The sequence below is a fragment of the Mesorhizobium sp. WSM4844 genome, assembly GCF_055811775.1.
Genome location: NZ_JBVVQB010000039.1, coordinates 1 through 54920 on the forward strand (window position 1 = coordinate 1; position 54920 = coordinate 54920).

Below are 54920 nucleotides of genomic sequence, written 5' to 3' on the forward strand. Positions count from 1 at the left end.
CTCGCCATCAACCGCGACGATGAACTGGTCAAGGCGACGATGCTGACCGATGGTGGCCAGGTCGTGCATCCGGCCTTGGCCGGCCAGCCCGCGGGGGTGTTAGCCGCCGCGGGGCCCGCCCCGCCCCCTTCCGGCGACACGAATATGGCGCGTGCGGCGCCGCTTGTGATCAGTTTCTCCACCGCCTTGTCGATTTCGACCTCGCCAAGGCTGCGGCGCGCCGGCCCGACGTCGTCACCAGTTGCCGGGCCAGTTGCTGGCGCCGCGGCAGCCGCTTGCGGCTCTGCCTGGACTTCCTCCGTCCGATCCCCAAGGTCTTCGATATCGGCCGGTTCCTGATTGGGTGGCTCGTGATCGGGCGGTTCGTGATCGGACGGTTCGTGATTGGGCGGTTGGTGGGCAACCGGCATCGCGACCTGTTCGATCCGCTCGAAGCGGGCGCCGGCGGCCGGCCGCATGGCGCGACCCGAAAACAGCTCTTGCAGAAGCGTCACGATCGCCATGACCAGCAGCGAGCCGACGAAGGCCGCACCGATGATCGGCAGGATTTTTGGATAGTAGGGTTGGGACGGCGCCACCGCGCGGGAAAAGACACGGGCGTCGACCGGCGGATAGTTGCTGTCCTTGCGCGAAGACGCCTCACGATAACGGGTCAGATAGGTTTCGAGCAGCTGGCGCTGGGCGGTCGCTTCGCGCTGCAGCGCGTCCAGTTCGACCTGCTGGTCGCCGGCGCGCGCCGATGCGGCCTTCAGCGTGTTGACGTCGGCGACAAGCTGGTTTTCGCGGGCCTGGGCGGTCTGCGCCTGCGTCATCAGCCCTGTCATGATCTTTTCCGCCTCGTTGCGGATCTGGCGGTCGAGATCGGCAAGCTGCGACCTCAGCGCCCGGATACGCGGATGATTGTCGAGCAAGGAGGTGGAAAGGTCGGCGATATTGGTCTTGAGCTCGACCTGCCGCTCGCGCAGCCGCTGGATCAGTCCGGACGACAGCACCTCCGGTACCGCATCCAGCGAGCCGCCATTCTGCAGCGCCCTGCGCACGCCGTCGGCAGTCGCTGCCGCCGAGGCGCGATTGGCCCGCACCCGCGACAATTCGCTGGACAGTTCGGAAAGCTGTTGCGTGGCGAGCACCGAATTGTTGCCGCCCATCAAAAGATCGGACTGGGCGCGGTAGCTTGCCACCTTGGCCTCGGCATCCTTCACCCGCTTCGACAGGTCGGCGATCTCCGGCGCAAGCCAGTCGGTTGCGGCGGAATTCGATTCGATATTGGCATTGCCCTGGACGGAGATGTAGGCGTCGGCGATGGCGTTCGGGATTGCGGCGGCGAGCCGGGGATCTTCCGAGGAGAATTCGATGACGATAACGCGAGATTTTTCAACGCGATAGACGTTGAGCTTCTCACGCATCTTCGTCAGCACGCGTTCTTCCGGCGGAATCTCGTTGGGGTCGCTCTTCAGGCCGGCGACGACAAGCAGACGGCTCAACGCCGGCATATCCGCCGTCTCATCGAACTCGGGCAGGCGCGACAAATCAAGCTTCTGCGCCACCTGCTTGAGGATGTCGGTCGAGGAAATGACCTCGACCTGGCTGGTCACGCCTTCCTCGTCGAGTATAGGCTTGTCGTTGTCATTGGTGCCGTCGGGGCGCGTGTAGACCGATTCGCGCGTTTCGATCAAAAGCCGGGTTTCGGCCCGGTAATGCGGCGTGGCGAGCCAGGTGAGCGCGAACGCCAGGCCGGTTACGACAAGCGCGACGACAAGAATGCGCAGCCAATTTCTCGCAAGGCTGGCGAAGAGCTGCCTGAGATCGACGTCGACATCTGCGGCCGCGGATTGAACGGACATGCATCCTGCTCCGGTGCTTGAAGCGCGTCGCATTGAACGGATTCATGCGACGCACTTCAAGCTCTTGTTTCCATGCATGTCGTTTGTCCCAAAACCGCTGCGCACTTTTGGGCGACATGCATTAGTCAGTATACACCGTAAACAAATATGGTAACTCAGCCGTTAATATTGCGGTAAGCACCTGTCAGGTTTTACGCGCACGCGCAGCTAAAAGCACCGGAACCGGCCGCCTCCCGTCGGTTGCCGTCGCTTCGGCCGCCCGCCTTTACCGGCCATTAACCCTAACCGGATGATAACGGGCCTCGATCTCCAGAGTTTGCCGCGGTGCAGCGGCGGCCAGTCGAAGGTACATGTCCGGTCATGAAAAGCACTGCTTCCCTGTTCCGTGCGCTGCTCGCCGTGTCATTGCTTGCCGGTTGCTCCAGCTACCGGCCGGCGCCGGCGGCCTTTCATAAAATGCTCGATCAGCCTTATCGCCTCGGCGCCGGCGACCGGGTCCGCGTCACCGTGTTCGAGCAGGAAGGTTTGACCAACGTCTACAGTGTCGACCAATCCGGCTATCTGTCCATCCCGCTGGTCGGCGCCGTGCCGGCGCGCGGCCACACCGCACAGCAACTCGAAGGCGAGATCGCCGATAAATTACGCCAGGGTTATCTCCGTGATCCGGACGTTTCGGTCGAGATCGACCGCTACCGGCCGATCTTCATCATGGGCGAAGTCGGTGCTGCGGGCCAGTACTCCTATGTTCCCGGCCTGACCGTGCAAAAGGCGATTGCCATCGCCGGCGGTTTCAGCCCGCGCGCCAACCAGGGAAGCGTCGACATCACCCGCGACATCAACGGCAAGGTCATGACCGGTCGCGTTGCCACCTCCGACCCGCTTCTGCCCGGCGACACGGTCTATGTTCGCGAACGCCTGTTCTAGACCACGTGGCGGACACACTCAGGATCGTCCACTGCTTTCGCTCACCTGTCGGGGGGATTTTTCGTCACGTGCGCGACCTGACCGAGGCGCAGGTCGCCGCCGGGCATGCCGTCGGCATCGTCTGCGATTCGACGACGGGCGGCGACTTCGAGGAACATCTGTTCGAACAGATGAAGGGCATAATGGCGCTCGGCATCCATCGCACGCCGATGCAGCGGCATGTCGGACCCGGCGACCTCGCCTCGGCCTGGCGCACATTTGGGATCATCAAGGAATTGCGGCCGGACGTGCTCCACGGGCACGGCGCCAAGGGTGGCGCCTATGCCCGCCTGTTCGGCTCATTGTTGCGGGTATCAAGGTTTCGCGTAGCCCGCCTTTATTCGCCGCACGGCGGCTCTCTTCACTATGACGAGACCACCGCCACGGGGAAGCTGTTCTTCGCGCTCGAGCGGTTCATGGCGCGCTTCACCGACTATCTTCTGTTTGTCTCCGACTATGAAAGGCGGACCTATCGCAGGAAGGTCGGCGAACCGCCGATCCCGAACAACCTTGTCTACAATGGACTGAGCGCCGCCGAGTTCGAGCCGGTGCGAACCGAACCGAATGCGGCCGATGCCCTCTATATCGGCATGATGCGCGACCTCAAGGGGCCGGACATCTTCATCGATGCGCTGGTTCTTGCCGGAACGCGGCTCGGCCGCCCGGTGAATGCGGTGATGGTCGGCGACGGCGACGACCTGCCGCGCTACCATGCGCAAGTGAAGCGGCTCGGGCTCGAAGGCCATATGCGCTTCCTGCCGCCGATGCCGGCGCGCAAGGCCTTCGAGTTGGCCGAACTGGTTGTCGTGCCCTCGCGCGCGGAAGCCATGCCCTACATCGTGCTGGAGACGCTCGCCGCCGGCAAATCGATGATCGCCACCGGCGTCGGCGGCATCCCGGAAATTCTTGGCGCCGGCTCCCCTGCCCTGATCCGGCCCGATCCGCGCGAGCTCGCCGACAAGATGAGCGCGGCGCTGGCCGACCCCGATGCCTATGGCAGGCTGATGCCCGATACCGCCGACCTCAAGGCGCGATTCGGCGCCGACGTGATGGCCGCCGCGATCGAGACGGCCTATTTCGCGGCGCTCAAGCGCTAACCCGAAATGGGCGCTAACCCCAAAACGGCGCTGACCTCAAAGCTTCCCCAAAACCTATTTGTTGTTTCAAGGGTTTCTTAGCTCTATTTCGCTATTCACTTGCGTGAAGCTTTGCGGATGCATCATGAGCGACTTCGATCCCAAACGCCGCTTTTCGAAAGACGCGGTGCGCAATTTCAACGGCCCGGCCGGCGACGATAGCCCCGGCGGCATGAACGACGTCGCCCGTCAGGTGGCGTCGCAATACCGGCGCGACACCATGTCGCCGATCATGGTCAGCGGCGTCTTGCGGATGGTCGAATTCGCACTGCTGTTCCTGTCGGGCCTGTGCATCTATTTTTACTATGTCGGCTTCTTCAACCACCTCGCCTGGCAATATCCACTGGCGATCGCCGCCGCTTCGTCGCTCGCCGTGGTGCTGCTCGATGTCACCGACTGCTACCAGATCGTCTCGTTCATGCGGCCGCTCGCCAATTTCGGCCGTCTGCTGATGGTCTGGGCCGGCACCTTCGCCCTGATGGCGCTGACGGCATTCGCCATGAAGATGTCGCAAGACTATTCGCGCCTGGTTTTCGGCACCTGGTTCGTCGTCGGCTTCATGCTGATCTTCGGCCTGAGGCTGCTGATGTCGAAGCTGATCCGGCGCTGGGCGCGCGACGGGCGCATGGAGCGCCGCGCCGTCATCGTCGGCGGCGGCCCGGCGGCGGAAGTCCTGATCCGCTCCGTCGAAAAGCAGCCCTACAACGACATCCGCATCTGCGGCATCTTCGACGACCGCGGCGACAAGCGCTCGCCGCCCATCGTCGCCGGCTACCCAAAGCTCGGCACCGTTTCCGAGCTCATCGAGTTCGCCCGCATCGCCCGTATCGACATGCTGATCGTGTCGCTGCCGCTGACCGCCGAAACGCGCGTCCTGCAGCTTTTGAAGAAGCTTTGGGTGCTGCCTGTCGACATCCGGCTCTCGGCGCATTCGAACGCGCTGCGATTCCGGCCGCGCGCCTATTCCTACATCGGCTCGGTGCCGATGCTCGATATTTTCGACAGGCCGATCAACGACTGGGATTCGGTCGCCAAGCGCGCCTTCGACATCGTCTTCTCGATCATCGGGATCATCGTGTTCTCGCCGGTCATGCTGGCGACCGCGATCGCCATCAAGCTCGACAGCCAGGGACCGGTGCTGTTCCACCAGAAGCGGCATGGCTTCAACAACGAGATCATCGGGGTCTACAAGTTCCGTTCGATGTACACCGACAAGGCCGACCCGACGGCCAAACAGACGGTGACCAGGAACGACCCGCGCGTCACCCGCGTCGGCCGCTTCATCCGCAAGACCTCGATCGACGAGTTGCCGCAGTTCTTCAATTCGCTTTTCGGTTCGCTGTCGCTGGTTGGCCCGCGCCCGCACGCCATTGCCGCCCAGTCGCACAACCTTCTCTACAATGAGGTGGTCGACGGCTATTTCGCACGCCACAAGGTCAAGCCCGGCGTCACCGGCTGGGCGCAGATCAATGGCTGGCGCGGCGAGATGGATACCAACGAGAAGATCCGCATGCGGACGGAGTACGACCTCTATTATATCGAGAACTGGTCGCTGCTGTTCGATCTGAGGATCCTGTTCCTGACACCGATCCGGCTGCTCAATACGGAAAATGCCTATTGAGCGCAGTCGCGCATGAACTGTCGCCGGCCGCGGTCAACGCCAAGCTGATCGCGCTGATTGCGTCGGGCGCGGTTTTCCTCGGCGTCTTCCTGTCCGGCTTCGTCATCGCCGAGCCGGCGCCATACGACCTCTATATGGTCGGGCTGATGGCGGTGTGGGCCCTGTTCGGCCTGCGCATATCGCGCGCGGCGGCGCCACTGCTGGTGCTGCTGGTGGTCATGAACATCGGCGGCATGATCGCGATGACCCAGATGTCGGATATTGCCGGCACCCCGCTCTATCTCGCCGTGTCGCTGTTCCTGGCGTTTACCGCGGTGTTCTTCGCCTCGGTGACATCGGTCCAGCCAAATCTCTACCGGGTGATCTTCCGGACCTATGTGATGTCGGCGGTGCTGACCTCGCTGCTCGGGATCGCCGGCTATTTCCATGCCTTCCCGGGGGCGGAGATCTTCACCAGATACGACCGCGCCACCGGCGCCTTCCAGGATCCGAACGTGTTCGGGCCGTTCCTGGTGCTGCCCGGCATCTACCTGCTCCATCTCCTGCTGACCGGCCCCGTCTCCCGCATGCCGTTGCTGGCGATGCCGCTGCTGATCATCACCGCCGGGATTTTCTTCTCGTTTTCGCGCGGCGCCTGGGGCATGTTCGGCGTTTCGGCGATCCTGCTCACCGGCGCCCTGTTCCTGCAGAGCGCGAGCGGAAAATTCCGGCTGCGTGTCGTCGTCATGACCATCGCCGCCATTTCGCTGCTGGTCATCGCGATGCTCGTCATCCTGCAGCTGCCGGGCGTCTCGGAAATGTTCTCCAGCCGCGCCCAGCTGGAACAGAGCTACGATACCGCCCGCCTCGGCCGTTTCGCCCGCTATATCTTCGGTTTCCAGATGGCGCTGGAGCATCCGCTCGGCATCGGCCCGCTCGTCTTCGGCACGATTTTCGGCGAGGACACGCACAACATCTGGCTGAAAATGCTGCTGGACTATGGCTGGCTCGGCTTCGTCTCGTTCCTGACGCTGACCTGCTGGACGATGGCAGCCGGCTTCCGCGTTCTCCTGCGCGACAGGCCGTGGCAGCCCTACCTTCTGTGCGCCTATGTCGCCTTCATCGGCAATATCGCGCTGGGCACCTTCATCGACATCGATCACTGGCGCCACGTCTATCTGCTGCTCGGGCTGATCTGGGGCGCGATCGCTCTCGAATATCGCCATCAGCGGCAGTTGCGGCCGGCGGCGCTGTGTTCGCCGGCGGCTGGGGCATGATGGATTTCTGGGGCAAGTCTAAGTCCCTTGAAAATGGTCGGAGGTCCAGCACGTGGGCGTAGCGAGTGGTGGTCTTAGCCACTGCCGTCGAATATGGCGGGAACTCGCTGCAGGGCTGGTGATGGGCATAGGCATAGCCGTCGGCATGGCGCTGGCCGGATGAACTTAGGCGAGCGTTGCGCAATCTAACGTATAGGCGGCAACGCCATCACTACGACCGCGGCAACGGCCGTATCCGGGGGCGAAACGTTGATCGTCATCTAAGCAACCCACCAACGATGGCTGCACACAGCAAAAACACGAGCGTGGCACACGCGATGAACATACCTCTTCGCGTTCGCCACCTTGGCGGCTCAGCCGGCACAAGCCTGAACCGCTGGGCATGCTCCGTTGCGATTTTCAGTAGGGCTGCAGCCGTTTCGCGCGGCGTCCACCCCTTCGCTTCCGAGGCAGTCACCAAGGCTGCAAATGCGGCTTCCAAGGCGACTTCACAGTTGACGTCCCGATCTGGGCTACCCTTTGGCAATATGGGTGGTTGCACGGCTTGGGACATGCAAACAAAGCGGCTCGCGGATGAAAGGTTCCCGCGTTTCGAGCCCTTCACTTTCGAACGTCCGCTTCCAGGTGCAGTGCCGCTCTCGCTGCTGGCTTTTGTCGTCGGGAATGAACGTGAAGAACACCCTGGGCGGCGGTCGCGGCCTTCGGCCTTGCATTTTGAGCAGCCAAACAGCCCGACCAGATCCTGATGCATCGATCCGCGATCTGATCCGAGCCTGTCGATCAGCGCTTGGCCGCCGATCGTCGGCCCGTCACGGCGCGATTCGGGCGACATGGCCCCAGACTGGCACGGCCCAGAAAAGGAAAGGGCCCAGAAAGGCCCCGATTTCTCGTTTTCGAGGCTCAGCCAGTTTCCCCGGATTTCAAATAAGCCTTAGGGTTCTAAGGGCTTATTTGGTCGGAGTGGCCGGATTCGAACCGACGACCCCTTGACCCCCAGTCAAGTGCGCTACCGGGCTGCGCTACACTCCGGACCGGTCGCGATGTATCGTGATAACCCGGTTCGGGTCAACCGAATTCGGCGGCCATCACGCTGATGCCCGGCATGGTGGATTTGAAGTTCCTGCTCTGGTGGATGTCGTCAGCATTCAGGAACTTCAAATCCAGAACACAGCTCGCTTGTTGGCTTGATCCTCTGGCGTCGCTGCTACGAGACGGGTCTTGTATTTTCCACGGATTGTGTCAGCGCGGCCGTATCGATCAGCGCGCTTTCCGGAAGCCGGAGCGCAGAGGCTATTCGCCTGAGCTTCGACAAATCGGCATTCCTGCCGTTCTCGATGTCCGCGATCTCATCGACCGACAGTCCGCACGTCAGGGACAGCTCTTCCATGCTGTATCCCCTGGTTTCTCGGATGGCCTTAAGGGCGCTGTGGTCGGGCGCAGCTTCGGTCGCCGACAGTTCGGAAAAAGCTTCGCTTGTTGCTATTTGGGGCATTTGGCAACTCCGTGGATTTAAAGAGTTTGATCAAATCAAGAAGTTGCCTGAGACGGCGCAGAGAATGCCCTCTCGATGGTGATTTGCCAAGCGCCAAAAACGCCGTCACGGCATCGTGATTCCGATCGGCGCAGCCCGGCACAGGCCTCGGCGGCACCGGCACGGGACCGTCATCCCGATCGGGGTCTTTGACTGGCCGATCGCCGAATTGTTCGACGGTTCTGAGCCGCTCCCTTGTCAAGCGGCTGTCGCTGGCCCGTCAGCCGTTTTGAGCGGATCGAACCTCAGCGGCAGGAGCACGCTGAACGCGTCAGGGGGCTGCGAATTTTCTTGAACCGACGCGTGAACCTTTTCTCTCCGGGCCGCACCAACACGGCATGGACGCCACAAAGGCGGTCCCAACCGGAAGGACGCCCTGACGGCGATCCTCGATCAAGAGAAGGAAATGCTCAAATGACCAACATCTCGAACTTCAAGCGCCTGTCGCTCGCCGCTGCCATCGTCGTCTCGGCCTTCGGCTCGATTTCACTGCCGGGCTCGGCCTTCGCCAACGGCACGCATCCGAGCGGCGGCGGCGCGGTTTGCAAGGGCGCGGGTCACTGCCTGGTGCTGCAGCTCGACTGCAAGGGTACTTATACGGACGCCACCGACTCCAACGGCACCGTCTACGGCAAATGCAGCCAGACCGCGCAGGTCAGCCCGAAGAACAAGCTCAAGCTCGCGCGCTGATCGACCTTTTGGTCAACGAAAATGGCGGCCGTCCGCGCCGCCATTTTCTTGGCTCAACGTGCCGATCTCGATCTCGTCCGCGACGTTTTCTGCTGGCGGCTGAGGAACAGGCTGGCGACGAGCCCGACCACAACCAGACCGACTGCGGCGGCTGTCGCAGGATGATCGCGGGCTGTCTTCTCTATCACCCTGCCATGCCTCCTGATCGCAGGCAGAGCGTCACTGAAACGCTCGGCGAGGTCCGAGTAATAGTCCGACGCGGTGTCACGCCCGTCCTCGTAATAGGCGCTGCCGCGCCTGGAAACGGCTTTCCTCAACGCCGCCAGTTCCCTGGAGAGAGCCGCGACCTGTTTTTCAAGATCGATGTCAGAGAGGGTCGAAAATGATACCATGACAGGCTTCCTTCTTTTGCGAAGGAACGCACGATCGCAAAACCGGTTCCGGTTTTTGCCGCGACCGATCGGGGCCCAGAGCGCGTCGCGTCAGAAGCGATTCATGCGACCCGCGTGAAGTTCTATGCAGTCGCTATCCCGGGGCCATGCGCTAGCGCACCTGATCGAGCAGGCGCTTGCATTCCAGAAGGTCGAACAGCGCCTCCTGCAGCAAAGCGCGATTGTCGCGCGAGAGTTTCGACGTGCCCGGCTGCACCGGGCCTTCGTCGTCGGTCTTGCCCAGGCCGAAGAAGCGCCGGCTGGGTTTTACCTTGGGCTCGCCGACCAGCATCTCGTCATCGGCGCCGCGTGGCTGGGCCGCCGGCGTCAACGGCACCGCATCGGCCTGCCGGCGCTGCGAGATCGCCTCGACGGCCGCCATGTCGCCATTGCCGATGGCGACCAGGAAATGATTGCCGTTCTCGCGCAACAGCTTCTGCACGCCCTTGATCGTGTATCCCTGATCGTAGAGCATGTGGCGGATGCCCTTGATCAGTTCGACATCCTGCGGCCGGTAGTAGCGGCGGCCGCCGCCGCGCTTCATCGGCTTGATCTGGTTGAAACGCGTTTCCCAAAAACGCAGCACATGCTGCGGCAGGTCGAGATCTTCTGCGACCTCACTGATGGTGCGGAAAGCGTCGGGGCTCTTGTCCATGGGCGAAATCCTCACGCTGGAGCATGGTCCCGAAAAGTGGGAAAACGGTTTTCGGCCAGGATCATGCTCAACAAAGAGTCATTCCGATCCGGCTTGTTGTGCCGAATCGAGCCTTATTTCAGCGGTTTATGAAACAATATTCAAGCCCGGCGTCAAAGCAGGCGACCGTTTTCAACCGGGCTTTGAAGCGCAGGCGCTATTTGCTGCCCTTGGCCTTGCTGATCTGGTGCGCGCGCAGAATGCGGTTCTTCAGCACATTCGACGATTTGAAGGTCATCACGCGGCGCGGCAGGATCGGCACTTCCTCGCCGGTTTTGGGGTTGCGCCCGATGCGCTCGTTCTTGGAGCGGACATGGAAGGTTGCGAACGACGACAATTTCACCGTCTCGCCGCGAACGATCGCCTCGCAGATCTCGTCCAGAACCGCTTCGACGAGCTCGGCCGATTCAGTACGCGACAGGCCAACCTTGCGATAAACGGCTTCAGCAAGATCGGCGCGCGTAAGTGTCTTTCCCCCCATGCGAACCGTCCCCATCAGCTCAAAAAAACATAACTCTATATAAGCAAAGATAGAGCCTAAGTAATTGATCCGGCAAGGTCAAGGACCGAACCGGTCCGTTCGGCACTTACCAGCGAAGCAGGACCGCGCCCCAGGTGAAGCCGCCGCCCATCGCCTCGATCAGCACCAGATCACCCTTCTTGATGCGGCCGTCGGCGACCGCCACCGACAGCGCCAGCGGCACCGAAGCAGCCGAGGTGTTACCGTGCAAATCGACGGTAACCACCACCTTTTGTTCCGCTATCCCGAGCTTCCTGGCGGAAGCGTCGATAATCCGCTTGTTGGCCTGATGCGGCACGAACCAGTCGAGATCTTCAGCGGTGATCCCGGCAGCTGAGAACGTCGCTTCGATGACGTCGGTGATCATGCCGACCGCGTGCTTGAACACTTCGCGGCCTTCCATCCTGAGATGGCCCACCGTTCCGGTGGTCGACGCTCCACCGTCGACGAACAGCTTGTCCTTGTGAGCCCCGTCGGAGCGCAGGCTGGCCGCCAGCACGCCGTGGTCGGCAATGCCGCCCGCCCCCTCGCCTGCTTCCAGCACCATCGCGCCGGCGCCGTCGCCAAACAGCACGCAGGTCGAGCGATCACTCCAGTCGAGGATGCGCGAAAAGGTTTCGGAGCCGATCACCAGCACGCGTTTGGCGAGGCCGCCGCGGATATAGAGGTCGGCCGTCGTCACCGCGTAGACGAAGCCCGAGCACACCGCCTGCATGTCGAAGGCGAAGCCGTGATGCATGCCGAGCCGGTTCTGGATGTCGACGGCGGTCGCCGGAAAGGTGTTGTTGGGAGTCGAGGTCGCCAGCACGATCAGGTCGATATCGGCCGGCGTCAGGCCGGCATTGTCGAGGGCTGCGCGCGCCGCCGCCTCGCCGAGCGAAGCCGTCGTCTCGTCGTCGGCCGCGATATGGCGCTGGCGGATGCCGGTGCGCTGGGCAATCCATGCGTCTGACGTCTCGACCATGCCTTCGAAATCGGCATTCTTCATGATGCGGCGGGGCAGCGCGGAGCCTGTGCCGCGCACGACTGATCTGATCAAGGCTCTTTCCTATTCCTCTGCGTCGGCAACGACGTCGGATTTCCTGGATGTCTGGGCATGCGGATTGCGCGCATGGAACAGATCAAGATCGGCTTCGATGCGATCGAGCAGATTGTTGCGCACCATGTCGTAGCCAAGCTCGATCGCCGCCGCGAAGCCGTCCGAATCGGCGCCGCCATGGCTTTTCACCACGACGCCGTTCAGACCCAGGAAAACCCCGCCGTTGGAGCGGCCGACATCCATCTTTTCGCGCAGGCGATCGAAGGCGCCCTTGGCGAATACATAGCCGATCCTGGCCATCAGCGTGCGGTCCATCGCGGCGCGCAGGTAACCGGCGATCTGCCGTACCGTGCCTTCCGCCGTTTTCAGCGCGATGTTGCCGGCAAATCCTTCGGTGACGACCACGTCGACCGTGCCCTTGCCGATGTCGTCGCCCTCGACGAAACCATGGTAGTTCATCGAGGCCATGTTGGCCTCGCGCAACATGCGGCCCGCCTCCTTGACCTCTTCCTGGCCCTTGATCTCCTCGACGCCGACATTGAGCAGACCGACGCTCGGCCGTTCGATGCCGAAAACCGAGCGCGCCATGCCAGTGCCCAGAATGGCAAAATCAACCAGTTGATGCGCATCCGCGCCGATGGTGGCGCCGACGTCCAGCACCACGCTTTCGCCGCGCAATGTCGGCCACAGCGCCGCGATCGCCGGACGGTCGATGGTCGCCATGGTGCGGAGGCAGAATCTCGACATCGCCATCAGCGCGCCGGTGTTGCCGGCCGAGATGCAGGCGTCGGCAGTGCCTGCCTTGACCGCCTCGACCGCTTTCCACATCGACGACTTCCAGCGGCCATGGCGCAGCGCCTGGCTCGGCTTGTCGTCCATCCGGACTGCTATCTCGCAGTGGATGAACTCGCTCACTTCCGCCAGCTTGGGCAGCTTTGCGAGTTCGGGGCGCACTGCCTCCTCGCGACCATAGATGACGAAGCGGATGTCGGGACGCCGGGTCGCGACCGTCATGAGCGCCGGGATGACCACGCTTGGTCCGTGATCGCCGCCCATGGCATCGATGGAAATCCTGATCACGCGGTGTTCATCTCACAGTTTGCTTGAGCGAGCGCCTGGCGCTGGCAACGGGTTTGGGGCTCGCGAAGGTTCGGCGAAAATAGCGTTTTTGGGCTGCCGCACAACCGGCTTTCTCCGATTGGGTCGGGTTTTCAGGATTTCCCCAGCAGGGAACGCAGCTTTTGCTGAAATTCGCTTTCCGCAGTCCCAGCATCGTCGGCAGCCTCCATCGAAACGCCTTGCTTGCGCGGATAGGGATCGATCGCCAGTCCAAAGAACTGTTCGGCGAGCGCCCCGACATCGATTGAATTGCCAGAAAATGTTTCCGGGCTGTCCGGCCCTTCGGCATCGAGCATTATCTCGCCACCGCCCTCGAAACCCTGCCGCCCGAGCTTCGACTGCTCCGGCAGGAACAGTGCGTCGACCGCCTCGTCGATATGCGCCTCGATCGGGTCCAGGGTGACGATGCAGGCCTGGGTGATATCGGCCTCGACGCGGCCGCTGACCTTGACGCCGTTGCGCTTCCATGGCGCCACCAGCAGTTCGGCGCGATAGTTCTCGACCGACAGCAACTCGTGCTCGCCTGCCAGCGCGGCGCGCTGCGCGGCGTCGGCCTCGATCAGCACCGGCAGTCCCTTTTGCGGCAGCCGGGCGACGTTGGCCACGAAGGACACGGGGCTCTGTCGATCGGGGCTCTGGGAATCGGCGTGTTTCATATTTTCCTTTAAATAGGCTTGTTTTCTTAAATAGGTTTGGCCGCGGGGAATGCCACAGTGCCGGAAACAATCGATTCGGTCGGCTGTTCCGCGAGTCGCCTGGAGACATCGGCGACGTAGCCGGCCAGATGCGTCGCCTGCGGCCAGGTGCCGGCATCGGGCCTGACATTGCGGGCAAGCGCCGCGACGAGTGCGTCATGGTCGTTTCGTTCCAGCGCATCGTCATAGGCGGCGGTGCGGCCATAAAACATCTTCGCCAGTTTCTTCATGCGCTTCGGCACGCCAACGTCGCCGATGCCGAGTTCGCGCAGCGAATGCTCGACATCCATGAAGAACTCGTCGATCAGCACCTGCGCGACCTCCCCGGCAACACCACCCTCGCCGCGCAGCCGGTGCTGGAACAGGAACATGTGCAGGGACAGCATCTCGAAGCGGCCAAGCGGCGTGTCCGGGATATCCCAGTCGGAATAAAACACGGTTTGCCGCGCCGCTGCCACGATTTGTGCGTAAAGCGCCTCGGTGATAGCGCGGTTGGCGTGACGTTCGCGACCAAAAAGGCGCTGGAACATTGAGGGTGGTCTCCCGAGGACCGTTTGTTGAATTGGCCTTGTTGCATCGGCGAGCAAGCTGGTTTACCGGTTTTGCGGCCCAGCGCAAGTTGCGGCCAGCTAATGGAGTTGTAGTTGCGCGCGCTGAAAATCAAGTCGACTTTTCTGCCCAGGTCCGCTTTTCCGAGATCCGCCGGCGCGATCTCGCTGCTGGTGGCAGCTTCGGCGCTTTGCGGCTGCAACTCGTCGAAGATGATCGGTGATCTCAATCCGAGCGAGACGCTGACGCAGGGCTACGTCATCGACCAGCAGGCGATCGACCTGGTGCCGGTCGGCTCGAGCCGCGAACAGGTGCTTCTGGCGCTCGGCACCCCGTCGACCAAGGCGACTTTCGACAACGAGGCCTTCTACTACATCTCACAGACGCGCAAGCGTTACGTCGCCTTCGACAAGCCGAGGCTGGTCGACCAGAAGGTGCTGGCCGTCTATTTCGGCGAGGACGGGCGCGTTACCCAGATCGCCAATTACGGCCTGAAGGACGGCAAGGTGTTCGACTTCATCTCGCGGACCACGCCGACCGGCGGCAAGGACCAGAGCTTCCTCAGCCAGATCATGGGTGGCGCCAGCAAGCTGGCGCCCGGCCTCCCCGGCGGCGGCGCCTCGCCCGACACCTGATCAATCCTGGCAGAATCGGCTTCTCATCCTTTTTTGCTTCCCTTCTTTTAACTTCGAGGGGAAGCAGCAACATCTCAGGCGACCGAAAACCCGCGGGAGCGATCCTGCGGGTTTTTGTTTTGAGACAGAAAGCCATTGTCGCAGGCTGCGGGCCGCAGACGACTTGAACGCGAGCTTTTGGAGCTGTCACGGGCGTCAATTCCCTGATGCTGGACGTCCAAAATAGACGAACCCGCGGGATCGCTCCCGCGGGTTCGGTTGTGGATCTCGGCCTCGGAAGGCCAAGCCGCCTCAGCCGTGCGCGAGCACGGCCAGCAGCAGCAGGGCGACGATGTTGGTGATCTTGATCGCCGGGTTGACTGCCGGACCGGCGGTGTCCTTGTAGGGATCGCCGACCGTGTCGCCGGTCACCGAGGCCTTGTGCGCCTCGGAGCCCTTGAGATGCTTGACGCCGTCCTTGTCGGTAAAGCCGTCCTCGAACGATTTTTTTGCATTGTCCCAGGCGCCGCCGCCAGAGGTCATCGAGATGGCGACGAACAGGCCGTTGACGATGACGCCGAGCAGCGAGGCGCCAAGTGCTGCAAAGGCGGACGCCTTCGAGCCCGAGATCAGCAGCACGCCGAAATAGACGACCAGCGGCGCCAGCACCGGCAGCAGCGACGGAATGATCATTTCCCGGATCGCCGCCTTGGTCAGAAGATCGACCGCACGCGCATAGTTCGGCTTCGAGGTGCCGGCCATGATGCCCGGATCCTCGCGGAACTGCTTGCGCACCTCCTCGACGATGGCGCCCGCCGCACGGCCGACAGCCGTCATGGCGATGCCGCCGAACAGATACGGAATCAGGCCGCCGAAGATCAGACCGGCAACGACGTAAGGGTTGGAGAGGTCGAAAGAGACGTCGCCCATGCCCTGGAAGTAAGGGTATTTGTCGCCATTGGCGGCAAAGAACTTCAGGTCGTTGGAGTAGGCCGCAAACAGCACCAGCGCGCCGAGACCGGCCGAACCGATGGCGTAGCCCTTGGTCACCGCCTTGGTGGTGTTGCCGACGGCATCGAGCGCATCGGTCGACTGGCGCACTTCCTTGGGCAGGCCGGCCATTTCGGCGATGCCGCCGGCATTGTCGGTGACCGGGCCGAAGGCGTCGAGCGCGACGATCATGCCGGCGAGGCCGAGCATCGTGGTGACTGCGATCGCCGTGCCGTAGAGGCCGGCGAACTGGTAGGTCGATATGATGCCGCCGACGATGACGATCGCCGGAAGTGCCGTCGATTCCAGCGAGACCGCAAGCCCCTGGATGACGTTGGTGCCGTGACCGGTGACCGAAGCCTGGGCGATGGAGTTCACCGGGCGCTTGTCGGTGCCGGTATAATATTCGGTGATCACCACGATGAGACCGGTCACCAGAAGGCCGATCAGGCCGCAGATGAACAGGTTCGCGCCGGTGATGGCCATGCCGTCGACCGTGCCGATCTCGCCCCAGCCCAGCGTTGCCGAGGTGGCGATGCCGAGGCCGACGATCGACAGCAGGCCGGTGACGATCAGGCCCTTGTAGAGCGCGCCCATGATCGAGCCGTTGGAGCCGAGCTTGACGAAGAAGGTGCCGACGATGGAGGTCAGGATGCAGGCGCCGCAGATGGCCAGCGGATAGAGCATCGTGGCGCTGAGAACGGCGGTGCCGCCGAAGAAGATGGCGGCGAGGACCATGGTGGCGACCACGGTCACCGCATAGGTCTCGAACAGGTCGGCGGCCATACCGGCGCAGTCGCCGACATTGTCGCCGACATTGTCGGCGATGGTGGCCGGGTTGCGCGGATCGTCTTCGGGAATGCCGGCTTCGACCTTGCCGACGAGATCGCCGCCAACGTCGGCGCCCTTGGTGAAGATGCCGCCGCCGAGACGGGCGAAGATCGAGATCAGCGAGGCGCCGAAGCCGAGCGAAACCAGCGAGTCGATGACGACGCGGTCGTTGGGCTGGAGGCCGATGAATTGGGTGAGGATCAGGTAATAGATCGAGACGCCGAGCAGGGCCAGGCCAGCGACCAGCATGCCGGTGATGGCGCCCGACTTGAAGGCGATCTCGAGGCCGGCTGCGAGGCTGTTGGAAGCCGCCTGCGCGGTGCGCACATTGGCGCGCACCGAGACGTGCATGCCGATGAAGCCGGCGGCGCCCGACAGAACGGCGCCGATCAGGAAGCCGATGGCGGCGGTGATCGAAAGCAGCCACCAGGCGAGCAGCAGGACCACGACGCCGACGATGGCGATGGTGGTGTACTGGCGCGCCAGATAGGCCTGCGCGCCTTCGCGGATGGCCGCGGAAATTTCCTGCATGCGTGCATTGCCCTGATCGGCCGCGAGGACCGATTTTGTCGCCCAGATGGCGTAAAGGACTGAAAGCAGACCGCAGGCGATGACAGCTAAAATTATGGTCATTGCCGGATTTTCCTCGATTGATGACCCAAAAGAACCCCTCCCTGGGCCGTTGAGACGGGGAGCGGATTCCGCGCGCCGAATCCGCTCCCCTCGCATCGGCTTATGCGAAACAGGGCTGCGAACGTCAAGATATTGTTCGGTTTTTGCCCGGCTTTCGCCCAAAAGCCCCTGGCTTTCGCCCAAAAGCCCCGACCTTCGCCCAAAAGCAATGGGGCGGCAACACGCTCGCAAGTGCCGCCACCCGATCAGATCGATTGAAATCGGCTGGCGGTTGTCAGCCTTTGCGCAGGTCGCAGTCCAGCCTGACGGCGAAGATCAGCACCGCCAGCATGGTCATGGAGAACATGAAAGCCTTCTGCTGGCCGTTGCAGACGTTGGACTGCCACACCCGGCGCGAGCCTGATCAGGCAGCGGAACTTGCAGATAGACAGCGCTCATGCAGCTTTGCACATATCGGCGGGGCAGCCTATCTCCAGGGTGGAGTTGGAGATGACCGATGAAGTTCAAGGCGATCATTCACGAAGCCGAAGAAGGTGGCTACTGGGCCGAAGTGCCGGCAATTCCCGGCTGCGCGACCCAGGGTGAAACCTTGGACGAACTTGTCGAGAACTTGCGTGAAGCAATCGAAGGCTGCCTCTCGGTAGAGCCGCTATCTTTCACTTCCGGCCGGGTCATGGAAATCGCTGTTTGAAGTCCATTTCCGCCGAGATGAGCGAACGCGATAAGCTCTGATCTGTCGCCTACGCCGTCTCCTGCCCCATGCGGCGTGCGGTGTAGCGCTCGATCGCCGACAGCCCGTCATAGATCAGCACGGCAAGCGCGGCGACGATCAGCCCGCCCTGCAGGACGAAGGCGAGATTGTTGGACAACAGACCGGCGATGATCACCTCGCCGAGCGTCCTGGCCGCCACGGTCGAGCCGATCGTCGCAGTGGCGAGGCTGATGACCACCGAAAGCCGGATACCGCCGAGAATGATCGGCGCGCTGAGCGGCAGCTCGACCTTGACCAGCCTTTGCCAGCCGGTCATGCCGGCGCCGCGCGCCGCCTCGACCACATTGGCCGGCAGCGTCGTCAGCCCGGTCAGCGCGTTCTCGAAGATCGGCAGCAGGCCGTAGAGAAACAGCGCGATCAGTGTCGGCTTCTCGCCAAAGCCAACGGCCGGCACGGCCAGCGCCAGCACCGCCACCGGCGGAAAGGTCTGGCCGATATTGACCAGGCTGCGCGACAGCGGCAGGAATTCGACGCCGGCCGGCCGGGTGACCAGGATGGCGAGCGCCACGGCAACGATGGTTGCCGCCACCGTCGCGATCAGCACGGTCCTCAGGTGCAGCAGCATCAGCGTCAACAGGCTGCCCTGGTTGTAGATTGCCGGCGCGTTGCTCTCGGTCAGCGGCTTCAGCAGCGGCTCGAACCAACCCGGATTGGTCACGAACGCAATGAGCAGCACCACCAGGGCAAGCCTGAGCAGTGACGGAAGCCAGGCTTTTACACCGGCCTCTTTCATGCCGGCCTCGCCGCGCGTTTCACCAGCCCATCCACAGTCACGCGGCCGAGCGGCTTGCCATCCGTGCCTGTCACCGGCAACGCCGGGCGTCCCGACCACAACAGTTCGGCCAGCGCATCGCGCTGGCTGGCGTCGGCGGGGATCGCCTCGCCTTCGGCGGTGCCCGTCTCCACGGCGTCGCGCACCCGGCCGAGCGACAGCAGCCTGAACGGTTTTTCGCTGGCGCCGACCAGGGTCTCGACGAAGGCGCTGGCCGGCTTCGCCAGGATCTCGGCGGGCCTGGCATATTGCACCAGCTTGCCGGCATCCATCACCGCGATCTTGTCGCCCATACGCACCGCCTCCTCCATGTCATGGGTGACGAGGATGATGGTGGTGCCGAAGCGCTTCTGGATCGCCAGAAGGTCCTCCTGCGCCTTGTTGCGGATGATCGGGTCGAGCGCGCCGAACGGCTCGTCCATCAACAGCACATTCGGCGCCGCGGCAAGCGCCCTGGCGACGCCGACGCGCTGCTGCTGGCCACCGGAGAGTTCGTGCGGATAGCGTGGCCCGAACGCCTGGGGATCGAGCTGGTAGAGCGTCATCAACTCGTCGACACGGTGCTTGATGCGGGCCGCGTCCCAGCCGAGCAGCACCGGCACGGTGGCGATGTTCTGTGCCACGGTGCGATGCGGAAACAGCCCATGGCCCTGGATGGCGTAACCGATGCTGCGGCGCAGCTCGTAGCCGGGCAGCGAGCGGTTGTCGGCGCCGTCGAGCCTGATCACGCCGGCGGTCGGCTCGACCAGCCGGTTGATCATGCGCAGCAGCGTCGTCTTGCCGGAGCCGGAGGTGCCGACGATGACGGCGATGGTGCGCGGCTCGATCACCATCGACACGTCGTCGACGACGGTCGTCGCGTCATAGCGCTTGGTAATGCCTTCGATCTCGATCATGCCGGTTGTGCCTCGCGTCGCCGGGTGGAGGTCATTTCGATCAATGCGTCGAGGATGATGGCGGCAGCAAAGGCCATAGCCACCGTCGGAACGGCGCCGAGCAGCACCAGGTCCATCGCCGTCTGGCCAACGCCCTGGAACACGAACACGCCGAAACCGCCGCCGCCGATCAGCGCGGCAATGGTAGCAAGGCCGATGTTCTGGACCAGCACGATGCGGATGCCGGTGAGGATCACCGGGAAGGCCAGTGGAAATTCGACGCCGAACAGGCGCTGGCGCTCGGTCATGCCCATGCCGCGTGCGGCATCGTTGGCGGCGCGCGGCACGCCGGCAAGACCGACCACGGTGTTGGCCACCACCGGCAGCAGCGAATAGAGGAACAGGGCGACGAAGGCGGGCGCGGTGCCGATGCCGCGAATGCCGAGGGAGGCCGCGCCGGGCACATGCGTGGCGACCCAGCCGAGCGGCGCGATCAACAGTCCGAACAGCGCGATCGAGGGAATGGTCTGGATGATGTTCAGCACGTTGAGCACGCCGGCCCGCAATTTTTCGACGCGGTGGCAGAGGATGCCAAGCGGCAGGCCTGCTATCACCGCCGCCGCCAGCGAGCCCAGCGCCAGCGTCACATGCTTGGAGCCTTCGGCCCAAAAACTGTCGGCACGGTTGGCGTATTCCTTGAGAATCGACAGACTGTTCCAGCTGCCCGAGACCAGCAGCAGGCCGATCGCCGCTGCCGCGACGACGAGCACGCCGATCCGCGCCGATGGCGACAGGTTCAGCCTCGTCAGCCCATCGGCGAGCAACAGCGTAAAGGCGAAGATGAGCAGCCAGAAACCGGAAGCCGGCGAGATGCGGGCAAAGCTGTTGCCCTCAGGCGTCAGGAAGCTGCCGGCGACGCCGATCAGCAGCGCCAGTGCGGCAAGCGCGACCACGCTGGCGGCCAGCCGCAGGACCAGCGGCGTTTTCAGCAAGGCGACGACCGCCGCAACGACGACGACTGCAAGCAGCAGTGGGCCCAGCGTCGGCGGCAGCGCTTCAAGAATCGAGCGCGCCTCGCCCGGCACGATGCGATTGGCGCGCAAGGTGGCAAAGGGCGCCGCGAAGGCAGCATAGGCAACGATCGCGGCGATGACCACGCCGAGCTTGTCGAAGCGGGTGGTCATGGCGCGCCTCGCACCGGCATCACGACAGGGAACGGCCTACTTCAAAAACCCGTTCTTCTTCAAAAAGTCTTCGGCGACGCCCTTGACCGGCTCGCCGCCGACCTGCACGCGGCCGTTCAGTTCCTGCAGGGTGACGAGGTCGAGCTTGGCGAAGACCGGCTTCAGCAGCGTCTCGATTTCGGGATGCTCCTTCAGCACCGCCTCGCGGATGATCGGCGCCGGCTGGTAGACCGGCTGCACGCCCTTGTCGTCTTCGAGCACGACCAGGCCGGACGGCGCGATGCCGCCGTCGGTGCCGTAGACCATGGCGGCGTTGGCGCCGTTGGTCTGGTTCGCCGCGGCGGCGATGGTCGCCGCCGTGTCGCCGCCGGAGAGCGTGATCAGCTGGTCCGGCTTAAGCGTGAAACCATAGGTGGTCTGGAAAGCCGGCAGCGCGGCAGCCGAATTGACGAATTCGGCCGAGGCGGCCAGCACCACCTGGCCGCCGCCGGAGACATATTTGCCGAAGTCGGACAGCGTCGCCAGCTTGTTGGTCTCGGCGACATCCTTGCGCAGCGCAATCGCCCAGGTGTTGTTGGCCGGCGACGGCGACAGCCAGACGATCTTGTTGGCGTCGTAGTCGAGCTTCTTGGCCGTTTCATAGCCCTTGGCGGCATCCTTCCACACGGGATCGTCGGCCTTTTCGAAGAAGAAGGCGGCATTGCCGGTGTATTCCGGATAGATGTCGATCTCGCCGGCGGTGATCGCCTTGCGCACCACAGGGGTGCCGCCGAGTTGGATGCGGTCGGTGGTCTGGATGTTGTTGGCGTTCAGCACCAGCTGGATGATGTTGCCGAGCACGCCGCCTTCGGTGTCGATCTTCGACGACACGACCACCTGAGCGCTCGCCGAGGCTGCGGTGATGCCGAGCGCCAGCGCCGTGCCGGCCAGAACCTTGACTGAAAACATTTCACAAATCCCTTGCTGAGAACCGGACTGCGGCTGCCGCATATGAGCATGGCTTCAATGCCCCGTCGGGGCACACGGTTTCATAAGAAGGGGGATGGGGGCAATAATTTTGTTCGGATGCGGGTGAATCCGCTGCTGTCCGATCCCGACAGCGTCATGTCACTACAGCGCGTCGCGTCCGTTTGGACGCGCAAAGGACGCTGTAGCACTATTGATTTGCGCATGGTCCTTTCCGAACCTTCGGATCGGGGTCATGCGCTGGTCGGCCGCGCGGTCATCTTCAGCACGCCCAGCGCCACGAAGCACAACACCGTCACCGGGAAGATGATCCAGTTCAGCATCTCCCAGCCCCAGGCGTTGTAGACCGCGCCCGACATCAGCGAGGCGAAGGCGACGGAGCCGAACAGGACGAAGTCGTGAAAACCCTGGACCTTGGCCTTTTCCGATGGGCGGTAGCTGTCGGCGACCATGGCGGTGGCGCCGATGAAGCCGAAATTCCAGCCAAGGCCGAGCAGGATCAGCGCCGTCCAGAACTGCCACAGCGCCAGGCCCGACAGCGCCACCACGGCGCAGCCGATCAGCAGCACAAGGCCGGTTGCGACAATCCGTTCGGCGCCGAAGCGATAGATCAGCGAGCCGGTGAAGAAGCTCGGCGCGAACATCGCCATGACATGCCAGGAAATGCCGAGCGTGGCGTCGTCCGTCGACAGGCCGCAGCCGACCATGGCGAGCGGCGCGCCGGTCATGACGAAGCTCATCAGCGCGTAGCTGCCGACGGCGCAAAACAGCGCCGCAACGAAACGCGGCCTGGTGACGATCTCGGCGAGCGGCCGCGCGTCGCTGTCGGCGATTTCCGCTTTGCCCGTCGCCTTGGCCGGGATGCGCAGCAACGACAGGATGGCGGCGCCGACCGCCGCCAGCACCAGGATGGAGGCAAACGAGCCGGCAAACATCACCGGCGCAAACAATTCGCGGGTGAAGATGACGATCTGCGGCCCGAGAATGGCGGTGACGATGCCGCCGGCCAGCACGAAGGAGATGGCGCGCGCCTTGAATTCAGCCGGTGCGTTGTCGGCGGCGGCGAAGCGGAATTGCTGGACGAAGGCGCCGCCGATGCCGATCACCAGCAGGCCGAAGGCGAACAGCCAGAAGCTGGCGTAAAATAGCGCCAGCGTGGCGACCAGACCGCCGAGCGCAGTGACGATCGTCCCGGTCATGAAGCCGTCGCGCTGGCCGAGCCGGCGGATGATGGCTGCGGCCGGCAGGGCGCCGAGCGCCACGCCGACGTTGAAGCCGGTGATCGGCGCCGTCGCCAGCGACTTGTCGGAGCCGAGCAGATAATATCCGGCCAACCCACCCACGGAAATGGCAATGGGTGCGGCCGAGCCGATGATCGCCTGCGAAGCGGCAAGGATGAGCGCCGTGCGGCGCGCTTCCCTGCCGGCCTCGGCGATAGCGACGGCCGTCATGAAGCGTCCTTGCCACGCCCTTCGCCGCGCACCCGGCGCGACACGCGATCGAGCACTGCGTTGACCAGCTTCGGCTCGTCTTCTTCGTAAAACGCCTTGGCGATATCGACATATTCCGAGACGATGACAGCCACCGGCACGTCCTCGCGCTTCATCAGCTCGTAGACGCCGGCGCGCAATATGGCGCGCAGCGTCGAATCGAGCCTGGACAACGGCCAGTCCTCGGTCAGCGCCTGGCGGATGATCGGATCGATGGTCTTCTGGTTCTCGACGACGCCGGCGAGGATGGCGCGAAACCATTGCGCGTCGGCCTCGCGATAGAGCGCGCCGTCGACTTCCTTGCCGAGCCTGAACGCCTCATATTCGGCGGTGATCTCGAAGACGCCGCTGCCGGCCACATCCATCTGGTAGAGCGCCTGCACGGCGGCCAGACGGGCAGCACCGCGCTTGTTGGCGTGGCGCACCGCGGGCTGGCCGGGCGATGCGGGCTCGCTCACGATCGCTCTCCCAACTGTTGCTTGAGGGCAATCATGGTCAGCGCCGCACGCGCGGCAAAGCCACCCTTGTCGCCTTCCGAACGCCTTGCCCGCGTCCAGGCCTGCTCGTCATTTTCGGTGGTCAGGATGCCGTTGCCGATGCAGACCGCTTCCTGGACGGACAGGTCCATCAGGGCACGGCTCGATTCATTGGCAACGATGTCGAAATGATAGGTGTCGCCGCGCACGATGGTGCCGAGGGCGACAAAGCCGTCATAGCTCGACCCGCCTTCGGCGGCGCCGTCGAGGGCGAAGGAAATCACTGCGGGAATTTCGAGCGAGCCCGGAACGGTGACGACGTCGTATGTCGCGCCCGCTTCCTCGAGCGCGCTTGTCGCGCCTTCGAGCAGCGCGTCGGCAAGGTCGTCATGGAAGCGTGCCTCGATGACAAGAAGGTGGGCCTTCTTCTTCGGGCGAATGAACGCTTTGCCGTGTTGGGATGTGCCAGCCATAGATGTCTCCGGGATCGCCGGTGACTTAGGCCGAAGCCGGTTTGATCGCAAGCAGAAGATTGGTGGAGATGCGCGAGGTCTGCCGAAACTATTTTGTTTTCCGGCGCGGCGTCTGACGCGGATCACTGGGAACAAGGCTCAAAGCCCAAGCCTGCACGACGTGGTGATCAATCACATCACCGGCGTCAACATCGGCCAAAGCTTCGCGCGTCAGTTGCTCTTCGCGTTTGGAAGTCCTTCTGCCCTTATTCATCAAAGCCCCTCTTTCGCGGCCTCCGCCAAGCGCGCCGCGTAGCGGGCCATGGTGTCGATCTCCAGATTGACGCGGTCGCCGACCTGGCGTTCGCCCCAGGTGGTCACGGTCAGCGAGTGATGGATCAAGAGCACGTCGAAGCGGGTGCCGTCGACCTTGTTGACGGTGAGCGAGGTGCCGTCGAGCGCGACGGAACCCTTGGGTGCGATGAATCTGGCCAGATCGCGCGGCGCTTCCAGCGTAAAGCGCACGGCATCGCCCTCCTCCTTGCGCGCAACGATCTCGGCCATGCCGTCGACATGGCCTGAAACGATGTGGCCACCGAGTTCGTCGCCGATCTTCAGCGGCCGCTCCAGATTGATCCTGGTGCCGGATTTCCAGCCCATCGCCGTCGTCAGCCTGAGTGCCTCTTCCCAGGCCTCGACCTCGAACCAGCGCGCGTTGGCGCCGCTTTCCGGCAGCGCCGTCACCGTCAGGCAGACGCCGCCGCAGGAAATCGAAGCCCCAATGGCGATCGTCTGCGGGTCATAGGCGGTGTCGATGCGCAAGCCGACGCCCTCTCTCAGCGGCTTGACGGCAGCGACGGTGCCGACATCGGTGACAATCCCGGTAAACATCAGACTCTGGCTTCTTGGTTGGCCATGATCTTTTCCGAAAACCGGTTCCCACTTTTCGGGATCATGTCTTGGTTGGCCATGATCTTTTCCGAAAACCGGTTCCCACTTTTCGGGATCATGTCTTTCAGTTTGACCATGTTCTTGTCCAAAAACCGGCTCCACTTTTCAGGATCATGGTCTTATCCACTCGGCGTAGCTGTCTTCGCCGAAACGCATGTCGCGCAATTTGCGAAATCCTGCCGGGATATGGTCGGCGTCGATGGGCGATACAATGCCGCTCCTGCCGATCGGCTCCTGCCCCTGGAACAGCACGATGCGGTCGACCAGCCCTTCGGCGAGGAAGGCCTTGGCCACCTTGGCGCCGCCCTCGACCAGCACGCTCGCCATGCCGAGTGCGGCAAGATCCTCAAGCAGTTCCGGCAGCGCAATATCGCCTTCATACGTTTCGGTGCCGATGAAGCGCACGCCGGCTCGTTCGAGCGCGGCGCGCCGGTGCGGATCGGCTTCGGCACAGGCGGCGACATAGAGCGGAACCCGGTCGAGGCCAGCGACCAGTTTCGACGTCTCCGGCAGCCTGATCTGGCGGTCGAGCACGATGCGCGCCGGCGAGCGGTTCTCCAGCCCCGGCAACCGCACCGTCAGCGCGGGATCGTCCTCCAGCGCCGTGCCGATGCCGATCAACACGCCGTCGGCTTCGGCGCGCATCAAATAGACTTCGCGCCGGGCGATGTCGCCGGTTATCGAGACCTGCCCCGCGCCTTCCATGCCGATCTTGCCATCGCTGGAAATCGCAAGTTTCAGAATCACTTCCGGACGTTTTTTCAGAGATCGAATGAGATACCCGGCCATCTGCTCGGCGGCTTCTGCCACGAGCACCTTTTCGACCACTTCGACACCGGCGGCACGCAGGATCGCATAGCCGTTGCCGGACACGCGTGGATCGGGGTCGCTCGCAGCCCCAACCACCCGCGCGACGCCGGCATTGACCAGTGCACTGGCGCAAGGCGGGGTGCGGCCATGGTGGGCGCAGGGCTCCAATGTGACATAGGCGGTGGCGCCGCGTGCGAGCTCGCCGGCCTCCGCCAGCGCCTCGGTCTCGGCATGTGGCCGGCCTCCGACAGCGGTGACGCCGGTGCCGACGATCATCGGCCCGGTGCCGTCGTCGCGCACGATCAGCGTGCCGACGGAAGGGTTGGTCGAGGTCCGTCCGGCGTTTTTCCGCGACAGCCTCAGTGCCGCCGCCATGAAGCGGCGATCAAGAACCTCTTGCTCGGCTTGGCTGCGCCTTGCCATGCTCAGCCGGCGTCCTCTTCCTTGAGCTCGTCACCTTTCAGTTCACCCAGCACGTCGTGAAAATCCTTGGCCTCGCGGAAATTGCGATAGACCGAGGCGAAGCGCACATAGGCGACGTCGTCGAGCGATTTCAGTGCCTCCATCACCAGGCGGCCGACCTCGCCCGAGGCGACCTCGGTCTCGCCGGAGCTTTCGAGCTGGCGCACGATGCCGGTCACCGCGCGGTCGATGCGCTCGGGATCGACATTGCGCTTGCGCACGGCGATCTCGACCGAGCGCAGCAGCTTGTCGCGGTCGAACGGCACCTTGCGTCCGGACTTCTTCACCACCACGAGGTCGCGCAACTGCACACGTTCGAAGGTGGTGAAGCGGCCGCCGCAATCGGGGCAGACGCGCCGCCGGCGGATCGCCGCGCCGTCTTCGGCGGGGCGCGAATCCTTCACCTGCGTATCTTCGGACTGGCAGTAGGGACAGCGCATGGGCAGCCTTGTGTTCGCGATTCTCGTGGAGCGAAGGCTTAGAGGTTTTTGCCGCGATGGCAAAGTATCGGTTCGCGCCTCAGAGATAGCGAGGCGCGGGGAAAATTGCCAGCATCAACGGCAATACCGGCCGATTACGGCGCGACGTCAGCAGTCGGGAACCCACATGACACGCCGAGGCTGCGATAGGCCTTGGTGAAGCCGTCCATCGATACGGTCGCGACCGGCGTGTCGGCGAATATGACGTCGAGCGCGCTGGCGCGGCGCATGGCACGCAGCAGTGCCAGGCTGATCTCGGGCTTATTGTTCAACATCCATTTTCCGCCGCCACCGGCCATGGCATCGACGGTCGCCTTGACCTTGCCGTCGCCATCGCCGAACACCGCCGGAATGTTCACGCCAGTCGGCAAGTCCTTGTTCTTCATGGCGATGACGAGGGTCGGATAGCCATTGGGCGGCAGTGCATCACCGTTCGAGATGGCAAGCGTGAGCGTGCCGCTGGTACCGCTCGCGTCGAGGAAGGCGGTCGAGGCGACGCAGGTCTTGCGCAGATCCCCACCGGTATCGATCTCGTCCACAGTGGTGGACCAGTTGCCGAAGGTTTCGGTCTTCGGTGCGGCTGGGGTGGGCGCAGACTGTGCCTGGGCGGCGGACGGCAAGCTGGTCAATGTGACCAACAACACGCCAAGCGCGCCAAAGCCAGCGACACCGAAAATCTGCATCATCGTCAAGGCTCCTGTCCGGACTCCATCCCCGCTGAAAAAGTGCTTCTCGTCCGCCGATAAAGGACGACACCTTGCGTGAGCTCAACCGAGATAGGGATAGAGCGGAAAACGATCCGTCAACGCGGCCACCTTCGCCTTCACCGCTGCTTCGACGGCTGCATTGCCCTCATCGGAATTCGCGGCCTTGAGCCCGTCCAGCACCTCGGCGATCAGCTTGCCGATCTCGCGGAACTCGGCCTGGCCGAAACCGCGCGTGGTGCCAGCCGGCGTGCCGAGGCGCACGCCCGAGGTGACGAACGGCTTTTCGGGATCGAAAGGGATGCCGTTCTTGTTGCAGGTGATGTTGGCACGGCCAAGCGCTGCCTCGGCACGCTTGCCGGTGGCGTTCTTCGGCCTGAGGTCAACCAGCATCAGATGGTTGTCGGTGCCGCCGGAGACGATGTCGAGGCCGGTTTCCTGCAGGCTGGAGGCCAGCGCCTTGGCGTTAGCGGCAACGCTCTCGGCATAGATCTTGAAGCTTGGCTTCAGCGCTTCGCCGAAGGCCACCGCCTTGGCGGCGATGACATGCATCAGCGGACCACCCTGCAGGCCTGGAAACACCGCCGAGTTCATCTTCTTGGCGATGTCCTCGTCATTGCACAGGATCATGCCGCCGCGCGGGCCACGCAGCGACTTGTGCGTGGTGGTGGTGACCACATGGGCGTATGGCAGCGGCGACGGATGCACGCCGCCGGCGACCAGGCCGGCGATGTGGGCCATGTCGACCATCAGATAGGCGCCGATCGAGTCGGCGACCTCGCGAAAACGCTTCCAGTCCCAGACGCGCGAATAGGCGGTGCCGCCGGCCAGGATCAGCTTCGGCCTGGTCTCGTGGGCGGTCTTCTCGATCGCATCCATGTCGAGCAGGTGATCGTCCCTGCGGACGCCGTAGGAAACGACCTTGAACCATTTGCCGCTCATGTTGACCGGCGAACCGTGCGTCAGGTGGCCACCAGAATTCAGGTCGAGCCCCATGAAGGTGTCGCCGGGCTGCAGCAGCGCCAAAAAGACCGCCTGGTTCATCTGGCTGCCGGAATTCGGTTGGACATTGGCGAAGTTGCAGCCGAACAGCTTTTTGGCTCGCTCGATGGCCAGGTCCTCGGCCACGTCGACGAACTGGCACCCGCCGTAGTAGCGCTTGCCCGGATAGCCCTCGGCGTATTTGTTGGTCATGACCGACCCCTGCGCTTCCAGAACGGCGCGGGAGACGATGTTTTCCGAAGCGATCAGCTCGATCTCGTGGCGCTGGCGGCCGAGTTCGTTGCGGATCGCGCCGAAAATCTCCGGATCGGCATCGGCAAGGGTGGTTTCGAAGAAGGATTCGAATTTGTTCGACACTGCCGCTGCTGTTGCCATGCTTGAGATCCTTGTCGTCCGGGGGGTCTGCCGCGCCATTAACACAGTTGCTTTCGCCCCGCCACGTTTGCGGCGCGAAATTTGCTGGTCGGATTGCGGCAGCGAGGCGAAGAGCCACCTATTTCCTCGCCTGCCGGCCGTTCAGCAAGGCTTCGCGACGCCACCAGGGCCAGCAGAGGACTTTCACCTCCAAGTCATTGACCGGCTACCATCCCGGCCAAACGGTGCTTGCGCACCACGCGCCATGCCTGGCGCACATCAAAAAGGCCGCCTCGATGGCGGCCTTTCATCAATTCAATAAGATCAGTGGCTTAGAGCGCAGAGGTGATCTGCAGCTCGTTGGCTCCGTCGAGCCCGTAGATGTCGTCGCGGAACTGCACGACGCCAGGCCCCGTCGACCAGGCCGAGATGTAGAGGAAAAAGACCGGCACCGGATTGGTGACCTGCACCGGGATGTTCTCGCCGCTCTTGATCGACGCCTCGAAATGCTGACGGCTCCAGCCCGGCGTGTCGCGCAGGATCCAGGTGACGAGGTCGCGCACGTTCTGGACGCGCACGCAGCCCGAGGAATCGAAGCGCATCATCTTGCCGAACAGGCTCTGCTGCGGCGTGTCGTGCATGTAGACGCCGTCCGGGCTCGGGAAATTGATCTTGACCGAGGCCATCGCATTGCCGGCGCCCGGATCCTGGCGAAAGCGGTATTTCTCCGCGTCGTCGGTCGACCAGTCGACGGTTAGTGGATCGACCTCGCTGCCATCCGGTGCGAACAGCCGGATCTTGCTGTCCTTGAGATAGTTGGGGTCCTTCCGCATCAGCGGAATGATGTCCTTGCGCACGATCGAGACCGGCGCGTTCCAGTAAGGATTGACGATGATCTCGTTGATCTTGGAATCGACGATCGGCGTCTGGCGATCGATCTTGCCGACGACGGCGGTGTGGCGCAGCACGACGCGGTCGTTCTCGACCGCTTCGATCTGGGCGCCGGGGATATCGACCAATACATAGCGGTTGCCCAGCGTACCGGCGCGTTCGTTCAGCCGCTGCAGATTGGTCTGCAGCTGGCCAAGCCGGACCTGCGCCGAGACATTCATCGCCGCATAGCTATATTGGCCCAGGGTGCCGTCGGAAGGCAGGCCATGACGCGCCTGGAAGCGCTTGACCGCCGCATCGACATAGGAATCGAAGGCCTCTGAAAGGCCGGCGCTCTGCGCCAGGTCGCCCGAAACCATCAAGCGCCTGCGCAATGGCACCACGTCGGGATCGATGACGCCGAGTTGCAATTTCTTGGTGTCCGGGACCTGCTCCCAGCCGCCCTGCGCGACAATGTTCTGATACTGCGCGATAGCCTGCTCGGTGTACGCAACGGTCTGCAGGCTGACGATCGGCAGCGTCGAGGCCACCTTGCCGCCCTCGCTGGCGCGGGCGTCGAACTGGTCGTTCCAGTTGCCGCGGCCCGAGGATTTCAGGATGTCCGCGATCACGTCCTGCGCGCTGGCGCCACCGGCAACCATCGTCGCGGCCAACGCGGAGGCTCCGGAAAGGAAGAAACGGCGACTGGTTCTCATGTACGCTCCAGATAGTCCTGTAACAGTTTTTTCACCGGGCGATCCGCCCGCATGCTAGGCCGGCCCACTCTAAGGGTGGCGCCCTTAACAATTAGCCAACCATGCCCCACTCGCTTCTGTGCGAGAACGCGCCGGGCGCGACGCGCCTTCACTGAGGCGGTTGGCGGGCAGACGGATTGGCTCGCGCCGCTACATCACCCGCATTCTCGCTTCCACCGGGAATATGGCGGCAACGTGACCCTGACCGCGATTTGGATCGGCTGGCCTCACGAAACGCAAAGACCGATGCTTTTCGGCACCGGTCTTTTGGATCGCTCCCCCGACCGCCCCGTGGCGCGGTTGCATGCGATGGACATGCTTTACATTCGATAGGCGATGGTGTCGTTCCAGAAGCGGTCGAGGCGCTGCAAGGCGCGGTTCATCTGCTTGAATTCTTCCGTGTTGATGCCGCCGACCTGCTCGATCGAGCCGACATGGCGCTCGTAGAGGCCGGCGACGACTTCCGCCACCTCACTGCCCTTCGGCGTCAGCGAGACCCGCACCGAACGGCGGTCGATGCGCGAGCGCTGGTGGTTGATGAAGCCGAGATCGACCAGCTTCTTCAGATTATAGGAGACGTTCGAGCCGAGATAATAGCCGCGCGAGCGCAACTCGCCGGCGGTCAGTTCCGAATTGCCGATATTGAAGAGCAGCAGCGCCTGGATGGCGTTGATATCGGAACGGCCGTTGCGGTCGAATTCGTCCTTGATCACGTCAAGCAGGCGGCGGTGCAGCCGTTCCACCAGCTGCAGCGATTCCATGTACAGCGAACGGATCGCCTCGCGGCGGTCATCGGATACGTTGGCGGTCTTCGCCGCCGGACGGGAATTGATCATTGTCTTTGCCTCTCGTTTGTCGCCTGGTGATTTTTTGTTTTTCACCTTGATCGCGACACTATCGAATACTCATAAAATTCGACTTAAACGCTAGGGCTAACAAGAGCTTACCGGTAATAGGTTTCGAAAGAGGCTTAACGAAGGGTCACCCCAACAAGGACGATTAACCTAAAGATTTAGCCAATGAATCCGGGCGGTAATTTGCCCGTCCAACCGGACGCGTGGGTTATTCTTGTTGAGCATCGATCCGATGCTCTATTGCCGGCTCCGGCGCTTCTGCATCCAGATCACCACGCGAAAGACGATGTAGAGCAGCGCCACCGCCGCATGCGAGGCGAGGATCAGCGGCCGGTGACCGAAGAGTTCGGGAAAGCCGGCATGCATGACGGTCTCGGTCGCCGCGCAGATGAACCAGATCACCGGCCCCCAGGACGCCAGCATCCACAGACCGGCGGCGGCGAAGGGAAAGAAGACGGCAAGCGTCACCACCGCCACCTGCCAATGCACCGGCATCAGGTCGAAGCGCCACAACGAGCCGGGATAGAAGCCGATCAGCCGGATCCAGTACAAAATCCCGAACAACAGACAGTAGGCTGAGATGACGCGCTGAAACCAGGCGAAGATGACCTCGACCGTCGAGGGCTGGAGCACGACGCGTCTCGACGTGACCTCGCTCACAGCTTGAGTTCCCGTTCGCCGAGCGGAGCGAAATAGGCATCGACGTCGGCAGCACTGACGTCGTCGATGCCTGGCGGCCGCCATTGCGGCGACGAGCCCTTGTCGATGATGGCGGCGCGGATGCCTTCGTAGAAATCGTGGCCGGCAAGCATGCGGTTGAGGATGCGGAACTCCATCCGCATGCACTCGTCCATCGACAGCGTCAGCCCGGCGCTGATCTCGCGCCAGGCAACATGCAGGCTGGTCGGCGAGCGGGTGCGGATCGTCGCCAGCGTCTTTGCCGCGAACGCGTCTGCGGGTGCGGCGCGCTCCAGGCTGCCGATGATGTCGCTCAGCGACGGCTGCGCGAAATGGCGAGCGATGGCTTCCAGTGTCGGACTGTCCGTTTCGCGCCGGGCCGGGACGGAAAAGCCGCGCAGCGCCGCTTCCGGGTCGCCGCTCGCAACCAGCCGGTCGAGAAAGCCGGCCTGGTCCTGCGCCTTGATCGTGTGCGTCGCCAGGCCCGACCACAGAGCGCCGCCATAGCGGATGCGGTTTCCGGTCAGGGCCAGATACATGCCGAAGCTGCCGCCAAGGCCCGGCAGCAGATGACTGGCGCCGACATCCGGGAAAAAGCCGATGCCGACTTCCGGCATGGCGAACTGGGCGTTCTCGGTCAGCAGCCGATGCGTGCCGTGGAACGAGATGCCGACGCCGCCGCCCATGACGATGCCGTCGATCAGCGCGACATAGGGTTTTTCGAACCGCGCGATGCGGGCGTTCAGCCGGTATTCGTCGGCGAAGAAATCGACCGGCGGCTTTCCCGCCCGGCCGGCCTCGTAGATGTGGAGGATGTCGCCGCCGGCCGAAAACGCCCTGCCCTCGGCCTTGACGACGACAACATCGACGCCGTCGTCGCACTCCCAGGCGCGCAGCGCCTTGTCGAGCGCCTTGACCATGCGATGGGTGACGGCATTGAGCGCCTGCGGCCGCGTCAGCGTGACGACGCCGGCCCTGCCCAATCGTTCGAAGCGGATCTCGTTGCCGCCGCCAAAATCCATCGCCTAAAGAATCCCTCGCCCAATGCCGCCGGGACTGAAGTGCTAAAGCGTGGCGCATGGGTGCGTCAATGCCGGGGCGCAATCCTCTCGGACAACAACGGTCGGGAACTCGTATACCGGTATCCAGCTTGTGCCTGGCACTATCGTGCCGCATTGGTCAGCGGCGGAGGCTCGTGTTAAAAGCCGCCAATCCGGAGTTTTGGCGATGAACAAATTCACCCCAGCAAAGCCTGCCGGCGCGCGCAGCGTCGACGAGATCACCGGCAGCCGCCGTTTGCGCCGCATGCGCAAGGCCGACTGGTCGCGCCGTCTAGTGCAGGAGAACCGGCTCTGCGTCGACGACCTGATCTGGCCGATCTTCATCGTCGATGGGAACAATATCCGCGAACCGATCGCCGCAATGCCTGGTGTCTTCCGCCTGTCGCTCGACCTTGCCGTCAAGGAGGCCGAGCGCGCGGCAAAGCTCGGCATTCCGGCGATCGCCACCTTCCCCAATGTCGAGCTCGGCCTGCGCGACCAGACCGGCTCGCACATCCTCGATCCGGAAAACGTCATCAACCGCGCCACGCGCGCCATCAAGCGCGCAGTGCCCGAGATCGGCATCATCACCGATGCGGCGCTCGACCCCTTCACCTCGCACGGCCACGACGGCATCTTGCGTGACGGCATCATCGTCAACGACCAGACCGTGGAGCAGGTGACGGCGGCTGCCGTCATCCAGGCTTCTGCCGGCGCCGATATCATTGCCCCTTCCGACATGATGGACGGCCGCATCGGCGCCATCCGCGATGCGCTCGACGCCAATGGTTTTCAGGATGTGGCGATCATGTCCTACGCGACGAAATTCGCCTCCGCCTTCTACGGACCCTATCGCGAGGCGGTCGGCACCGCCGGCCTGCTCAAGGGCGATAAGAAGACCTACTATCTCGACCATGCCAATTCCGACGAGGCCGTGCGCGAGGCCGAGCAGGACCTCGCCGAGGGCGCCGACATGCTGATGGTCAAGCCCGGCCTGCCCTATCTCGACATCATCCGCAGGCTGAAGGACGAATTCCGGATGCCGACCTTCGCCTATCAGGTGTCGGGCGAATATTCGATGATCAAGGCGGCCGCCGCCAATGGCTGGATCGACGGTGACAAGGCGATGCTGGAATCGCTGCTCGCCTTCAAGCGCGCCGGCTGCGACGGCATTCTCACCTATTTCGCGCCTGAAGTGGCGGCGATGCTGAAGGGGTAAGCATCGTTTTGGGATTCTGCTGCAATCCGCTAGAATGGACCCATGAGCAGGAACGAGGTCATCGAACGGTTGCAGAGAAACGCGGATGCCATCAAAGGCATGGGCGCGACTTCGCTGTATCTGTTCGGGTCGGCAGCGCGGGACGATGCCCAGCCGGACAGCGATCTTGATCTGTTCATCGACTATGACCCGGCGCGGCGCTTTTCTCTGATCGACCTGGTCGGGATCAAGCAATTTCTGGAAGAGAAGATGTCAACGGAAATCGACATCACCACGCGTGACAGCCTTCATCCCATGTTGAAGGCCGAGATCGAACGATCGGCCGTGCGCGTATTCTAGGCCGTCCGCCGGATCGAGCCTATCCTGGCCGAGATCATGGCGGCGCTCCGCTCCGCCTAGCTGTCGAGCGCACACTCGAGGCGTCGCGGCGCAAGTAGCTGCTGCAACTACCCCTTCTTTGCGAGCCAAACGAGCCGCTTTCTGCTCGGCGGCGAAATACCGCTTGCAAAATGCAATCAGTCTAGCTAAAAGCAACTGCTTGCATTTCACAACTGGATTAGAGGGAGGTCCTCATGTCAAAGCTTCGCGTCAACGCTTTCACCCTATCTATCGACGGCTTCGGCGCCGGTCCCGACCAGGACCTGAAAGAGCCGCTGGGCGTCGGCGGGGAAGCCCTGCACACATGGATGTTCGGCACCCGAACCTTCCGCAACATGTCCGGCGAAGATGGCGGGACCACGGATACCGACGACGCGTTCGTAACGCGCAGCTTCGAAAACACCGGCGCGTGGATCATGGGCCGCAACATGTTCGGACCGATCCGCGGCGCTTGGCCCGATGACACCTGGAAGGGCTGGTGGGGAGACAATCCGCCCTACCATGTGCCGGTCTTCGTGCTCACCCACCATCCGCGGGATCCTATCGTCATGGAGGGCGGCACGACCTTCCATTTCGTGACCGACGGCATTCACTCGGCGCTGGAAAAGGCGAAAGCCGCGGCTGAAGGCAAGGATGTCCGGCTCGGCGGCGGCGTCGCCACGATCCGGCAATATCTGAGGGAAAGGCTCATCGACGACATGCATCTGGCGATATCGCCGATGCTGCTCGGCTCAGGCGAGAACCTTTTTGCCGGCATCGACATGGTCAAACTCGGCTACCGCTGCAGCGAGCAGGTGGGCACGCCGAATGCCATGCATGTCACCATCGAGCGGGCGTGAGCCTAGTTAAGTTCCCCCTTCTCCCCTTGTGGGAGAAGGTGGCCGAGCGAAGTTCGGTCGGATGAGGGTGTTCCAGCTTGGCGCACACCTACGTTCAAATCGGGCGCACAGCGCCAGGATCACCAGCGCCTCATTTCTTCCAACACCCCTCTTCCGTCTCGGCGCTGCGCGCCGATCCACCTTCTCCCACAAGGGGAGAAGGAAGAAGAGGCGTGCTCCTCAATACTTCTCCGGAACATACAGCTCGCGCGGCAGCACCTGGCGCTCGTATTCTGGATTGAAGACACGATCGGGCAGCGTGATCTCTTCGTGCGGCACTTCCTCATAAGGCATCTGCTTGAGGAGATGATCGATGCAGTTCAGCCGCGCCCGCTTCTTGTCGTTGCCCTCGACGATGAACCAGGGGGCTTCGGGAATGTTGGTGCGGGCGAAGGTCTCTTCCTTGGCCTTGGTATACTGTTCCCAGCGCACGCGCGACTGCAGGTCCATCGGCGACAGCTTCCACTGCTTCATCGGATCATGGATGCGCATCTGAAAGCGCATCTGCTGCTCCTCGTCGGTGATGGAGAACCAGTATTTGACCAGGGTGATGCCGGAGCGGACCAGCATGCGCTCGAACTCCGGCACGTCGCGAAAAAACTCCTCGACCTGGTCCGGCTCGGCGAAGCCCATCACACATTCGACGCCGGAGCGGTTATACCAGGAGCGGTCGAACAGCACGATCTCGCCGCCTGCCGGCAGATGCGGCACGTAGCGCTGAAAATACCATTGCGATTTCTCGCGCTCGGTCGGCGCCGGAAGTGCGACGACGCGGCAGATGCGCGGATTGAGCCGCTGGGTGATGCGCTTGATGACGCCCCCCTTGCCGGCCGAATCGCGGCCCTCGAAAACCACCACCAGCTTCTTCCTGGTGTAAGCCACCCAGGACTGCAGCTTGATCAATTCGGATTGCAGCGTGATCAGGTCGCGAAAATATTGCAGGCGATCCATCGAGGGCGGATGCGCGTTCTTGTAAATCTTGGCGATTTCCAGCGACAGCGCCGGTTCCGACAACTCCAGCTCGTAGTCCTCGTCGAGCGTGTCGGCGAGTTCCGCTTCCAGCCAGTCCCTGGCGGGAGAATTCTGTTTTGCTTCGGTCATTTATGCTGCTCCGCGTGCACGCCCGCGTCGGCCTCGGCCTGCCGGCCGAGATCGGACACCTTGAGCCGACTTGCATATAGGCCGGCAATGACGGTTTTATTGCAGCCGGCCCGCACGCCGGTCGCCCAACTCCGCGAGATGTGATCGATCAGCCTGCCTGGCACGCACGACAAGCGGCTCGAATTGTCCTACAAATGCCAGGTTTCCCCGAGCAACCTTCAAAGCACCCTTTTCAACGCAATCGCGAGGATCTGACATGGAATACCGCACACTTGGCCGTTCCGGGCTGAAGGTTTCGACGCTGACCATGGGCACCATGACTTTTGGCGGCGCTGGCGCATTTTCGGCGGTCGGCAAGACCGATCTCGACGAGGCACGCCGGATGATCGACCTCTGCATCGATGCCGGCATCAATCTCATCGATACCGCCAATGTCTATTCGAACGGGCTTTCGGAAGAGATCATCGGCGAAGCGCTCGGCGGCAAACGCAAGGGCGATGTGCTGATCGCCTCCAAGGCGCGCATGCGGATCGGCGACGGTCCCAACGATGAGGGCCTGTCGCGCTATCATCTGATTCGCGAGTGCGAGAAGAGCCTGAAGCGCCTCAGGACCGACGTCATCGACATCTATTTCCTGCACGAATGGGACGGCACGACGCCGCTCGAAGAGACCATCGCCGCGCTCGACACGCTCGTCAGCCAGGGCAAGATCCGCTATGTCGGCTGCTCCAACTATTCCGGCTGGCAAGTGATGAAGGCGCTGGGGATCAGCGACCGCCAGCACCAGCCGCGCTTCGTCACCCAGCAGATCCACTACACGCTGGAAGCGCGCGAAGCCGAATACGAACTGCTGCCGATCTCGGTCGACCAGGGGCTTGGCGTGCTGGTATGGAGCCCGCTCGCCGGTGGACTGCTGTCCGGCAAATACCACCGCGACCAGGCCACCGCCCGCCAGATCAGCGGCTGGACCGAACCGCCGATCCGCGACGAGGACCGGCTGTGGCGGATCGTCGACGTGCTTGCCCATATCGGCGAGAACCATGGCGTTTCGGCGGCGCAGGTGGCGCTTGCCTGGCTGCTCGGCCGGCCCGCGGTCAGTTCGCTGGTGATCGGCGGACGGACCGAAGCGCAGTTCAAGGACAATATCGCCGCAGCCAGCCTGGTGCTGACCAGCGATGAGCGCGCACGCCTCGACGCTGTGAGCCGCCCGCCCGTTCTCTATCCCTATTGGCACCAGCAATTCACGGCAAAAGACCGGTTTGGTCCGGCCGATCTGGTTCTTGACCGGGAGGACATCTGACAACGATCCGGATCAGGTCGAAGTCGCCGCGGGCTTAGCCTGAAATAAAACGCCAGACCTCGGGATCAGGCTCGATCTGGCCGCTGAGCACGAAATATTTGTAGAGCACGAGCAAGCAGATCGCCTGCTCGGCCCGCTCGTCGGCGAACTTGCGGCAATAGGCGTTGGCGGCGGCAACGATGCGTTCGGCCTCAGTCGGATGGCGTTCGAGATATTGCACCCGCTCGGCAAGATCCGTGAAATCGGGTTCGAGCGGCACATAGTGAACACCAGCCACGAGTTCGCTTTCGGCGAACCATGTCTCATATGTCGGCGGTGGCATCAGGCACAGCGAATTCGAACTCATGACCCATTTCAAGTTGGTCGCTACATCGTTGCCTTCGAGCGAAATGATGTAGCGACAGCGCCGCTGCTGGTCGATGCTCAGATAAGACTTGCGATATTCGGGCGCTGCCGTCGGTTTGGGCGTTCCGACATCGCAAAAGGGCAGATCGCGCGCAACCTCCAGAAGCAAGGTCCTTATCGGGTTGTTGAGCTCGCCGCGCCACACCGCAACCGGAAGCTTGTCCGCGAAGGCTACATCGTCGGCGGGCATGTGGAAGTGGCGGAACTTGTTGAGCTTGAACAGCACCCCGTTGCTGTTGTCGCCGGCGATCGGCCGATCCTTGACGATCGACGGCATCGCAGGCACGTCGACGACGTCGCCGAATTCGAGATCGATGCGCAAATCGGGATCGAAGTAGCGGGTAAATTCCTTCAGATCGTAGTAATACATGCTCCGGCCTCTCGGTAGCCGGCTGACCGGCACGGCACCGCCGCTTGGCGCGAAAGCGTCCTGCAATCTGTTGTAGCAGTTGAGACGCGCGCGGACCGATCCGTCCGAAAGCCTGGCCTGATCGAGCAACCCGGCGAGCCTGCGGCGGAACAGCGCCTGCGGTGCGATATCGCGCACGGCATTGCGCGCATAGTAGAATAGCTTCTGTGCGTTTCTTTGAAGGGTGGCCATCGGTCACTTGGTGAAAAATCGGCTTGTGATTTGCCCCCCGGTCCCTCCTACACCATTGTGCCGGCTATCTTGCAAGCCACGGAACCGTGTTCAGCCGGCCCGCCTGGCTGTCGATGGAGCCGATCGCTCTTTGCGGTGTTGTGTTTGTAGCCCAATGCTCCTAGGCAGGGCTAAGAACCTTTGGGATTGTGAAAGGAAGAGATATGGCGCGAGCACCGAATTACGGCCAGGAACGCAAGGAACGCGACCGGCAGAAGGCTGCCAAGAAGGCGGAAAAGCAAGCGGCCAAGGTTGCAGCCAAGGAACGTTCGAAGCCGGAAGACGAGACCACGTCCGAGACCGAAACGGAAACCGCAGAGTAAACTGCAGGGCAATCGCTTCATAGTGACGGCGAGAAGGGAACTGGCCGCAACTTTGGCGCGCTTTCTGCAACGCCGGAGATTGGCGAAACCCTTGGTGCAGGCCGCTTTCTCCCGTCCGGTGAGAAATGCCCGGTCCACCCTCCGCAGCTGCTGCGGAGGACGGGCAGGGCAATGGGGGGCAGCGCAAGCTGAAGCGATTGCCCCTTAGTAAAAGCGCACCCGGCCCGCGCGGCGGATCAGATCAGATTTCGCTGCGTCTTCAGACCGGCGCCTTGTCGCTGACGAAAACGTTCACTTCGCGGGCGGCGGCGATGAAGGCACGCCTTGCGATCATTGCCGGTTTGTCGCCGGCCAGCGCATCATGGCAGGCCTGCAGCGCTTCGCGATGCTTTGGACTGCGCTTGCCGGGCCAGTTGTTGAGGAGGTAGTCGGAAGCCTCGCGGGCCGTGCGCAAGAGCTGAGTGGTTCCCGCCGCGCCCTTGACGGTCACGGGTGTTTCAAATCGGTTGTTTTCCATCGCCGCTCTTACGCCATCGCCGCTCGCGAAGCGAGTGCGAAAGTGGTTGCCACCGCAATCACCCCGCGAAGCTGCTAGTCCCCTGGCAGGCAGGCCGCGCCAGTTCTTGTGCAATGATGCCGTCGAGAGACTGCAGGACAGGACAGACATGCCGCAAGACCCTGCCACCCAAGGCGCCCACAATATCCATTGGCGCCGCAACCTCGCCGTGTGCTTTGCCGGCTCGTTCAGCACGCTTGTCGCCATGACTCTGCTGTTGCCCTTCCTGCCGCTTTACGTCGAGCAGCTGGGCGCCGAGGGCCACGCGGCTGTTGTGCAGTGGTCCGGCATCGCCTATGGCGCGACCTTCTTCGCCGCCGCGCTGGTCGCGCCGCTGTGGGGACGGCTTGGCGACCGCTACGGCCGCAAGCTGATGCTGGTGCGCGCCAGTTTCGGCATGGCCGTCTGCATGTCGCTGACCGGCATGGTGGAGACCGTCTGGCAATTGGTGCTGCTACGCCTCCTGATCGGTTTCGCCGGTGGCTATTCCTCGGGCTCGACCATTCTCGTCGCCATGCAGACGCCGAAGGAACGGTCGGGTTGGGCGCTCGGCGTGCTGTCGGCCGGCATCACCGGCGGCGCTCTCGTCGGTCCCTTGCTCGGCGGCGCGCTGCCGCCCTTGATCGGCATCCGCGCCACCTTCCTGCTCGCCGGCGGCGTCATTTTCCTGGCGTTCCTGGCAACTACTTTTCTCATCAAGGAGGACCCTCGCCCGGAAACCGACAAATCGGCATCGACCGAGAAGCCGAAAGGCGGCTGGTCGCAAATCCCGGACAAGCGCCCGGTCGTCGCGATGCTGGTGACCGGCATGCTGCTGAGCTTCGCCACCATGTCGATCGAGCCGATCATCGCGGTCTATGTGCAGCAGATCATCGAGGACCAAAGCCGGGTCACGCTGATGTCCGGCGTGGTCATGTCGGCGGCGGCACTTGGCGCCATCCTGTCGGCCTCGCGTCTCGGCAGGCTCGCCGACCGCGTCGGTCACTGGAACGTCATCATTGCGGCGCTTGCCGTCTCGGCGCTGCTGCTGATCCCGCAGGCTTTCGTCACCCAGGGCTGGCAGCTCGTCGGCCTGCGTTTCCTGATGGGACTGGCGCTTGGCGGCCTCTTGCCCTGCATCACCAGCGTCATCCGCCATAATGTCCCGGACGGCGTCGGCGGCAATGTGCTCGGTCTGTCGATTTCGGCGCAGTATGTCGGACAGGTCGCCGGGCCGTTGCTCGGCGGCTTCGTCGGCGGTCATTTCGGCATGCGCGCGGTGTTTCTCGGCACGTCGGTGCTGATGGCGGGCGGAGCGGCGTATAATTGGCTGGTCCAGTCGCGCCGCGCACGCGACATGCTGGTGCAGGCGGGCAAATCCTGACACGGTTTGCGGGCCACTTCACGGAGTCCAAGACATGAGCACAGCCGACCACCCAGCAAGCGGCATCGGCCGCATCCTCGTTTTCGTCGGCGGTCTGTGCGGCGCGGCCGGTGTGGCGCTTTTTGCCGCGGCGGCACATCTGGGCGGCGCTTTCGTCGGCACGGTCGCGTCGTTCCTGCTCATGCATGCACCGGTCTTCCTGGCCGTCGGCCTCGTCGGCGCAAACCGGATCATGCGTACCGCAAGCCTTATTCTTCTCGTCGGGCTTGTCTTGTTCTGCGGCGACCTGCTCGCCCGCGACTTCCTCGGCTCGCGGCTTTTTTCGATGTCGGCGCCGATCGGCGGCACCTTGCTCATTGCCGGTTGGCTGGCGGTTGCGGCCTCGGCGCTGAAGCGCCCGCGCTCCTGAGGCGGCCGGATTCGGCTTCCGCCAAACGACGGTCAGTCAGACGATGGCCACTCTTGCCGGCGCTCTGGCCGGACCGGCAGGTCGCGATTGCGTGCCGCCGGCTTGGCCAGTCGCCGCCGCTCCGGCCTGTCGATGGCCGGCGAGATGCCCCAATAATTGCGATAGATCTCTTCGAACAGATGGTTGATCGGGTGCATGGCGTGGCTTCCTCTTCGATTTGAGATTTGAATCGATCCAATCGACAGGTATGAAAAAAGCGCTGCCGATCAGCTCCGCCTGCGCTCCACAAGAAAACGCAGATCGCGAATCCACGGGCCGGCGCTGCCGCGGCGTGTCCGGGTCACTGGCTTCGAAATTATGCTCCAGTCGTTGCGATAGATGTCTTCGAAAAGATAGTTGACGGGGTGCATGGCTCGCTCCTTCCTGAATCGATCCAACGACGACGCTCAATTGGATCGATTCAAAACTAGGCTTGGACCACGCTGATGTCAAGCAGAATTTGAATCGATCCAACAAAGATGCTAGATAGGCGGGCTGGAGGCAGAAAAATGGCATCATCCAGCGAAAGCAATACAAGACCCATCCGGCTGGCCGACATCGCCAAGGCCGCCGGGGTTTCGCACGGCACCGCCTCCAACGTCTTCAGCCGTCCCGAAATAGTGCGCGAGGAAGTCCGCGAACGGGTCAAGGCGGCGGCCGAGGCGATGGGCTATGCCGGTCCCGACCCCAAGGGCCGGCTGCTGCGCGCCGGCAAGGTCAACGCGATCGGCGTCGCCACGACCGAGCCGCTGTCCTATTTCTTCGATGATCCCTTTGCCCGCGCGATGATGGCCGGCATTTCCGAGGCCTGTGACGCTACCGGCGCGGGAATAGCGCTGGTATCGGCCGGCAACCAGGAAAAACTTGCCTGGAACATCCAGAGCGCGCTGGTCGACGGCTTCATCCTGTTCTGCATCGAGGGCGGTTCACGGCTTGTCGAACTGACGCGCGAACGCAAACTCCCCTTTGTCGCGCTTGAGCTCGGCTTCGACGACGACACCGTTTCGGCAATCGGCGTCGACAATGTCGCCGGTGCCCGCCTGGCGGCGCAGCATCTCGCCGAGCTTGGCCATCGGCGCTTTGCCGTGCTGGCGCTGCCCTTCGCCGACGGCAGCACCGGCCTTGTCTCGCCGGAGAAGGTCCGGACGGCCCTTTACACCGGCACGCGCGATCGCCTCGTCGGCTATTTCGAGGCGTTTTCCCGATATGGCGTCGATACCGCCGGGATACCGGTATACGAGACCGAAAACGACGAAGCCAGCACAAGGGCCGGCCTCGAAACGATCTTCGCCTCGGCAGCGCAGCCGACCGCCATCCTGGCGATGTCGGACCGGATCGCCATGATCGCGATCGAATGGTTGGCCGCGCGTGGCATTGCGGTTCCCGGCGACGTCTCCGTCGTCGGCTTCGACGGCGTGCCTGACGCCGCACTTTGCGATCCTCCGCTGACCACGGTCGCGCAGCCAATCGCCGAGATCGGCCGCCGGGCGGCGCGAACAATCCTCGACTTCGACGGCACGTTGCGGCGCGAGACGCTTGGCGTCGAGCTTGTCGTCAGGGCATCTTCGGGACCGCCGCCCAAGACAGCCTGAGCCCGGCGTCTACCTATTAACGCCTGCCGCCATGCCGCCCACGCCGAAGGACGCATGGATCGGCGGCGCCTGGCTGCGGACCGGCTTGCTGTTGCCGCCAATAGAAGACAGCCATTCGAGATAATAGGCGAGCGCGAACTGCATGGCGATGCCGGCGGCGATCAGCAGGCTGTCATAGGCAAATCCGCCCGGGTTGATCAGCTTCATCACCTGCGCCGCCATGGCGATCAGCGTGCCGGCGATGAAAACCGGCAGCGATCGCTTGCCCAATATGGCGAGCGGATGATCGCGGCTGGTGCGGAAGAGGTTGGAGACAGAAGGAAACGCCACGATCAGATAGCTCAACGCCAGGATGTGCAGCAGCCTCGGCAGCGACAAGAAGGTCTTGTCGAAGCCGGTCAGCACCACGGGCAGGTTCAGCCACGACACGTGCCCCCATAGCGGGCTGTGCACCCAGACCAACGCCATCGCGACATAGACCGCCGACGCGCCGACCAGCCAGCGATTGACCGGAATGGCGCCGCCGCGCCTGATCTGCAGCATGCTCGCCAGGCCGATGTTGAAGAGGAACTGCCACGACAGCGGATTGAGGAACCAGAAGCCGGGCTCAGGGTAATTCGGCGGGGCGATCTGGTAGATTCCGGCAACCAGCCACAGAGTTCCGGACAGGGTGAGCGCCGTGAAAGGCCGGTAGCTGATGAACAGCAGGAAGGTTGGCGCCATCAGCAGCAGCACCGCATAGACCGGCAGGATGTTGTTGTAGCCAAGCTGATGGCCAAGCGTGACGATGCCGATCAGCACATGTTGCGGGTCCCTGATCAACGGCTCGATGTTGATCAGGGTCAGCATGTCCGGCCGCTTCGCGAACATCGCCGCCGCGCAGAAGATGGCCAGCACCGCCATCGTCGTGACGATGTGGGCGACATAGAGCACTCCGGCGCGGCGCCACAATTTCAGTGTCGCCAGGAGCCGGTTTCCGGACTGGAATTTTGCGCCGTAGGCGAGCGCGACGGACATGCCGGAGATCAGCACGAAGGCCTCGGCGGCATCCGAAAAGCCGAAATTCTTGTAGGTCAGGGTTTCGAAAACCGTGCCCGGGACATGGTCGACGAATATGATCAGCAGAGCGAGAGCGCGGAACACATCGATGCGCGTATCGCGTTCCGCGGCACGCGGCCCGCGATCCGGGATACGCGGCCCGCGATCCGGTGAAATTGACATGGTCATCGATAAAAGGCCTCAAAGCTGGTTGTTCATGCCGCGATCGATGCGACCGCCGGACGCACCGCTTCGATTCCTCCCGCAGGAGCATATCGGCAAACAAACGGACTGAAATGCGCCCGGTTCAATCAACTTTGAAGGAGCCCGAAAATATTCCGTTTGAAGCCGGCAAATGAATAAAAACCACACGAAATCAAAAGGATGCAATATGGCCGAAAAACCTCCGGAAGACGGCTTTTTGCGGCGCGACCTGCCGTTTCTCTACCGACTTTACCGGCCCGTGGATGCAAGCGGCGAATGCCTTTTCCTGCTGCACGGATCCGGCGTCGACGAAACGACGCTGGTGGCGCTGGCGCGGCAAATCGCACCGCATGCGGTGTTGGTGACGGTGCGTGGCCGTGTCGCCCAGGAGGACGGTTTCCGCTGGTTCGCGCGGATCACGCCGACGCGTTTCGAACAGGACAGTATCCGCGCCGAGACGGACGCTTTCGCCGGCTTCATCACCGCGGCCGCGAACCGCCACGGTCTCGATCTCGCCCGGACGAGTTTCCTCGGCTATTCAAACGGCGCCAATCTGGTTTCGAGCGTGATGCTTTTGCATTCCGGCCGCATCGAACGGGCAGCGTTGCTGCGCCCGATGCCGGTGCTCGACGACGTGCCCCCGGCAGATCTGTCCAAAGCGCGCGTGCTGATCATCGCCGGCGCAGATGACCTGACCTACGCGCCCTTCGCGCCGGCGTTGGTCGCATTGCTCGAATCGCATGGCGCCGCGGTCGAGGCCCACACCATCGCCTCCGGCCATGAAATCGGCGACCGGGATGCTGAAATCGTCAGGCAGTGGCTGGCGGGCCCGGCAGCCGCCATCGCGCAGGCGAATTGATGAGCCCGTCGCCCTATGCCCGCCCCATCCGGTTCCAGGCATCCAGCCCGGCGATCTTGTAGGCTTCGGCCAGCGTCGGATAGTTGAAGGTGTTGTTGACGAAGAAATCGACGGTGCCACCGAGATTGATCACCGCCTGGCCAATATGGATCAGTTCGGTTGCGCCCTCGCCGACGATATGCGCGCCGAGCAGCCGGCGCGTTTCGATCGAGAACAGAAGCTTCAGGAAGCCGGTGTTGACGCCCATAATATGGCCGCGCGAGGTTTCGCGGAAGCGCGCCACGCCGACCTCATAGGCGCCGCCGCCCTCGCGCACCTGCTCCTCGGACTGGCCGACGGTCGAGATTTCCGGCACGGCGTAGATGCCGTAGGGAAAGGTTTCCGGCGGCGGTGGCAACGGCACGCCGAAGGCATGGCAGGCGGCCACCCTGCCCTGCTCCATCGAGGTCGAGGCGAGGCTCGGAAAGCCGATGACGTCACCGGCGGCATAGATGTTCGGCGCACTGGTCCGGAAGCTCTGCGGGTCGACCTTGATGCGGCCCCGGGAGTCGGCCTCGATGCCGACCACATCGAGGCCGAGCGCGCCGACATTGCCGGTGCGCCCCGCCGCATAAAGCACCATCTCCGAGCGTATGCTGCGGCCGTCGGCAAGCGTCACCTCGGCATAGTCTGGTTTCGAGGCGATCTCCTTGATCGCACTGCCGAGCCGGATCGTCATGCCGCGGTCGCGCATCTGATGGATGAAATCGTCGACGATCTCACGGTCGACGAAATCGAGGATGCTGTCGCGCGGCTCGACCAGCGTCACCGGCACGTCGAGCGCCGAAAAGATCGTCGCGTATTCGACGCCGATGACGCCGGCGCCGATCACCGTCAGCGTCCGCGGCAGGCGCTCAAGTTCCAGCATTTCGTCGCTGTCGAAGACACGGATCTTGTCGAAGGGCACGTCGCGCGGCCGGTGCGGGCGGGTGCCGACCGCGATCAGCGCATGCGCAAAACCGACCTCGCTGTAGTCGCCGGTATCCGTCGTCAGGCTGGCTCTGTTGGGACCGAGAAACTTGACTGTGGCGCGCACGCTCTTGACCGTGTTGCGCATGAACTGGTGCTGCAGCACCTCGACCTCGTGATCGAGCGTCTTGTGCAGGCGTTCGATCAGATCACCGATCGATATATCCTGCTTGACCCGGTAGCCGCGCCCGTAGAAGCCGCGCTCGCGCCAGCCCGAGAGGTTGAGCACGGTTTCCCGCAGGGTCTTCGACGGGATGGTGCCGGTATGCACGGACACGCCGCCAAGGCGCCGGCCCCTGTCGGCCACCAGCACGGATTTGCCGAGCTTGGCCGACTGCACCGCGGCGCGGCGCCCTGAGGGCCCGCTGCCGATGACCAGCATGTCGTAGTCCATATTGGCCCTGTCCCTCGCCCCTTGGGCGCATTTGCCGTATTTGTTGCGCTGCAGCAAACTAACGTCATCCGTGCTGCAAATTCAACCGATCCAGTCTACATTCGGCGTTGCCTCCGGTAGCAGGGCCGAAAAAGGCTCGATCTTGATTCCGCCGCAGGACTTCACCATTTCAACACCAGGCGGTCCGCACCCTATGCCGGGCCTGATTGCGAGGAAATGACATGAACGCGCGCGTTCTCGACGGCGAAATCAGCAGGCTCGATGATGTCAGGGCCTATGATGGCGTGCGCACGCGGCGTGTCCTCGCCTTCATCATCGATTATTGCATCGTCGCGCTGCTCACCATTCCGTTCGCGATCCTGGTGTTCTTCCTCGGGATTTTGACGCTTGGCCTTGGCTGGATGCTGTTTTCCATCCTCGTGCCGGTCGTCGCCATCCTCTACATCTGGAACACGCTCGGCAGCGCCGACCAGGCCACGACAGGCATGAAGATGATGGGGATCCGGCTCGACCGGCTGGACGGCACCCGCATCGACGGGCTGACGGCGGTGGTGCATTCGGTTCTGTTCTGGGCCGGCAACGTCATCCTGACGCCGCTGGTCCTTCTGGTGTCGCTGTTTGCCGACCGCAAGCGCACGCTGCACGACCTGCTGCTCGGCACGGTGGTCAGCCGCAGTGACCGCTGAAACAGCTTTTCACCAGTCCCAGCGAGCATTTATGTGCAAAGTGAAGGCGTCCGGTAGCCACACTTTCACAATCCTGTTGAATTTTTCGCCGTGCGCGCCAAAGGTATGATGATTCGCAGGAGTGTTTCCAAGGGTCGATGACGCAGCATCCAACCCAGTCGCCGCAGTTCTTCCTGACCGCGCCGTCGCCATGCCCGTATCTTGAGGGCCAGTTCGAGCGCAAGGTGTTCACGCATCTGGTCGGCGACAAGGCATCGGAGATGAACGACCTGTTGACGCAAGGCGGCTTCCGGCGATCGCAGAACATCGCTTACCGGCCGGCCTGCGAGACTTGCCGCGCCTGCGTTTCGGTGCGCATCCTGGCGCAGGAATTCACTGCCAGCCGCAATATGAAGCGGGTGATACAGCACAATTCAGACCTCATCGGCGCGATGCACGACGCGCAACCGTCGACCGAGCAGTATTCGCTGTTCCGCAGCTATCTCGATGCCCGCCATCGCCGCGGCGGCATGTCCGACATGACGGTGCTCGACTACGCCATGATGGTCGAGGACACGCATGTCGATACCAAGGTCATCGAATACCGGCGCCGCGGCCCCGACAGCTTTATCACCGGCAAGGGCCAGGGCGAGCTGATCGCAGTCGCCCTCACCGACAAGATGGCCGATGGCCTGTCGATGGTCTATTCTTACTTCAACCCGGACTTCGAGGACCGCTCGCTCGGCACCTTCATGATCCTCGACCACATCGCTCGCGCCAGGGCGATGGGCTTGCCCCATGTCTATCTTGGCTACTGGGTCAACGGCTCGCGCAAGATGAACTATAAGATGCGCTTCATGCCGCAGGAGCATCTCGGCCCGAAAGGCTGGGAACGCTACGACCACGAAGCGGTTTCGCGCTGATCCGCTCTTTCGCCAACCATCCTTAAGCTGCTTCAAGGAGGATGCTTCTGGTTTTCGGCTGCCCTGCTGAAACGCCAGACGCCGGGCCAATTTTGCGCCTGCCTCCAAATTCATTGCGGGAACTGACATGTCGTCCCACAACGATCATCAAAAAGGCCTTCTCATCACCGCCATCGGCGGGCTGACGCTGACCATCGACATTCCATTGATCCGGCTCGCCGACGGCGGCGCATGGACGATCCTCCTGCTGCGCACCGGCACCACCCTGGTCGCGGCGCTGATCATCTGGGCTGTGTGGCGCTCGCTGAGCCGTAACGCGCCCCAGCTCATCCCCGGCTGGTCAGGGCTCGTCGTCGCCCTGTGCTACGGCCTGACCTCGGTTACCTTCGTCATCAGTATCTATCACACCACGACCGCCAACCTGGTCTTCATCCTGGCCTTCAACACCGTGTTCGCGGCGCTGCTGTCCTGGCTGTTCCTGAAGGAGCGACCGCGACTGGTCACCGTGATGGCGATGCTGGCCATGATCGTCGGCGTCGCGATCATCGTCGGCGATTCGATCGGCACCGGCCACCTGTTCGGTGACCTCATGGCGCTGTGCTCGGCTTTCTTCATCGCGCTGGCCATCACCATCTCGCGCGCCAGCGGCAAGGACATGGGGTTCGCTTCGCTGATCGGCGTGATCCTGCCCCTGGCCGTCGCGGTGTTCATGGTTTCGGGCGAAGGGTTTCACGTAAACGCGCCATGGTGGATCATCTTCAACGGCGCCGTCATCATGCCGATCTCGTTCTTCTGCCTCGCCAACGGACCGAAATATATTTCGGGACCGGAAGTGGCGATGTTCTATCTGCTCGAAACCGTGCTGGCGCCGGTCTGGATGTGGATGATCTTTGCCGAGACGCCGTCGCGCAACAGCCTGATCGGCGGCGCGATCCTGATCGTCACGCTGGTCGCCCATTCGCTATGGCAGCTGCATGAGGGGCGAAAACGCCGCGCCAGCCTTGCAGTCCGTCACCCGGCCTGAGACTTCTTCTCGGCAACGATTTCGATTTGCGGCGGCGCCCCTTCGAGTTCCGCCGGCGCTGCGGGGGCAAGCTCGTCGGCCAATTCCACCTCGCGCAGCCATTCGCGCCAGATCGCGACCAGCAACGCCATCAGCACCGGACCGATGAACAGGCCAAGAAAGCCCATCGTCTTGACGCCGCCGACCAGGCCGAAAAAGGTCGGCAGGAACGGCAGCTTTATCGGGCCGCCGACCAGCTTCGGCCGCAATGTCTTGTCGACGATGAACAGTTCGACGCTTCCCCAGATGAACAGCGCCAAACCGGCCATCGGCGAGCCGCTGGCGGCGAGATAGATCGAAACAAGCGTGAAGGACAGCGGTGCGCCGCCGGGGATCAGCGCCATGATGCCGGTCAGGGCGCCGAGCGTCACCGGCGACGGCACGCCGGCCAGCCAGTAGGCCACGCCCAGCACCACCCCCTCGCCGATGGCGATAATGGTCATGCCGGTTACCGTCGAGGAAATCGTCGCCGGCACGACGCGTGAAATCCGCTCCCACCTGGTCGGCAGGATGCGTTCGCCGAGACGGTCGACCTGGCCGGCGAAATGCTCGCCGTCGCGATAGGCAAAGAACAGCGCGATCATCATGAACAGCAGCGCCAGCAGAAGGCCGAAGGCGCTGCCGCCGGCGGCCAGCACGCCGCGGTAGATGCTGCCTATGTTGGCGCCGCTGATCAGCTGGATCAGTTCGCCGATGCCGCCGGGATGGCCGAGATTGCGCGTCCACTGCTCGTTCAGCCAGTCGCCGACCACAGGCAGCGTGGCGATCCAGTGCGGCGTCACCGCACCATGGCGGTTGGTCTCGATCGCCCAGCCAACCCATTCGCGGACTTCGTTGCTGGCGTAGGCGCCGGCGAGCGCGATCGGCACCACCAGGAAGGTCAGGATGAACAGGATCGCCAATGTCGCGGCGACCGTGCGGTTGCCGCCGACGGCAGCAAGCAACCGCCGATAGAGCGGCCAGCTGGCAAAGGCGATGACCAGAGCAGCCAGCACCGGGACCAGGAAACCATGAAAGAAATAGACACCGGCGGCGACGATCAGCACCAGCAGCCACCGCGCCGCCGACAGCGGCGGAATGACGGCGGATCTGACCGGCGTCGACAGGCCGAACAGGCGTTGCTGCCCTTCCGGTTTCCGAACCCTGGCTTCCTTCAAGTGCCTGTTTCTCCCAAACGCGTGTGTCTGCGTCTTATGTAGCGATGCTTATGCACCATGATAGTGCAGCAATCGTGACGACATTCCAAATGGTGATGCTTTACGCCTTCCCTTCTCCCCCTGTGGGAGAAGGTGGCCGAGCGAAGCTCGGTCGGATGAGGGGTGTTCCAGGGAACACCAACGCCTCATTTCTTCCAGCACCCCTCATCCGTCTCGGCGCTGCGCGCCGATCCACCTTCTCCCACAAGGGGAGAAGGAAAGGCGCTCCACTACCCGAATTTCCCCGTCCTCGGGAATCCCTTCGGCACCATGCGTCCAGCCGAGGCTCGGGCGCCGATCCATTCGACCAGCTCTTCACGTGATTTGATGAAGGTGCGGTCGGCAGAATCCTGCCAGGAGAGACCGCTTGCGAGCGTGAAGGTCTTGAGGTCGAGGACGCCGCCATCCTTGTATTTCTGCAGGCGAACGCCCTTGCCGCGCCCCATTTCAGGGATCTCGGCGAGCGGGAAGACCAGCATCTTGCGGTTCTCGCCGACGATGGCGAGATGGTCACCGGCGACCGGCATGCAGCGTTGGGCCTCGTCGGGCGCCTTGACATTCATCACCTGCTTGCCCTTGCGGGTGTTGGCGACGACTTCCTCTTCCGGCACGATGAAGCCGTTGCCGTCGTGCGACACCAACAGCAGCTTGCGCTTGGGATCATGGACAAAGGCGGTGACGATGTCCTGGTCGTTGTCCATGTCGACGATGATGCGGATCGGTTCGCCATGGCCGCGCCCGCCCGGCAGCCGGTCGGCGCCGATCGTGTAGAACTTGCCGCCGGTGGTGAAGACCAGCACCTTATCGGTGGTCTGGGCGTGGAAGGCCAGCTTGAGGCTGTCGCCCTCCTTGAAGGTCAGCAACGAATGGTCGGTCAGATAACCTTTCATCGCCCTGAGCCAGCCCTTTTCCGAAACGACCACGGTGACCGGCTCGCGCTCGATCATGGCATGGGCGATGTCGGTCAGGTCATGTTCGGGTGCGTCGGCGAACTGGGTGCGGCGCTTGCCGAGCGCGGTTTCCGGTCCGAATTTCTCGCGGATGCTGGAGACCTCCCACTTGATCATCGACCACTGCCGGGCGTCGGACGCGAGCAGCGCCTCGATCTGCTTCTTCTCGGTGGTGAGACCGTCGAATTCCTTGCGGATCTCGAATTCCTCGAGCTTGCGCAGGGCACGCAGCCGCATGTTGAGGATGGCTTCGGCCTGGTTGTCGGTGAGCGACCAGCGCGCCATCATCACTTGCTTGGGCTCGTCCTCCTCGCGGATGATCCTGATCACCTCGTCGATGTTGAGATAGGCGATCAGATAGCCGGCGAGGATCTCCAGCCGCCTTTCGATCTCGCCGAGGCGATGCCTGGAGCGGCGGATCAGCACCTCGCGGCGGTGCTCCAGCCATTCCTTGAGCACGCCTTTCAGCGACAGCACGTTGGGTATCTTGCCGCGCGACAGGACGTTCATGTTGAGCGGAAAGCGGCTTTCGAGCTCGGTCAGCTTGAACAGCGATTCCATCAGGATGCCGGGATCGACCGAACGGCTCTTCGGCACCAGCACGACGCGGACGTCTTCGGCGCTCTCGTCGCGGATGTCCTCGAGCAGCGGCAATTTGCGCGCCATCAGCAGCTCGGCGATCTTTTCGATCAGCCGCGCCTTCTGGACTCCATAGGGGATTTCGGTGACGACGATGCTCCAGGTGCCCCTGCCCTGGTCCTCCTGGCTCCATTTCGCCCTGACGCGGAAACCACCGCGACCGGTCTCGTAGGCTTCGAGGATCGAGGCGCGGCTGTCGACGATGATGCCGCCGGTCGGGAAATCCGGGCCTTGGACGAAATCCATCAACGTCGTCACCGGCGCATCGGGTTGCTCGATCAGATGCAGGGCGGCGTCGCAGAGCTCGGCGGCATTGTGCGGCGGGATCGAGGTCGCCATGCCGACGGCAATGCCGGACGAGCCGTTGGCGAGCAGGTTGGGGAAGGCGCCGGGCAGCACGACCGGCTCCTCGTCCTCCTCATTGTAGGTCGGCCGGTAGTCGACCGCATTCTCGGTGATGCCGGACAGCAGCTCGGTCGCCACGTCGGTCATGCGCGCTTCGGTGTAGCGCATGGCGGCAGCGTTATCGCCATCGATATTGCCGAAATTGCCCTGGCCGTCGACCAGGGGATAGCGCATCGAAAAATCCTGCGCCAGCCGCACCAGCGCGTCGTAGATCGACTGGTCGCCATGCGGATGGAACTTGCCCATCACCTCGCCGACGATGCGGGCGCATTTGGCGAAGCCCTGGTCGGGGTTGAGCCTGAGCAACCGCATGGCATGCATGATGCGGCGATGGACCGGCTTCAGCCCGTCGCGCACATCCGGCAGCGCCCGGTGCATGATGGTCGACAGCGCATAGGCGAGATAGCGCTCTTCCAGCGCTTTCTTCAGATCGACCGGCTCGATGTTGTCGCCACCGCCATCGCCAGGCGGCAAAAGCCTTTTTCCCATAGGTTGGGACTAGCCGAGCGGGTGATTCGCGGCAAGAGGCGCCTGAATGGGGCAGCCTCTTGCGCAATACGAACTGGATGCCAGCAACATCACTCGGTTACATCCCGCTTCTATGGCAATGGATCGGATTTGCCTTTCGCGGTGGTTTTCGACCATTGTGCGGCGGAACGCCTTTTTCCCGTCCAGTTCGTCACGGAAGGGTGACGGCGCAACAAATTGAAAAATCTTCAGCACACTCTCAGGGAACCGCGATGACGATCAGACGCTCGACACTCAACAAACTCGCTTTTTCGACCTTGCTGCTGACGCTGCCGCTGAATGCGGCCCTCGCGCAAGATGCGGCGGTCGCCGACCGGCTGAAGGCGGCTCTCGCCGCGCAGGGCGTCGACATCTCCTGGACCGGGGTGACGGGCGATGCCTCCAGCATGGTGCTGCAGGGCGTGGCCCTCAAACCGGCGGCCGAAAAGGAAGCGCTCAAGATCGGCGACATCAAGCTCGAAGGCGTGACCGAAGCCAATGGCGGTTATGAAATCGAAACCGTCTCGACTTCGGCATTCCAGCACAGCGAAAACGGCGTCACGCTCGACCTCAGCCCCTTCATCATCCACGACATGACGGTTCCGGCCGACGGCGCCACAGGCCCGCTCGGTTCAATGATGATGTATGAATCGGCCGAGCTCGACAACATGACGGTCAAGGTCGCCGACAAGACCGCCTTCTCGATGGACGGGCTCGCCATCGAAATCACCCCGCCAGCCGACGGCAAGGCGATGGCGTTTTCCGGCACCACGGAAAAGTTCAATGCCGACCTGACGCTGGTCGAGGACCCGAAGTCCAAGGACGTGATCAACGCGCTCGGCTACCAGAACATCACCGGAAACCTTGCCATGGAGGGCACCTGGCAGCCTGCGGACGGCAAGATGGAGCTGTCGAAATACGACATCTCCGTCGACAATGCCGGAACGCTCGGCATGACCTTCGGTTTCGGCGGCTACACGCTTGACGTCATCAAGTCGCTGCAGGAGATGCAGAAGAAGATGGCGGCGCAGCCCGAAGGCGCCGACAATTCGGCGCAAGGCATGGCCATGCTTGGCGTTTTGCAGCAGCTTTCGTTCAACAGCGCTTCGATCCGCTTCGACGATGATTCGCTGACCAACAAGGTGCTGGACTATGTCGGCAAGCAGCAAGGCATGTCCGGCAAGGATGTCGCCAACCAGGCCAAGGCGGTCGTGCCTTTCGGCATGGCGCAGCTCAACAATCCGGAATTGACGACGCAGGTGTCGGCTGCGGTCGGCAAATATCTCGACGATCCGCAGAGCATCGAGATCCTGGCCGAGCCGCCGGCAGCGGTGCCGTTCGCGCTGATCATGGCAGGAGCCATGTCCAACCCGGCGGACCTGACGAAGACGCTTGGCGTGACGGTCAAGGCGAACGAAGACTGATTGGAGCGGGCCTGGGAGCGTCAGCGCCGCCCCTCATCCGACTGCCGGCACCTTCTCCCCGTATAGTGACGGGGAGAAGGGAGATGGCCGCGACGTTGGCGCCCATCTTGCAACGCTGGCAGTTGGCGAAATCATTTGTGACAGTGTCTTTCTCCCCGTCACTATACGGGGAGAAATGCACGGCAGGGCAATGAGGGGCAGCGCAAAACGACAGCGTTTAGAGTCGGTTGCGGGAGGTTTTTAACCCTCTTTCTTGGTCACTGCGACGCGCAGCGACAATTCGCGAAGCTGTTGCGGGCTGGCTTCCGACGGCGCGCTCATCAACAGATCATAGGCCTGC

At 63.0% G+C, this 54920-nt stretch carries 57 protein-coding genes and 1 tRNA gene (1 of these 58 running past the window's edge); 20 read left to right on the forward strand and 38 right to left on the reverse strand.

The features are described from left to right. Positions 1–1844: GumC family protein (locus AC0L2A_RS25000; protein ID WP_473611087.1), on the reverse strand; the 1844-nt coding region annotated here is incomplete at its 3' end. A 360-nt stretch (positions 1845–2204) separates the two neighbouring features. On the opposite strand from AC0L2A_RS25000, the gene AC0L2A_RS25005 reads away from it, so the two are divergent. The 4 genes from AC0L2A_RS25005 to AC0L2A_RS25020 all read left to right on the forward strand — a co-directional run bounded on the left by AC0L2A_RS25005 (position 2205) and on the right by AC0L2A_RS25020 (position 6820). Then, positions 2205–2768, forward strand: a complete 564-nt coding sequence (locus AC0L2A_RS25005) for a polysaccharide biosynthesis/export family protein (RefSeq protein ID WP_287077118.1) — start codon at positions 2205–2207, stop codon at positions 2766–2768. Between the two features lie 5 nt (positions 2769–2773). Further along, a complete protein-coding gene (locus AC0L2A_RS25010; protein ID WP_128246696.1) occupies positions 2774–3904 on the forward strand; it encodes a glycosyltransferase family 4 protein in 1131 nt (376 codons plus the stop codon). 124 nt (positions 3905–4028) lie between these two features. After that, the gene (locus AC0L2A_RS25015; protein WP_473611088.1) at positions 4029–5564 is read left to right on the forward strand and encodes an undecaprenyl-phosphate glucose phosphotransferase; all 1536 of its coding nucleotides are present in this window, start codon (positions 4029–4031) and stop codon (positions 5562–5564) included. Continuing rightward, positions 5561–6820 carry an O-antigen ligase family protein gene (locus AC0L2A_RS25020; RefSeq protein WP_473611089.1) on the forward strand — a complete coding sequence of 420 codons (1260 nt, stop codon included), beginning with the start codon at positions 5561–5563 and terminating at the stop codon, positions 6818–6820. The genes AC0L2A_RS25015 and AC0L2A_RS25020 overlap by 4 nt, the downstream gene beginning before the upstream one ends. Before the next feature lie 952 nt (positions 6821–7772). Here AC0L2A_RS25020 and AC0L2A_RS25025 read toward each other — a convergent pair. Further along, positions 7773–7849 (reverse strand) — tRNA-Pro (locus AC0L2A_RS25025). A 175-nt stretch (positions 7850–8024) separates the two neighbouring features. Next, a complete protein-coding gene (locus AC0L2A_RS25030) occupies positions 8025–8312 on the reverse strand; it encodes a helix-turn-helix domain-containing protein (protein WP_128169992.1) in 288 nt (95 codons plus the stop codon). A gap of 453 nt (positions 8313–8765) precedes the next feature. Between AC0L2A_RS25030 and AC0L2A_RS25035 the strand changes: the two genes are divergently transcribed. Next, positions 8766–9041, forward strand: coding sequence for a hypothetical protein (locus AC0L2A_RS25035; protein ID WP_023798384.1), 276 nt, complete (start codon positions 8766–8768; stop codon positions 9039–9041). Between the two features lie 53 nt (positions 9042–9094). Here AC0L2A_RS25035 and AC0L2A_RS25040 read toward each other — a convergent pair whose 3' ends face one another. From AC0L2A_RS25040 to AC0L2A_RS25070, 7 genes are all read right to left on the reverse strand, one after another. Then, positions 9095–9433 (reverse strand): hypothetical protein, encoded by a 339-nt coding sequence (locus AC0L2A_RS25040; protein ID WP_023798385.1) that lies wholly within the window; start codon positions 9431–9433, stop codon positions 9095–9097. Positions 9434–9584: 151 nt separating this feature from the next. Further along, positions 9585–10127, reverse strand: coding sequence for a MerR family transcriptional regulator (locus AC0L2A_RS25045; RefSeq protein ID WP_095485784.1), 543 nt, complete (start codon positions 10125–10127; stop codon positions 9585–9587). 196 nt (positions 10128–10323) lie between these two features. After that, a complete protein-coding gene (locus tag AC0L2A_RS25050) occupies positions 10324–10647 on the reverse strand; it encodes an integration host factor subunit alpha (RefSeq protein WP_023798387.1) in 324 nt (107 codons plus the stop codon). 106 nt (positions 10648–10753) lie between these two features. Next, a complete protein-coding gene (locus AC0L2A_RS25055) occupies positions 10754–11725 on the reverse strand; it encodes a beta-ketoacyl-ACP synthase III (protein WP_091591554.1) in 972 nt (323 codons plus the stop codon). A 9-nt stretch (positions 11726–11734) separates the two neighbouring features. Further along, on the reverse strand, positions 11735–12805 hold the full coding sequence (gene plsX, locus AC0L2A_RS25060) for a phosphate acyltransferase PlsX (protein WP_023798389.1): 1071 nt from the start codon (positions 12803–12805) through the stop codon (positions 11735–11737). Between the two features lie 131 nt (positions 12806–12936). Next, positions 12937–13500, reverse strand: a complete 564-nt coding sequence (locus AC0L2A_RS25065; protein WP_023798390.1) for a YceD family protein — start codon at positions 13498–13500, stop codon at positions 12937–12939. 26 nt (positions 13501–13526) lie between these two features. Continuing rightward, positions 13527–14069 (reverse strand): ubiquinol-cytochrome C chaperone family protein, encoded by a 543-nt coding sequence (locus tag AC0L2A_RS25070; RefSeq protein ID WP_473611090.1) that lies wholly within the window; start codon positions 14067–14069, stop codon positions 13527–13529. 114 nt (positions 14070–14183) lie between these two features. Here AC0L2A_RS25070 and AC0L2A_RS25075 point away from each other — a divergent pair, with 114 nt between their 5' ends. Beyond that, on the forward strand, positions 14184–14723 hold the full coding sequence (locus tag AC0L2A_RS25075; RefSeq protein WP_473587664.1) for an outer membrane protein assembly factor BamE: 540 nt from the start codon (positions 14184–14186) through the stop codon (positions 14721–14723). Positions 14724–15014: 291 nt separating this feature from the next. Here the strand turns inward: AC0L2A_RS25075 and AC0L2A_RS25080 are convergent, their stop codons facing one another. Further along, positions 15015–17156 (reverse strand): sodium-translocating pyrophosphatase, encoded by a 2142-nt coding sequence (locus tag AC0L2A_RS25080; protein ID WP_236389700.1) that lies wholly within the window; start codon positions 17154–17156, stop codon positions 15015–15017. 496 nt (positions 17157–17652) lie between these two features. Here AC0L2A_RS25080 and AC0L2A_RS25085 point away from each other — a divergent pair, with 496 nt between their 5' ends. After that, the gene (locus tag AC0L2A_RS25085) at positions 17653–17847 is read left to right on the forward strand and encodes a type II toxin-antitoxin system HicB family antitoxin (protein WP_473611092.1); all 195 of its coding nucleotides are present in this window, start codon (positions 17653–17655) and stop codon (positions 17845–17847) included. A 49-nt stretch (positions 17848–17896) separates the two neighbouring features. Here the strand turns inward: AC0L2A_RS25085 and AC0L2A_RS25090 are convergent, their stop codons facing one another. The 18 genes from AC0L2A_RS25090 to AC0L2A_RS25175 form a co-directional block, all read right to left on the reverse strand. Beyond that, positions 17897–18661, reverse strand: a complete 765-nt coding sequence (locus AC0L2A_RS25090; protein ID WP_128246704.1) for an ABC transporter permease — start codon at positions 18659–18661, stop codon at positions 17897–17899. Beyond that, on the reverse strand, positions 18658–19596 hold the full coding sequence (locus AC0L2A_RS25095; RefSeq protein WP_473611093.1) for an ABC transporter ATP-binding protein: 939 nt from the start codon (positions 19594–19596) through the stop codon (positions 18658–18660). The genes AC0L2A_RS25090 and AC0L2A_RS25095 overlap by 4 nt, the downstream gene beginning before the upstream one ends. Next, positions 19593–20759, reverse strand: a complete 1167-nt coding sequence (locus tag AC0L2A_RS25100; RefSeq protein ID WP_473611094.1) for an ABC transporter permease — start codon at positions 20757–20759, stop codon at positions 19593–19595. Before AC0L2A_RS25100 ends, AC0L2A_RS25095 begins: the two co-directional genes overlap by 4 nt. A 36-nt stretch (positions 20760–20795) precedes the next feature. After that, positions 20796–21707, reverse strand: a complete 912-nt coding sequence (gene osmF / locus AC0L2A_RS25105; protein WP_473611095.1) for a glycine betaine ABC transporter substrate-binding protein OsmF — start codon at positions 21705–21707, stop codon at positions 20796–20798. Between the two features lie 251 nt (positions 21708–21958). Next, the gene (locus AC0L2A_RS25110; RefSeq protein ID WP_023798401.1) at positions 21959–23176 is read right to left on the reverse strand and encodes an MFS transporter; all 1218 of its coding nucleotides are present in this window, start codon (positions 23174–23176) and stop codon (positions 21959–21961) included. Continuing rightward, positions 23173–23673 carry a transcription antitermination factor NusB gene (nusB, locus tag AC0L2A_RS25115; protein ID WP_023798402.1) on the reverse strand — a complete coding sequence of 167 codons (501 nt, stop codon included), beginning with the start codon at positions 23671–23673 and terminating at the stop codon, positions 23173–23175. Before nusB ends, AC0L2A_RS25110 begins: the two co-directional genes overlap by 4 nt. Further along, positions 23670–24164, reverse strand: a complete 495-nt coding sequence (gene ribH / locus AC0L2A_RS25120) for a 6,7-dimethyl-8-ribityllumazine synthase (protein ID WP_036263097.1) — start codon at positions 24162–24164, stop codon at positions 23670–23672. The genes nusB and ribH overlap by 4 nt, the downstream gene beginning before the upstream one ends. A gap of 88 nt (positions 24165–24252) precedes the next feature. Beyond that, positions 24253–24417 carry a hypothetical protein gene (locus AC0L2A_RS25125; protein ID WP_473611097.1) on the reverse strand — a complete coding sequence of 55 codons (165 nt, stop codon included), beginning with the start codon at positions 24415–24417 and terminating at the stop codon, positions 24253–24255. Beyond that, positions 24417–25034, reverse strand: coding sequence for a riboflavin synthase (locus AC0L2A_RS25130; protein WP_128246710.1), 618 nt, complete (start codon positions 25032–25034; stop codon positions 24417–24419). The genes AC0L2A_RS25125 and AC0L2A_RS25130 overlap by 1 nt, the downstream gene beginning before the upstream one ends. Further along, positions 25034–25171, reverse strand: a complete 138-nt coding sequence (locus AC0L2A_RS25135) for a hypothetical protein (protein ID WP_287394954.1) — start codon at positions 25169–25171, stop codon at positions 25034–25036. The genes AC0L2A_RS25130 and AC0L2A_RS25135 overlap by 1 nt, the downstream gene beginning before the upstream one ends. 34 nt (positions 25172–25205) lie before the next feature. Beyond that, entirely contained in the window at positions 25206–26327 is a 1122-nt protein-coding gene (ribD, locus tag AC0L2A_RS25140; RefSeq protein WP_287237387.1) for a bifunctional diaminohydroxyphosphoribosylaminopyrimidine deaminase/5-amino-6-(5-phosphoribosylamino)uracil reductase RibD, read from the reverse strand. 2 nt (positions 26328–26329) lie between these two features. After that, positions 26330–26806, reverse strand: coding sequence for a transcriptional regulator NrdR (gene nrdR, locus AC0L2A_RS25145; RefSeq protein WP_023798407.1), 477 nt, complete (start codon positions 26804–26806; stop codon positions 26330–26332). Positions 26807–26940: 134 nt separating this feature from the next. Continuing rightward, positions 26941–27531 carry an invasion associated locus B family protein gene (locus AC0L2A_RS25150; RefSeq protein WP_473611098.1) on the reverse strand — a complete coding sequence of 197 codons (591 nt, stop codon included), beginning with the start codon at positions 27529–27531 and terminating at the stop codon, positions 26941–26943. A gap of 81 nt (positions 27532–27612) precedes the next feature. Next, positions 27613–28926: a serine hydroxymethyltransferase gene (gene glyA / locus AC0L2A_RS25155; RefSeq protein ID WP_473611100.1), complete on the reverse strand. Its 1314-nt coding sequence runs from the start codon at positions 28924–28926 to the stop codon at positions 27613–27615. A gap of 311 nt (positions 28927–29237) precedes the next feature. After that, positions 29238–30491: a L,D-transpeptidase family protein gene (locus AC0L2A_RS25160; protein ID WP_287284624.1), complete on the reverse strand. Its 1254-nt coding sequence runs from the start codon at positions 30489–30491 to the stop codon at positions 29238–29240. 359 nt (positions 30492–30850) lie between these two features. Then, positions 30851–31366, reverse strand: a complete 516-nt coding sequence (gene ldtR, locus AC0L2A_RS25165; protein ID WP_027154640.1) for a transcriptional regulator LdtR — start codon at positions 31364–31366, stop codon at positions 30851–30853. A 255-nt stretch (positions 31367–31621) separates the two neighbouring features. Further along, positions 31622–32044 (reverse strand): DUF6163 family protein, encoded by a 423-nt coding sequence (locus tag AC0L2A_RS25170; protein WP_473611101.1) that lies wholly within the window; start codon positions 32042–32044, stop codon positions 31622–31624. After that, positions 32041–33084: an enoyl-CoA hydratase/isomerase family protein gene (locus AC0L2A_RS25175; protein WP_473611102.1), complete on the reverse strand. Its 1044-nt coding sequence runs from the start codon at positions 33082–33084 to the stop codon at positions 32041–32043. The genes AC0L2A_RS25170 and AC0L2A_RS25175 overlap by 4 nt, the downstream gene beginning before the upstream one ends. 205 nt (positions 33085–33289) lie before the next feature. On the opposite strand from AC0L2A_RS25175, the gene hemB reads away from it, so the two are divergent. From hemB to AC0L2A_RS25190, 3 genes are all read left to right on the forward strand, one after another. Further along, complete coding sequence (gene hemB, locus AC0L2A_RS25180; RefSeq protein WP_473611104.1) at positions 33290–34321, forward strand: porphobilinogen synthase; 1032 nt, start codon at positions 33290–33292, stop codon at positions 34319–34321. A 42-nt stretch (positions 34322–34363) separates the two neighbouring features. After that, entirely contained in the window at positions 34364–34660 is a 297-nt protein-coding gene (locus AC0L2A_RS25185) for a nucleotidyltransferase family protein (protein ID WP_091591582.1), read from the forward strand. 233 nt (positions 34661–34893) lie between these two features. Continuing rightward, complete coding sequence (locus AC0L2A_RS25190) at positions 34894–35538, forward strand: dihydrofolate reductase family protein (protein WP_473611105.1); 645 nt, start codon at positions 34894–34896, stop codon at positions 35536–35538. Positions 35539–35757: 219 nt separating this feature from the next. Here the strand turns inward: AC0L2A_RS25190 and ppk2 are convergent, their stop codons facing one another. Continuing rightward, positions 35758–36678: a polyphosphate kinase 2 gene (gene ppk2 / locus AC0L2A_RS25195; protein ID WP_473611107.1), complete on the reverse strand. Its 921-nt coding sequence runs from the start codon at positions 36676–36678 to the stop codon at positions 35758–35760. A 256-nt stretch (positions 36679–36934) separates the two neighbouring features. Here ppk2 and AC0L2A_RS25200 point away from each other — a divergent pair, with 256 nt between their 5' ends. Beyond that, the gene (locus AC0L2A_RS25200) at positions 36935–37978 is read left to right on the forward strand and encodes an aldo/keto reductase (protein WP_287120433.1); all 1044 of its coding nucleotides are present in this window, start codon (positions 36935–36937) and stop codon (positions 37976–37978) included. 34 nt (positions 37979–38012) lie between these two features. Here AC0L2A_RS25200 and AC0L2A_RS25205 read toward each other — a convergent pair whose 3' ends face one another. Further along, positions 38013–38984, reverse strand: a complete 972-nt coding sequence (locus AC0L2A_RS25205; RefSeq protein WP_473611108.1) for a glycosyl transferase family 90 — start codon at positions 38982–38984, stop codon at positions 38013–38015. A 203-nt stretch (positions 38985–39187) separates the two neighbouring features. Here AC0L2A_RS25205 and AC0L2A_RS25210 point away from each other — a divergent pair, with 203 nt between their 5' ends. Then, on the forward strand, positions 39188–39346 hold the full coding sequence (locus AC0L2A_RS25210; RefSeq protein WP_023798419.1) for a hypothetical protein: 159 nt from the start codon (positions 39188–39190) through the stop codon (positions 39344–39346). Between the two features lie 259 nt (positions 39347–39605). Here AC0L2A_RS25210 and AC0L2A_RS25215 read toward each other — a convergent pair whose 3' ends face one another. Next, positions 39606–39863: a DUF982 domain-containing protein gene (locus AC0L2A_RS25215; RefSeq protein WP_023798420.1), complete on the reverse strand. Its 258-nt coding sequence runs from the start codon at positions 39861–39863 to the stop codon at positions 39606–39608. A 148-nt stretch (positions 39864–40011) separates the two neighbouring features. Between AC0L2A_RS25215 and AC0L2A_RS25220 the strand changes: the two genes are divergently transcribed. Both AC0L2A_RS25220 and AC0L2A_RS25225 read left to right on the forward strand, forming a co-directional pair. Beyond that, entirely contained in the window at positions 40012–41265 is a 1254-nt protein-coding gene (locus AC0L2A_RS25220) for a multidrug efflux MFS transporter (protein ID WP_473611110.1), read from the forward strand. Positions 41266–41299: 34 nt separating this feature from the next. After that, the gene (locus AC0L2A_RS25225; protein ID WP_091591591.1) at positions 41300–41674 is read left to right on the forward strand and encodes a DUF423 domain-containing protein; all 375 of its coding nucleotides are present in this window, start codon (positions 41300–41302) and stop codon (positions 41672–41674) included. A 32-nt stretch (positions 41675–41706) separates the two neighbouring features. Here the strand turns inward: AC0L2A_RS25225 and AC0L2A_RS25230 are convergent, their stop codons facing one another. Continuing rightward, on the reverse strand, positions 41707–41871 hold the full coding sequence (locus tag AC0L2A_RS25230; protein ID WP_091591593.1) for a hypothetical protein: 165 nt from the start codon (positions 41869–41871) through the stop codon (positions 41707–41709). A 351-nt stretch (positions 41872–42222) separates the two neighbouring features. Here AC0L2A_RS25230 and AC0L2A_RS25235 point away from each other — a divergent pair, with 351 nt between their 5' ends. Beyond that, a complete protein-coding gene (locus AC0L2A_RS25235) occupies positions 42223–43305 on the forward strand; it encodes a LacI family DNA-binding transcriptional regulator (protein ID WP_473611111.1) in 1083 nt (360 codons plus the stop codon). A gap of 9 nt (positions 43306–43314) precedes the next feature. On the opposite strand, the gene AC0L2A_RS25240 is transcribed toward AC0L2A_RS25235, so the two are convergent. Continuing rightward, positions 43315–44532, reverse strand: a complete 1218-nt coding sequence (locus tag AC0L2A_RS25240; protein WP_473611112.1) for an OpgC family protein — start codon at positions 44530–44532, stop codon at positions 43315–43317. A gap of 202 nt (positions 44533–44734) precedes the next feature. Between AC0L2A_RS25240 and AC0L2A_RS25245 the strand changes: the two genes are divergently transcribed. Next, positions 44735–45406 carry an alpha/beta hydrolase gene (locus tag AC0L2A_RS25245; protein WP_473611113.1) on the forward strand — a complete coding sequence of 224 codons (672 nt, stop codon included), beginning with the start codon at positions 44735–44737 and terminating at the stop codon, positions 45404–45406. A 13-nt stretch (positions 45407–45419) separates the two neighbouring features. Here the strand turns inward: AC0L2A_RS25245 and sthA are convergent, their stop codons facing one another. After that, positions 45420–46808, reverse strand: a complete 1389-nt coding sequence (gene sthA / locus AC0L2A_RS25250; protein WP_473611127.1) for a Si-specific NAD(P)(+) transhydrogenase — start codon at positions 46806–46808, stop codon at positions 45420–45422. Positions 46809–47029: 221 nt separating this feature from the next. On the opposite strand from sthA, the gene AC0L2A_RS25255 reads away from it, so the two are divergent. The 3 genes from AC0L2A_RS25255 to AC0L2A_RS25265 all read left to right on the forward strand — a co-directional run bounded on the left by AC0L2A_RS25255 (position 47030) and on the right by AC0L2A_RS25265 (position 49420). Next, on the forward strand, positions 47030–47494 hold the full coding sequence (locus AC0L2A_RS25255) for an RDD family protein (RefSeq protein ID WP_473493539.1): 465 nt from the start codon (positions 47030–47032) through the stop codon (positions 47492–47494). A gap of 137 nt (positions 47495–47631) precedes the next feature. After that, the gene (locus AC0L2A_RS25260) at positions 47632–48396 is read left to right on the forward strand and encodes an arginyltransferase (RefSeq protein ID WP_027154654.1); all 765 of its coding nucleotides are present in this window, start codon (positions 47632–47634) and stop codon (positions 48394–48396) included. 127 nt (positions 48397–48523) lie between these two features. Continuing rightward, on the forward strand, positions 48524–49420 hold the full coding sequence (locus AC0L2A_RS25265) for a DMT family transporter (RefSeq protein ID WP_473611115.1): 897 nt from the start codon (positions 48524–48526) through the stop codon (positions 49418–49420). On the opposite strand, the gene AC0L2A_RS25270 is transcribed toward AC0L2A_RS25265, so the two are convergent. Both AC0L2A_RS25270 and parC read right to left on the reverse strand, forming a co-directional pair. Next, positions 49408–50616: an AI-2E family transporter gene (locus AC0L2A_RS25270; RefSeq protein WP_287345710.1), complete on the reverse strand. Its 1209-nt coding sequence runs from the start codon at positions 50614–50616 to the stop codon at positions 49408–49410. The genes AC0L2A_RS25265 and AC0L2A_RS25270 overlap by 13 nt on opposite strands. A 269-nt stretch (positions 50617–50885) precedes the next feature. Beyond that, complete coding sequence (gene parC / locus AC0L2A_RS25275) at positions 50886–53138, reverse strand: DNA topoisomerase IV subunit A (RefSeq protein WP_473611116.1); 2253 nt, start codon at positions 53136–53138, stop codon at positions 50886–50888. 251 nt (positions 53139–53389) lie between these two features. Here parC and AC0L2A_RS25280 point away from each other — a divergent pair, with 251 nt between their 5' ends. Then, positions 53390–54580: a hypothetical protein gene (locus tag AC0L2A_RS25280; protein ID WP_473611117.1), complete on the forward strand. Its 1191-nt coding sequence runs from the start codon at positions 53390–53392 to the stop codon at positions 54578–54580. A 240-nt stretch (positions 54581–54820) separates the two neighbouring features. On the opposite strand, the gene aspS is transcribed toward AC0L2A_RS25280, so the two are convergent. Then, a protein-coding gene (gene aspS, locus AC0L2A_RS25285) for an aspartate--tRNA ligase (RefSeq protein WP_473516449.1) crosses the window boundary here: on the reverse strand, positions 54821–54920 show its end. 1691 nt of this gene lie beyond the right edge of the window; the window shows 100 of its 1791 coding nt (coding positions 1692–1791); the start codon falls outside the window, past its right edge; its stop codon occupies positions 54821–54823.

What these genes read in the sequence shown, in the direction of transcription:
- AC0L2A_RS25005 (WP_287077118.1), top strand. Translation starts at nt 2,205, where the DNA reads ATGAAAAGCACTGCTTCCCTGTTCCGTGCGCTGCTCGCCGTGTCATTG.
- AC0L2A_RS25015 (WP_473611088.1), top strand. Translation starts at nt 4,029, where the DNA reads ATGAGCGACTTCGATCCCAAACGCCGCTTTTCGAAAGACGCGGTGCGC.
- AC0L2A_RS25030 (WP_128169992.1), bottom strand. Translation starts at nt 8,312, where the DNA reads ATGCCCCAAATAGCAACAAGCGAAGCTTTTTCCGAACTGTCGGCGACC.
- AC0L2A_RS25035 (WP_023798384.1), top strand. Translation starts at nt 8,766, where the DNA reads ATGACCAACATCTCGAACTTCAAGCGCCTGTCGCTCGCCGCTGCCATC.
- AC0L2A_RS25040 (WP_023798385.1), bottom strand. Translation starts at nt 9,433, where the DNA reads ATGGTATCATTTTCGACCCTCTCTGACATCGATCTTGAAAAACAGGTC.
- AC0L2A_RS25045 (WP_095485784.1), bottom strand. Translation starts at nt 10,127, where the DNA reads ATGGACAAGAGCCCCGACGCTTTCCGCACCATCAGTGAGGTCGCAGAA.
- AC0L2A_RS25050 (WP_023798387.1), bottom strand. Translation starts at nt 10,647, where the DNA reads ATGGGGGGAAAGACACTTACGCGCGCCGATCTTGCTGAAGCCGTTTAT.
- AC0L2A_RS25065 (WP_023798390.1), bottom strand. Translation starts at nt 13,500, where the DNA reads ATGAAACACGCCGATTCCCAGAGCCCCGATCGACAGAGCCCCGTGTCC.
- AC0L2A_RS25070 (WP_473611090.1), bottom strand. Translation starts at nt 14,069, where the DNA reads ATGTTCCAGCGCCTTTTTGGTCGCGAACGTCACGCCAACCGCGCTATC.
- AC0L2A_RS25080 (WP_236389700.1), bottom strand. Translation starts at nt 17,156, where the DNA reads ATGACCATAATTTTAGCTGTCATCGCCTGCGGTCTGCTTTCAGTCCTT.
- AC0L2A_RS25085 (WP_473611092.1), top strand. Translation starts at nt 17,653, where the DNA reads ATGAAGTTCAAGGCGATCATTCACGAAGCCGAAGAAGGTGGCTACTGG.
- AC0L2A_RS25090 (WP_128246704.1), bottom strand. Translation starts at nt 18,661, where the DNA reads ATGAAAGAGGCCGGTGTAAAAGCCTGGCTTCCGTCACTGCTCAGGCTT.
- AC0L2A_RS25095 (WP_473611093.1), bottom strand. Translation starts at nt 19,596, where the DNA reads ATGATCGAGATCGAAGGCATTACCAAGCGCTATGACGCGACGACCGTC.
- AC0L2A_RS25100 (WP_473611094.1), bottom strand. Translation starts at nt 20,759, where the DNA reads ATGACCACCCGCTTCGACAAGCTCGGCGTGGTCATCGCCGCGATCGTT.
- osmF (WP_473611095.1), bottom strand. Translation starts at nt 21,707, where the DNA reads ATGTTTTCAGTCAAGGTTCTGGCCGGCACGGCGCTGGCGCTCGGCATC.
- AC0L2A_RS25110 (WP_023798401.1), bottom strand. Translation starts at nt 23,176, where the DNA reads ATGACGGCCGTCGCTATCGCCGAGGCCGGCAGGGAAGCGCGCCGCACG.
- ribH (WP_036263097.1), bottom strand. Translation starts at nt 24,164, where the DNA reads ATGGCTGGCACATCCCAACACGGCAAAGCGTTCATTCGCCCGAAGAAG.
- AC0L2A_RS25125 (WP_473611097.1), bottom strand. Translation starts at nt 24,417, where the DNA reads ATGAATAAGGGCAGAAGGACTTCCAAACGCGAAGAGCAACTGACGCGC.
- AC0L2A_RS25130 (WP_128246710.1), bottom strand. Translation starts at nt 25,034, where the DNA reads ATGTTTACCGGGATTGTCACCGATGTCGGCACCGTCGCTGCCGTCAAG.
- AC0L2A_RS25135 (WP_287394954.1), bottom strand. Translation starts at nt 25,171, where the DNA reads ATGGTCAAACTGAAAGACATGATCCCGAAAAGTGGGAACCGGTTTTCG.
- ribD (WP_287237387.1), bottom strand. Translation starts at nt 26,327, where the DNA reads ATGGCAAGGCGCAGCCAAGCCGAGCAAGAGGTTCTTGATCGCCGCTTC.
- nrdR (WP_023798407.1), bottom strand. Translation starts at nt 26,806, where the DNA reads ATGCGCTGTCCCTACTGCCAGTCCGAAGATACGCAGGTGAAGGATTCG.
- AC0L2A_RS25150 (WP_473611098.1), bottom strand. Translation starts at nt 27,531, where the DNA reads ATGATGCAGATTTTCGGTGTCGCTGGCTTTGGCGCGCTTGGCGTGTTG.
- glyA (WP_473611100.1), bottom strand. Translation starts at nt 28,926, where the DNA reads ATGGCAACAGCAGCGGCAGTGTCGAACAAATTCGAATCCTTCTTCGAA.
- AC0L2A_RS25160 (WP_287284624.1), bottom strand. Translation starts at nt 30,491, where the DNA reads ATGAGAACCAGTCGCCGTTTCTTCCTTTCCGGAGCCTCCGCGTTGGCC.
- ldtR (WP_027154640.1), bottom strand. Translation starts at nt 31,366, where the DNA reads ATGATCAATTCCCGTCCGGCGGCGAAGACCGCCAACGTATCCGATGAC.
- AC0L2A_RS25175 (WP_473611102.1), bottom strand. Translation starts at nt 33,084, where the DNA reads ATGGATTTTGGCGGCGGCAACGAGATCCGCTTCGAACGATTGGGCAGG.
- hemB (WP_473611104.1), top strand. Translation starts at nt 33,290, where the DNA reads ATGAACAAATTCACCCCAGCAAAGCCTGCCGGCGCGCGCAGCGTCGAC.
- AC0L2A_RS25185 (WP_091591582.1), top strand. Translation starts at nt 34,364, where the DNA reads ATGAGCAGGAACGAGGTCATCGAACGGTTGCAGAGAAACGCGGATGCC.
- AC0L2A_RS25190 (WP_473611105.1), top strand. Translation starts at nt 34,894, where the DNA reads ATGTCAAAGCTTCGCGTCAACGCTTTCACCCTATCTATCGACGGCTTC.
- ppk2 (WP_473611107.1), bottom strand. Translation starts at nt 36,678, where the DNA reads ATGACCGAAGCAAAACAGAATTCTCCCGCCAGGGACTGGCTGGAAGCG.
- AC0L2A_RS25200 (WP_287120433.1), top strand. Translation starts at nt 36,935, where the DNA reads ATGGAATACCGCACACTTGGCCGTTCCGGGCTGAAGGTTTCGACGCTG.
- AC0L2A_RS25205 (WP_473611108.1), bottom strand. Translation starts at nt 38,984, where the DNA reads ATGGCCACCCTTCAAAGAAACGCACAGAAGCTATTCTACTATGCGCGC.
- AC0L2A_RS25210 (WP_023798419.1), top strand. Translation starts at nt 39,188, where the DNA reads ATGGCGCGAGCACCGAATTACGGCCAGGAACGCAAGGAACGCGACCGG.
- AC0L2A_RS25215 (WP_023798420.1), bottom strand. Translation starts at nt 39,863, where the DNA reads ATGGAAAACAACCGATTTGAAACACCCGTGACCGTCAAGGGCGCGGCG.
- AC0L2A_RS25220 (WP_473611110.1), top strand. Translation starts at nt 40,012, where the DNA reads ATGCCGCAAGACCCTGCCACCCAAGGCGCCCACAATATCCATTGGCGC.
- AC0L2A_RS25225 (WP_091591591.1), top strand. Translation starts at nt 41,300, where the DNA reads ATGAGCACAGCCGACCACCCAGCAAGCGGCATCGGCCGCATCCTCGTT.
- AC0L2A_RS25230 (WP_091591593.1), bottom strand. Translation starts at nt 41,871, where the DNA reads ATGCACCCGATCAACCATCTGTTCGAAGAGATCTATCGCAATTATTGG.
- AC0L2A_RS25235 (WP_473611111.1), top strand. Translation starts at nt 42,223, where the DNA reads ATGGCATCATCCAGCGAAAGCAATACAAGACCCATCCGGCTGGCCGAC.
- AC0L2A_RS25240 (WP_473611112.1), bottom strand. Translation starts at nt 44,532, where the DNA reads ATGACCATGTCAATTTCACCGGATCGCGGGCCGCGTATCCCGGATCGC.
- AC0L2A_RS25245 (WP_473611113.1), top strand. Translation starts at nt 44,735, where the DNA reads ATGGCCGAAAAACCTCCGGAAGACGGCTTTTTGCGGCGCGACCTGCCG.
- sthA (WP_473611127.1), bottom strand. Translation starts at nt 46,808, where the DNA reads ATGGACTACGACATGCTGGTCATCGGCAGCGGGCCCTCAGGGCGCCGC.
- AC0L2A_RS25255 (WP_473493539.1), top strand. Translation starts at nt 47,030, where the DNA reads ATGAACGCGCGCGTTCTCGACGGCGAAATCAGCAGGCTCGATGATGTC.
- AC0L2A_RS25260 (WP_027154654.1), top strand. Translation starts at nt 47,632, where the DNA reads ATGACGCAGCATCCAACCCAGTCGCCGCAGTTCTTCCTGACCGCGCCG.
- AC0L2A_RS25265 (WP_473611115.1), top strand. Translation starts at nt 48,524, where the DNA reads ATGTCGTCCCACAACGATCATCAAAAAGGCCTTCTCATCACCGCCATC.
- parC (WP_473611116.1), bottom strand. Translation starts at nt 53,138, where the DNA reads ATGGGAAAAAGGCTTTTGCCGCCTGGCGATGGCGGTGGCGACAACATC.
- AC0L2A_RS25280 (WP_473611117.1), top strand. Translation starts at nt 53,390, where the DNA reads ATGACGATCAGACGCTCGACACTCAACAAACTCGCTTTTTCGACCTTG.